This window comes from Citrobacter sp. HN-141 (assembly GCF_033341895.1).
GTDB lineage: Bacteria > Pseudomonadota > Gammaproteobacteria > Enterobacterales > Enterobacteriaceae > Citrobacter.
The window spans coordinates 115344-163058 of sequence record NZ_JAWPBF010000012.1 but is presented as its reverse complement, the minus strand read 5'-3'; the positions used below and the strand labels follow the sequence as shown (position 1 = coordinate 163058).

The window sequence follows — 47715 nt, the reverse complement described above, 5'->3', positions numbered from 1 at the left end:
TGCCGAACTCAGAAGTGAAACGCCGTAGCGCCGATGGTAGTGTGGGGTCTCCCCATGCGAGAGTAGGGAACTGCCAGACATCAAATAAAATAAAAGGCTCAGTCGAAAGACTGGGCCTTTTTGCGTTTTTTGACCCGTCCTGAATAGCGTTGACACGTTCCAGATTTAATTCCGGAGAACGTGATGATGACTGAGTTCAAACGCACCCAACGCGATTATCCTCTATCCTTTAAAATAGCCGTCGTTGAGCAGGTCGAAAAAGGCGAGATGACCTATAAACAGGCCCAGCAGCGATATGGCATTCAGGGGCGCTCCACCGTACTTGTCTGGCTGCGTAAATATGGCCGGCTTGACTGGAGTCCCGGACTTCCTGACCTGGTGAAGAGGAAACTGCCTGTGGCTCAGACGACTGTCCCGCTTACACCCGAGCAAAGAATCAGGGAACTTGAAGAACAGCTTGAGCTGGCAAACCAGAAAGCTGAGTTTTTTGAGTCCGTTATCAACGTCCTGAAAAATGATTACGGGGTGAGTGTTGTAAAAAAGCGGCCCGGCAAGTCCTCACGCAAAGTCAGGCCCCAAAAATAACAGTTACGCGTGCATGTCAATTCCTGGGGCACAGCAGACAGGCGTGGTACCAGTACAACACAAGATGTAATAAACGGCAGGAGCATCATGCTCAGGTTCTTGATTTTGTTGCACGTACCCGGTGCCGTCAGCCGCGAATAGGTACGCGTAAACTGCACTATCTGCTGAACACCCAGGCCGGTAAAACACTGGCTATAGGGCGGGACCGTTTGTTTAACCTGCTGGGTGAATACCGGCTCCTGATCCCCGTGAAACGGGCATATCACAAAACAACCAACAGCCATCATCGCTTTTACCGGCATCCTAATCTGCTGAAACCCGGCCCTGAACCGGTTACCGCCCTTGAGCCAGAGCAGGTCTGGGTCGCTGATATAACTTACCTTCCACTACGCAGCGGCACGGCTTATCTGAGTCTGGTCACCGATGCTTGCTCCAGAAAAATCGTGGGTTACCATGTCGGGGAAAACCTGCAGACAGAAAACGTGGTAAAGGCGTTCAGACAGGCTCTGAGGCGGAGAAAAACGACAGGTCTGCTGGTACATCACTCTGACAGAGGACTGCAATACTGTTCGGTACTTTATCAGTCAGTTCATGAGCGAAACGGAATAATCTGTTCAATGACCGATGGTTACGACTGCTACCAGAATGCGCTGGCTGAGAGAATAAACGGGATACTGAAAAATGAGTTTTTACTCTCCCGCCCGGTGGATCTTGCACAAGCCCGAATGATGGTAAAAGAGTCCGTGGCCATTTATAACCATGAACGGCCACATCTGGCCCTGAAATACAAAACGCCCGATGATGTTCATCAGGCGTTTTATAGACAAAAAACTGTCAACCTATATCAGGACTAGTCATTTAACGTATCAGGGAAAATAGGCCGGATATGCGCAAACGCTTTACCCGGCCCACGAGGTTGGCATTGCTGCCGGCCTGATATGTGCAGGCAATCGTGGCGTTAATGTATAACCTGTGACAAAAAGGCACGAGTTCGTTCGGATTTAGGGTGGGCAAAAAATTCATCTGGAGGCGCCTGTTCGACAATCTCACCAAGATCCATAAAGATCACCCGATCCGCTACCGTGCGGGCGAACCCCATTTCATGTGTTACACACAGCATTGTCATTCCCGATTGCGCCAGGCCAATCATCGTATCCAGCACTTCCTTTACCATTTCGGGATCTAACGCTGACGTGGGCTCGTCAAACAGCATGATTTTGGGTTTCATGCACAGCGAGCGCGCAATAGCGACACGCTGTTGCTGGCCACCGGAAATTTGCCCGGGATATTTATGTGCATGTTCAGCAATGCGGACCCGCTCAAGGTAGTGCATTGCCAGCACTTCGGCTTCTTTCTTCGGCATCTTTTGCACCCAAATAGGGGCCAGTGTGCAGTTTTGCAGAACCGTTAAATGAGGGAAGAGATTAAAGTGCTGGAAGACCATGCCAACTTCCTGTCTGACACGTTCGATATTGCGGATATCTTCGTTGAGCTCGATTCCATCCACGACAATACGCCCTTGCTGATGTTCTTCCAGATGGTTAATACAGCGGATAGTCGTCGATTTTCCGGAACCAGAAGGTCCGCACAATACGATACGCTCTCCCTGTTTTACCTGCAGGTTGATATTCTTCAGGACATGAAACTGCCCATACCATTTGTTGACGTTTTCCAGCGTAATCATCGCGTCAGTGGACGGTATTACTATTTGGCTCATAAATTCCTCAGTGCGGTGTACGCCCGGTGTTAAAACGTTTTTCCAGATGCTGGCTATAGCGCGACATGCTGAAACAGAAAACCCAGTAAATCAGTGCAGCGAAAACATATCCTTCTGTCGACATCCCCAACCAGGCCGGGTCGACAGTTGCTTGCTGGACGCTGCTAAAGAGGTCGAACAGGCCGATGATGATGACCAGGCTGGTATCCTTGAATAGCGCGATGATGGTATTGACCAAACCGGGAATGACCAGCTTCAGTGCCTGGGGAAGAATAACCAGCCCCTGCGTTTTCCAGTACCCGAGCGTCAGTGATTCAGCGGCTTCGTACTGCCCTTTTGGTAAGGCCTGTAATCCCCCGCGTACCACTTCAGCAACATAGGCTGACTGGAAAAGAATGACGCCAACCAGTGCCCGAATAAGTTTGTCGATAGTTGTACCTTCCGACATAAATAGCGGGAGCATGACTGAGGACATAAACAGGACGGTTATAAGCGGTACACCACGCCAGAACTCAATGAAAATGACCGATAAAACACGCACGATCGGCATATGAGAACGGCGGCCTAACGCCAGTAAAATTCCCCATGGAAGCGCGCCCGCGATACCCACGGAGGCGATAATCAGAGTCAGTGTTAATCCCCCCCACTGCCGGGTTTCTACTCGCTCAATCCCGAGAAAACCACCGTACATCAGCCACCAGACGGTAAGGGGATACACCACCGCCCAGATGGCGATATAGCGGCCACGATAGGGGATGGTTTTCAAGAACATCGGGATGATGGAAAGCAGACCAATAATCAGGGCCAGATTGACGCGCCAGCGTTGATCGTGTGGATACAGCCCATACATGAATTGCCCAAAGCGTTCATGGATGAACACCCAACAAGCCCCTGCTTTGGTACAGTCGGCCCGGGTAGAACCGACCCAGTTGGCCTGCAGGAATGCCCAGTTCAACAGCGGGGGAAGGAACGACCAAATAAGCCATACGCATAGCAATGTGAGTAGGCTGTTTGACCAACCAGAGAACAGGTTTTTACGTACCCAAAATAGAATGCGACTTACCGGGTTACTGCTCGGGCGCACGGGGTGAGACAGCAGTGCTTTTGTCATCATGGCTCCTTAGCGCTCAATCAGTGCGATGCGGCGGTTATAAATATTCATCAACAGAGAAATACTCAGGCTGATGATCAAGTAAACCGACATGGTGATGGCGATAGTTTCGATGGCCTGCCCTGTTTGATTGAGCACGGTTCCGGCAAACAATGACACCATATCCGGGTAGCCAATGGCGGCTGCGAGAGAGGAGTTCTTGACGATATTCAGATACTGACTCGTCAGTGGGGGAATAATGACACGCAACGCCTGTGGGATGATGACCTGCCGCAGGGTTACCCGGTTTGGTAGGCCCAGAGAACGTGCCGCTTCATGCTGCCCATAAGGGACTGCCTGTATCCCCGCCCGGATAATTTCAGCAATAAATGCAGAGGTGTATACAGAAAGCGCCAGTGTCAGGGCGGCCAATTCTGGAATAAGCACCATACCGCCACGGAAGTTAAACCCGCGCAGTTCAGGGATATCCCAGTGCAGCGCCGCACCGAAAATCCAATGTGAAATCATCGGTAGGAACACGATTAGCACCAGGGCTGTTGGCCATGTTCGGCGTAACTGGCCTGTTTTGGTCTGGTGCATTTTGTTGAAGCGAAATAATCCAATGGTGATGATGACGGCAATCACGATTGCGGCACAGAAGGTAATCAGTCCTTCTCCCATCTGTGGTGCCGGAATGTAGAGCCCACGATTGCTCAGAAAGACCAGATCCAGGGTACTAACAGCCTGCCGCGGTCCGGGCAAATTCCGTAATACGGCAAAATACCAAAAGAAGATCTGCAGCAATGGCGGGATATTGCGGAACGTTTCGATATAAATCGTAGAGAGCTTTCGCAGTAACCAGTTATCCGACAGCCGTGCCAGTCCGAGAAAAAAGCCGAGAAATGATGCGAAAACAATGCACAATGCGGAGACTAACAGTGTATTAAGCAGACCGACGATAAAGACGCGGCCATATGTATCGCCTTGCTCGTAATCAATCAGATGCTGAACGATACCAAATCCGGCACTGCGTTCGAGAAAAGAAAAGCCCGAGGTAATACCGCGACTGCTCAGGTTATTAATAGTGTTATGAATGAGATAGACCGCAATGCTAACGACTGCAATCACAGCGAGTATTTGAAATAACCAGGCGCGGACCGCAGGGTTAGAAAAGGATAACGATCCTTTTACGTTTGAGCTGCGATGGGACATAAGAAAACCTCGGTAACTATGACTCTGGGCTGAGCGCCGCAGTTGCGGCGCTCGTTGCATCACTGCGCATTAGCGCACGGGTGGTGCATACTGAATGCCACCGTTATTCCAGAGGTTGTTCTGTCCACGCTTGATCTTCAGCGGGCTTTCCGATCCAACGTTACGTTCAAAGATCTCCGAGTAGTTACCTACCTGCTTGATAATGTTGTAAGCCCATTTGTTATCAAGTTTCAGATCCTTGCCATAGTCCCCCTCTTTACCTAACAGGTGCGCCATATCCGGTGTTGCCGGATTTGCCGCTTTTTCGTCAACATTTTTCGAGTTAACACCCATCTCTTCGGCGTTCAGCATAGCGAACAACGTCCAGCGAACAATCGAGAACCACTCGTCGTCACCACGACGCACGACTGGCCCCAGTGGTTCTTTAGAAATAACTTCTGGCAGTACAATCCATTCTGCGGGGTTGCTCAGTTTGATCCGCAGGGCGTACAACTGAGACTGGTCGGAAGCAAGCGTATCGCAGCGCCCTGATTCCAGCGCTTTAGCGGACTCATCAGAACGGTCAAAGGTGACAGGGGTATACTTCATGTTGTTGGCTTTAAAGTAGTCGGCCACATTCAGTTCAGTATCTGTTCCTGCCTGAATACAAACCGTAGCGCCATCCAGTTCTTTAGCGCTCTTCAGACCCGCTTTATTATGGGTGAGAAAACCAATGCCGTCGTAATAGGTTACGCCAGTAAAAGACATGCCCATCCCCGCATCACGAGAGGAAGTCCATGTGGTATTACGGGAAAGCATATCGACCTCACCAGACTGTAACGCGGTGAAGCGCTCTTTGGCGGTGAGTGGGGTATATTTTACTTTGCTGTCATCACCAAATACGGCAGCGGCAACGCCACGACATACATCGACATCAATACCAGAGAATTTACCGCTTGCATCAGCGTAAGAAAAACCAGGCAGGCCATCACTGATACCACATTGCACAAAACCCTTTTTCTTTACGGCATCGAGAGTTGCGCCGGCATGTGCCTGATTTGCAACCGCAAGCAGCACGCCGGCCGCAGCCAGGCTGGCTATTATCATCTTTTTCATAGAGCATCCTGTGTGGAGGAATTATTGTTATGGAAACGTTCTACAAACGTCTTTTACCTGTCTGTGGCTTTGGCCATACTCTTCTAAGCAAAGGTAGTGCCAGGTTTTTGCGCACGATTATTCGGCGCAATATGCAGAGTGTAGACAGGAAAAAATAAATGCAGCGCCCCGAAGTGGTGCAAAATTGAAGCGTAAGCCACATTTCAGCGCAAAATATTTAAATTTCAGACAGGACGCAAGATAACAATTTCGGGCGTGAATATCCGTAGCGTGAGAATAATGAAAGGGATGAGCGTTATAACGAAGAATAGAGAAAATGCTAATTTGAGATCATGGATATGTGAAGCGAATCTATAATAATTTTATTTTATGAGCGATGCTATGAACCAACGTTTTGTCTTATATAAAGATTTAATCATTATGGATAAAAGCGCGGCAACGGCCGCGCTTTTATGATTATTTATTTCGTCAAGGCAACTATCCCAAGCGTCAAGCCGGCAACTGCGGCTGCACCACCGGCTATCGCGCCTGCAGTTTCCCAGTTATCCTGTGTGGTACCTTTCATACAGGTGTTGGTATGAACCAGACGCCCTTGATCGTCATAGACAGGCACGCAAGGGGAATCGTGTGCACAGCCAGCCAGTAATGCGGTAAGCAGTGCAACGGGTATTAATCTTTTCATGGTGTTACCTCAAAAATAAGCGTTTCGCTAATTGAGCAAAGACAAACGCTCAGCCATCTGCGAACTCGACCGCTATTTTACCACTGCTTAAAAAAAGACTGACATGAGGAATAATCTCAATTCATGTGGATTGTAAAAATAATGGATAAAATGGGCGCGCCTGAAAGTTTTTTCTGCAATGTTTTAGCAGAATTAAATGTCTATCTTATTAATAAATAAAGAACTCATCATCATGTAAAAAGGCGTCCATGGACGCCTTTATTTTACAAATTAATCGTGGTGCCGGCTAAAACGCCGTTTAACGACAACGAAGAAGACGGGAACGAAGAAGATCGCTAACAATGTTGCAGTGAGCATCCCTCCCATAACACCAGTACCAACAGCATTCTGCGCACCGCTACCTGCACCGTGGCTGATAACCAGAGGCATAACCCCGAGAATAAACGCCAGGGATGTCATCAGGATAGGGCGAAGACGCATGCGGGAAGCCTCGAGAGTGGCTTCGATCAACCCTTTGCCTTCTTTGTCCATCAGGTCTTTGGCAAATTCGACGATCAGGATGGCGTTTTTGGCAGAGAGTCCGATGGTCGTTAGCAGTCCCACCTGGAAGTACACGTCGTTATTCATCCCGCGAAGTGACGCTGCCAGCAATGCTCCAACAACACCGAGCGGTACAACAAGCATGACAGAGAATGGAATCGACCAGCTCTCATACAATGCCGCAAGGCAAAGGAAGACGACGATCAGCGAGATGGCATACAGCGCCGGAGCCTGGTTGCCTGACAGTCGTTCCTGATAGGACATTCCCGTCCAGTCATGACCGATACCATTTGGTAGTTTTTCCGCAAGGCTTTCCATCAAGGCCATTGCCTCACCGGTACTCCTGCCTGGCGCAGCTTCTCCCAGCAATTCCATTGATGGCATACCATTGTAACGTTCCAATCGTGGCGAGCCGTAAATCCAATGTGCTGAACTGAATGTAGAAAATGGCACCATTTCGCCATTGGCGCTGCGGACATACAGATTATTGATGTCCTCCGGCAACATACGGAATTTAGCATCTGCCTGGACGTACACTTTTTTCACGCGGCCACGGTCAATGAAGTCATTGACGTAATAGCCCCCCAAGGCGGCAGAGATGGTTTCGTTGATATCAGATAATGAAACACCCAGTGCTTGTGCTTTTTCCTGATCGACATCCAGCTTGAATTGCGCGGTATCCTCAAGACCGTTAGGGCGTACGCGCACCAGCAGGTCAGGGTGTTTTGCAACCATGCCCAGCAGCTGGTTACGTGCTTGGGTTAGTGCGGCATGTCCCAGCCCGCCCTGGTCAATCAGTTCAAAGTCAAAACCGGTTGCCGTACCCAGCTCAACAATGGCTGGCATGTTGAACGGGAACACTAAACCATCGCGAATCTGACTAAATGCCCGGGTTGCGCGGGCAATAACGGATTCAACGTTATTCTCGCTACCGCTACGTTCTTCCCAGGGTTTGAGGCTGACGAACGCCATCCCTGAGTTTTGTCCCTGACCGCTGAAGCTAAAGCCGTTAACCGTAAAGACGCTCTCGACATTCGCTTTTTCATTGTTCAGGTAGTAGTGAGTGACCTGATCCAGCACTTTCTGAGTGCGTTCTTGAGTTGCACCTGCCGGGAGCTGAATCATTGTCAGGAATACGCCCTGATCTTCCTCTGGCAAGAAAGAGGTTGGAAGCCGCATGAAGAGTACAGCCATCCCAATCACAATGACCAGATACACCACCAGGTAACGCCCCGTTTTGCGAATGATCCCACTGACGCTATTGGTGTAATGGTTGACGCTGTGGTCAAATTTGGCGTTAAACCAACCAAAGAAGCCGCTTTTTTTCTCGTGATGATCGGCAGAGACGGGCTTCAGTAATGTTGCACACAGTGCCGGCGTCAGAATCAAGGCGACCAGCACCGAAAGCGCCATTGCAGAAACAATCGTGATTGAGAACTGTCGGTAAATTGCCCCAGTGGAACCGCCAAAGAAGGCCATTGGGATAAATACCGCAGACAGCACCATGGCGATACCGACCAGGGCTCCCTGAATTTGTGACATGGATTTTTCTGTCGCCTCTTTCGGCGGGAGATTATCTTCCATCATCACACGTTCAACGTTTTCCACCACGACTATCGCGTCATCAACCAACAAGCCGATGGCGAGCACCATCCCGAACATCGTTAGGGTATTTATCGAGTAGCCAAACGCGGCAAGGACGGCAAATGTTCCCAACAATACGACGGGGACAGCGATGGTCGGAATGAGCGTTGCCCGGATGTTTTGCAGGAACAAATACATGACCAGGAAGACCAGCACGATCGCTTCAAAAAGCGTTTTTACCACTTCGTGAATAGAGATCGTAACAAACGGCGTCGTGTCGTACGGATAGACGACCTTCATTCCCTGCGGGAAGAACGGTTGCAGTTCAACCAACTTGGCTTTGATGGCGTTAGCGGTATCCAGTGCGTTTGCGCCGGTGGCCAGTTTAATACCGAGACCGGATGCTGGTTTACCGTTAATGCGAGCAACAACATTATAGTTTTCACCGCCCAGCTCAATACGTGCGACATCTTTCAGATGAACAACAGAGCCATCACTGTTCACCCGTAAGGTGACTTTGCCGAACTCTGCTGGATCTTTAAGGCGTGTTTGCGCAATGATCGAGGCATTAAGCTGCTGATTAGGCAATGCCGGCGTACCACCTAACTGACCTGCGGCTATCTGATCGTTCTGTACTTTTAACTGATTAATGACATCGACTGGTGTGAGTTTGTACTTGTTCAGCAAGTTTGCATCCAGCCAGATGCGCATGGCGTACTGAGCACCAAACAGCTGCACGTCGCCAACGCCGTTCAGACGACTGATGGTGTCTTTAACGTTAGAGGCAACGTAATCGGAGATGTCATCCTGTGTAGTTTGCGGATTGTCAGAAACAAAACCCGCAACCATCAAAAAGCTGCTACTCGATTTCTCAACACTGATACCTTGCTGCTGGACTTCCTGCGGCAGAAGCGGTGTGGCGAGCTGCAACTTATTTTGCACCTGGACCTGCGCGATATCGGGGTCGGTCCCAGACTGGAACGTCAGTGTGATGGTCACACTCCCGGCTGAATCGCTGGTGGAGGACATATACATCAGGTTATCGATACCGTTCATGTTCTGTTCGATAACCTGCGTTACTGTGTCCTGAACCGTCTGTGCATCCGCACCAGGGTAGGTTGCGGAAATCGCTACGGCAGGGGGCGCGATGGTAGGGTACTGCGCCACGGGCAGTTGCATGATCGCCAAAGCACCCGCCATCATTAGAATAATGGCCAGCACCCAGGCAAAGATAGGTCGCCTAATAAAAAAGTTTGCCATGTCCGCTTACCTTATTGCGCCGCAGCTGCTGCCGGGGCATCGGTAGTGGCTTTAACCTGCACGCCAGGGCGTGCTTTCTGTAAGCCGCTCACGATGACTTTATCGCCGGGTTTTAAACCGTCGCTAATCAGCCATTTGTCGCCAATAGCTTGCGCGGCGACAACGGCACGAGGCTCAACCAGGCTCTTGTCGTTAACGACCATCACTGTGGCATCACCACGCGGAGTACGCGTTACACCCTGTTGTGGAACGAGAATGGCATTGGGCTGTACACCTTCATCGATACGCGCGCGAACAAACATGCCTGGTAACAGGGTGTGCTGCGGGTTAGGGAACACGGCTCTGAGGGTGATGGAGCCGGTGCTTTCATCAACCGTAACGTCAGAAAATTGCAAAGAGCCTTTCAGCGGGTAGGCCTGGCCATTTTCCATCACCAGTTCAACAGCGCTGCTGGTGCTGTCTTTATGCAGGCTACCTTGTTCAATGGATTGCTTGAGGCGCATAAAGTCGTTGCTGGACTGCGTGACATCGACATAAATAGGATCAAGTTGCTGAACGGTAGCTAACTCTGTTGCCTGACCATTGGTGACCAGCGCCCCTTCAGTGACGTTGGATTTACCGATACGCCCGCTAATTGGCGATGTGACTTTGGTGTAGGCAAGATTAATGCGAGCGCTTTCAACGGCTGCTTTTGCTGCAGTAACAGAAGCATCTGCCTGACGCGCATCAGCAATGGCCTGATCGTACTCTTGTTGGCTGATGTACTTTGTGCCGACCAGCGGGATGTAGCGTTTCACGGTTAAATGCGCAATTGCAGCAGCCGCTTCACTCTTCGCCAGCTCACCTTTGGCGCTGTCATAGTCTGCCTGGTAGGTTGCGGGGTCGATCTGATAGAGCGATTGTCCTGCTTCAACATCACTCCCTTCGGTGAAATTCCGTTTAAGTACAATCCCGCTGACCTGAGGGCGGACTTCCGCAATACGGAATGAGGTCGTTCGTCCCGGCAGTTCAGTTGTTACGGCTAAAGGGGCCGACTCAACGACATGGACAGTAACCTGTGGCTCGGCAGGATGAGCTTGTGTATCCCCCTGATCGTTACAACCGGCGAGTAATGCAGCGGAGATGATGATGAATGAGGGCAGGAGTGAGAACCTGGCATTTTTCGTCATTACTATTCCTTAAAAAACCGAAAGCTCGTTATTTACCGGGTGAGGCGAGGGAGATAACGTGCACAAAAAATAATAGTTGGCTATCCTACAAATTATTAGCTTGCGATGTAAGTAATACTTATTTATGGGGGCGATGCACGGCACGTAAAAACAAAAAAGAGTAATCAGCTACTGACTTATTATGTCGTTAATCGCAATGTTATGATGCGTATAAATACATATTGAAATGATTATCTGATTGGTGAATGTGTTGGCGTTGTTTATTTGTTTTGATTATTTGTGTGTAATCAGCAAAATGAAATAGTTTAGAACTCGTTTAAACAATCGCCAGGTGATACATTTATTCCGTATAGTAAATATTAAATAAGAAAGTTAATCATTCTCTACTCTGTCTTAGGCATTCGGAACTATGGCCAGAAAAACGAAAGCTGATGCCCTCAAAACGCGCCAGCTCCTGATTGAAACAGCGATAGCGCAGTTTGCCGCGCGTGGCGTAGGCAATACAACGCTAAACGACATTGCGGACGCCGCCAACGTGACGCGGGGGGCACTTTACTGGCATTTTGAAAATAAGACCCAGCTGTTTAATGAGCTATGGTTACAACAACCTCCTCTCCGCAACCTTATTCAGGAAAAACTCATTGGTCGTTGGGGAGATAATCCTTTACAGCGGTTGCGTGAGAAATTAGTTGTCGGTTTGCAATATATTGCTGAGAATCCCCGTCAGCAGGCATTAATGCAAATTTTATATCATAAATGTGAATTTCATAACGATATGATATCAGAGCAGGCGATTCGCGATAAAATAGGACTGAGTCACCAAAGTATTCGTGAGTCTTTGCAGCAGTGTGCGGTTAACAATTTGATCGCTACCAGCCTTGATTTAGACGTTATCATCATTATTTTGCATGGCAGTTTTAGCGGAATAATAAAAAACTGGTTAATGAATCCAGCGAGTTATGATCTCTACCAACAAGCACCTGTATTAGTCGATAATGTATTAAAAATGTTAAGCCCTGATGGTTGCATGCTGCAATTGATTCAGGGTGAGGATCAGGCTGGCTAGTTTCTGCCGCCATGGACTGACGGCAGTTACAAAACGGTAAGCACCGGGCGCACTATTCGAGGTCGACGCAATTGACCAGCTTGAGGGGATTCACTGAGTTCATATTTCGGCACTTGTCGTGCTCTGTTGTCATCAACTCTATCCACTGAATGAGTAGTGCATCAAAAAGAAAAACAAAGACAGCAAAAACAACCAGCCACCAATACTTGCGAATCATTACCAAATCCTGTGTATTCATGCCCAAGCGTGCAGGGAATATACACGAAATCTAAAAGCTGAAAAGCAGACTTACAATGCTTTTACTTTGCTGAAATCCCACCGCTCTTTTCCGGTAATCGATTCTTTTTAGACAGGTTTTTCGTCTTGCGCTTTTTCACCTTTGCAAGCTCATTCTCTGAGAAATGGGAGCTAATACGCAGTCGCCGTAGTCCCATTTTTACGTATTCATTATTGATTTCAATACCAATAAACTGGCGCCCTAAATCCACTGCCGTTGCCCCGGTAGTGAAGCTACCCGCGAACGGATCTAACACCCAGTCGTTTGGGTTCGAGGAGGCCAAAATGATGCGTTCCAGCAGGGCTTTAGGTTTTTGGGTCGGGTGGTTTTCGTATTCATCCATCAGGTAGCGAACGCGTGGAAACTCCCAGACATTACCGGGTACTTTTTTCTGGTTGTAGGGCTGAGGTGGGTTCTTTCTGTAATCGATCAGCGCGCGTTTCGCCCCGGTTTTCGCTTCAACCAAAATATCATCACGGTTAAATGTATAGCTTTTGGGGTCTTTGACCATCATCAGGATCGGTTCATACATGGAGCCAAAGTACTTTTTGGCCTGTACTCCTGAGCTATCATAGGCCCACACAATACGGCTTTTGATGGTAAAAAGCTGTCGGCATTTGAGATCGATGTACGGCATGTTCTCCGTACTGTTCATGATGTACATGGTGCCTTGTGGCTTTAATATTCGATGGCATTCATCAATGCACTCGAACAGCGAGGCCAGAAAGCTCTCTTCGTCCCAGGATTCTACCAACCCGTCAAAGTCTTTCCCGATGTTATAAGGTGGGTCGGCAAAGATCAGATCGATGCTTTCAGACGGCAGTTTTTTCAGTTCAGTCAGCGCATCACCCTGGATTATCTTTTTGGATTCATCACCAAAGTAAACAGGTTCACATCTTGCTTTCATCACCAAAGCCCCCGTGTGACGCGAATAAAAAAGGCGCTTCCCCATGCCGAGTAGCGCCTTTTAAAACAAACATTTCGCTGATTAGTATCAGTTCATGCCGTATTTTTTCAGTTTTTTACGCAGCGTACCACGGTTGATGCCCATCATCAGGGCAGCACGGGTCTGGTTACCGCGGGTGTATTGCATCACCATGTCCAACAGGGGCTGTTCTACTTCAGCCAGTACCAGCTCATAGAGATCGTTAACATCCTGACCATTCAATTGAGCAAAATAGTTCTTCAGTGCCTGTTTAACCGAGTCACGCAGGGGTTTTTGAGTTACCTGATCCTGAGAGTTAACGGTAGAAACGGTCAGTACGTCAGAATTTACGCGTTGTTCGAACATAGTTCTGTCAGCTCTTTATTTCTGTTTACGCAAAATTTTCGAAGTATGCCTCCAACGCCGCCAGCTGTTCGCTGGAATCTTCAATGGCGTTGAATGTGCGCCGAAACTGGTCATCCGGAGCGTGTTCCTGGAGATACCAGGATACGTGTTTACGCGCAATTCGGTACCCTTTTGCCTGACCATAAAAGTCGTGCAATTCCCGAACATGCGCACAAAGCAAGCGCTTCACCTCTGCCAGAGGCAGCGGGGGCAGCAGCTCCCCAGTGTCCAGATAATGCTGGATTTCCCGAAAGATCCAGGGTCTTCCCTGAGCTGCACGTCCTATCATCAGGGCATCCGCCCCCGTATAGTCGAGTACAGCTCTGGCTTTATGCGGGTCAGTAATGTCGCCATTCGCGATAATCGGAATGGAAACTTTCTGCTTAACTGCCCGAATACTGTCGTACTCAGCATCTCCATTGAACAAACAGGCGCGGGTGCGTCCATGAATGGTCAGAGCCTGAATGCCACAGTCTTCAGCCAGTTGGGCAATCTCTACGCAGTTACGGTGTTCCGGAGCCCAGCCGGTGCGAATCTTGAGTGTGACAGGAACGTCCACTGCATTGACGACCTCGGTTAGTATCGATTTCACTAAATCCGGGTACTGCAAGAGGGCTGAACCTGCGAGCTTGCGATTCACTTTTTTAGCCGGACACCCCATATTGATATCAATAATCTGGGCGCCGCTTTCCACGTTAATACGTGCGGCATCAGCCATCTCAACAGGGTCGCTACCGGCGATTTGCACCGTGCGAATTCCTGGCTCATCAACGTGCACCATACGTAAACGAGATTTGTCGCTTTCCCAAACCTGCGGGTTAGAAGACATCATCTCGGATACCGTCAATCCTGCTCCCATCTCATAGCACAGCGTCCTGAATGGTCTGTCAGTGATGCCAGCCATAGGTGCTGCGATCAGGCGATTTCTGAGCTGGTATTGTCCGATGCGCATGAGTTAAGAAATGACCATACTGTGACTGCAAGGCGGCGTATATTACGCATTTTTTGCATGAGATGAAAGGCCAAACTTTGACCAATCCACTGAGGTGGATCAATGAATTGCCGTAAATCTGAGCGGGTGAAAATAATTAATCATATAAATCATTGCATTATAAAAATGTGTCGATTTTATATACGCATATAATTTTGCGTAACTTCTCATTTTTTCTTCGAGGTCAGGCGATCTGACAAGATAATCTGCTGAATTAATCAGCAGATTATTGTGACATAGTGTGACTATGCTCGCATTTCAGAACATGATCGTAGAGTTTTCTGAGGGTTGCTCGACAATGTTACGTTGATATTCTGCTCAGCTTTTTCGGGCATCACGGTCCACAGCGTATTCAATTCTGCGTTTTCAGTGCCGACATCAAACATTACCGCGAAGACAGCAACATCGCCTTTCGCATCTTTGTGTACCAGGTGTGCCATCAATGGCCACAGTATCATCGGTCGGGGCCTTTAGACCCGCCTGGATGGTAGTTAGGTGAGTTGCTCTGGCATTGCGACGGTGGTGGGGGAGGTACAAAAAAAAGGAAAACGTGGCCTACAGAGAGGCCACGAGAAAGGATTATTTTTTCTGACCGGTAATGCGGCACCACTCTTCTTTCTCGATAACCGGATCGAGCGTAAAGAGATCGGCATAGGCTTCGCAAACGCTTTCCGCCTGGCTGGCCAGAATCCCGGAAAGCCCCAGCAAACCGCCTTCAACGGGCAGGACGCTGATTAATGGCGCCAGTTCACGTAATGGGCCTGCCAGGATGTTGGCGACCACGACGTCGGCCTTCATCGCTTCTGGCTGGTCTTTCGGCAGGTACAGTTCCAGGCGGTCAGATACGCCATTACGCTGGGCGTTATCGCGGCTTGCCTGAATGGCCTGCGGATCGATATCGACACCAATCGCTTTTGCTGCGCCGAGTTTCAGCGCTGCAATTGCCAGGATGCCGGAGCCGCAGCCAAAGTCGATAACCGTTTTACCGTTAAGGTCGAGACCATCGAGCCATTGCAGGCACAGAGAGGTCGTTGGGTGAGTGCCTGTGCCAAACGCCAGACCAGGGTCCAGCATCACGTTGACGGCGTTCTCATCCGGGACATCACGCCAGCTCGGGCAAATCCACAGACGTTCACCAAAGCGCATCGGGTGGAAGTTGTCCATCCATTCGCGTTCCCAGTCTTTATCTTCAAGCTGTTCGATTTTATGCACGAAGCCTTCGCCCAGAAGCGGATGCTGTTCCAGAATCGCAACCACTTCTTTCATGTCGGTTTCGGCATCGAACAGACCAATGACATCGGTATCGCCCCACAGGCGAGTTTCGCCCGGCAGAGGCTCGAACACCGGCGTATCATGCGTATCCTGGAAAGTGATGGAAACAGCGCCTGCTTCCATCAGTGCATCGCTTAACTCTTCTGCGTTCGCACCCGTTGTGTTCAGTTTCAGTTGGATCCATGGCATGGCAAAACTCTTTATTTATCAGTAGTCAATATGGCAGCTTGCGGGACGGTAGAACCGAAACGGTTTCCGACCAGGAAAGCCAGCAAACTTATCAGCAACGAGGGCACGATTGGATGGAAGCCCAGGTACTGAACGTTAAAGGTAGCAAGTACGGCATATAACACGCCGCCGACAATCATGGCGCTCAATGCGCCTGCGGCGTTCGCCCGCTCCCAGTACAGGCCCAGCACCAGCGGCCACAGGAAGACCGCTTCCAGCCCGCCAAACGCCAGCAGGTTGAGCCAGATAATCATCTCTGGCGGTTTCCAGGCGGCCAGCAGCAGTAACGCGCCCAGCAGCAAGGTGATCACAGCGGACATGCGCTTCAGACGCGTTTCATTTTTTAGTTGTTCCGGGCGCATGTTCAGATAAAGATCTTTAATGATCGTAGCGGAACTTTGCAGCAATTGGGCATTGATCGTTGACATGATCGCGGCCATCGGCGCGGCCAGGAAGATCCCAGCGGCAAACGGCGGTAACACTTTTACCATCAGAGTCGGGATCACCAGATCCGGTACCGTCAGGTCAGGGATCACCGCACGTCCCAACGCGCCCGCCAGATGCATGCCAAACATCAGGATTGCCACCACGATAGTGCCGATGATAATCCCACGGTGTACCGCTTTACTGTCTTTATAGGAGATGCAGCGTACCGCCGTATGCGGCAGTCCAATCACGCCAAAGCACACCAGCACCCAGAACGATGTCATAAATGTGGGTGATAAAATGTCATCTGCGCCTTGTGGTGATACCAGTTTAGGATCGATGGTTTGCAGGGTTTCAACCGCATGGCTAAGGCCACCGGCAGCATGGACGACGCCTACCAGCAGGACTATCGTGCCAATCAGCATCACCATGCCCTGCATCGTGTCGTTCAGTACGCTGGCGCGGAATCCGCCAAACGCCGTGTAGAGCGCAATACTGACGCCAAAGATCAGCAGGCCAGTTTCGTAAGGAACACCCGCAGCCGTTTCCAGCAAACGTGCGCCGCCGATGAACTGTACCGTCATCGCCCCAACGAAGGCGACCAGCAGGCTAAGGCTCGCCAGCCAGACCAGTAACCGGCTTTGATAGCGGGCAAACAGCATATCGTTGAGGGTTACGGCATTATAGCGTCGCGCCAGAATAGCGAATTTCTTACCGAGAATACCCAGCGAAAGCCAGACGGCGGGTAGCTGGATCATCGCCAGCAGCACCCAGCCCAGCCCGTATTTGTATGCCGCACCGGGACCACCAATAAAGGAGCTTGCGCTAATGTAGGTTGCGGTTAGCGTCATGGCCAATACGACCCCGCCCATCGAGCGGCTGCCGAGGAAATATTCATTCAGGAAAGTGCCGGTCGTGCGCTTTCTCATGGCGTAAACCGATAGACCGAACACCACCAGAAGATAGGCAACCAGCGGCAAAATCACTTCAAGCTGCATCGTCATCCTCCAGCGGAATGTCGCGATAGATAAACTTGACCATCGCCCAGCACAGTACTATGAAAACCAGCGGCGTAAGCAGGCAGGCCATTTCGAACCAGTGCGGTAAGCCGGTAAAACCCAGCGTTGAATCTGGTAAGTAAGCGGCCACCAACCATGTGGCAAGATATAAAAGGGTCAGCCACAGCGCCCAGCGCGCCTCTTTATGGGCCTGAACAAAACGAGCGTCCATTTTTTGTCCCTTGTGGATAAAGAAAGCGGGGATTGTACCCTATGGCACGTATGGGAGGGGAGAAAAACAAAAGGCCGGAATTTCCGGCCTTTTCGGTTAACGCGTGCTTACTTTTCCTGAAGTCCGAGCTTTTTCTCCAGATAGTGGATGTTGGTTCCACCGTGCTGGAAGTGCTCGTCATTCATGATGCGGATCTGCAGATCAACGTTGGTTTTGATGCCGTCGATGATCAGTTCCTGCAATGCGTTTTTCATACGGGCGATTGCCACATCACGGTTTTCACCGTAGCAAATCAGCTTACCGATCATTGAGTCATAGTACGGAGGTACAGTGTAGCCTGCGTAAATATGAGACTCCCAACGCACACCAAAGCCACCCGGCGCGTGGAAACGCGTGATTTTGCCCGGGCTTGGCAGGAAGGTGTTCGGGTCTTCGGCGTTGATACGGCATTCTACCGCATGGCCTTTAACCACAACTTCGTCCTGCTTGATGGACAGCGGCTGTCCAGCAGCGATACGCAGCTGTTCTTTGATCAGGTCAACGCCAGTGATCATCTCAGTGACCGGGTGTTCAACCTGAATACGGGTGTTCATCTCAATGAAGTAGAACTCGCCGTTTTCGAACAGGAACTCGAAAGTACCCGCCCCGCGATAGCCGATATCAACACACGCTTTGGCGCAACGCTCGCCGATATAGCGACGTAGTTCCGGGGTGATACCCGGCGCAGGTGCTTCTTCGACGACTTTCTGGTGACGACGCTGCATGGAGCAGTCACGTTCAGCCAGATAAATCGCGTTACCCTGACCGTCTGCCAGCACCTGAATTTCGATGTGGCGTGGGTTTTCCAGGTATTTCTCCATGTAGACCATGTCGTTGCTGAAAGCGGCTTTCGCTTCCGCTTTGGTCATGGAGATGGATTGCGCCAGTTCAGCATCGCTGCGCACGACGCGCATACCGCGACCGCCGCCGCCGCCGGAGGCTTTGATGATTACCGGATAGCCGATGCGTTTGGCATGCGCGCGGTTAGCGTCCATGTCGTCGCCCAGCGGGCCGTCAGAGCCTGGAACGGTCGGTACGCCAGCTTTCTTCATCGCAGTAATCGCGGACACTTTGTCACCCATCAGACGGATAGTGTCGGCTTTCGGGCCGATGAAGATAAAACCAGAGCGTTCTACCTGTTCAGCAAAGTTGGCGTTCTCAGAGAGGAAGCCATAACCCGGGTGGATTGCCACTGCGCCGGTGATTTCAGCGGCGCTAATGATAGCCGGGATGTTCAGATAGCTTTTAACGGACGGAGCCGGGCCAATACAGACCGTCTCATCCGCCAGCAATACGTGTTTTAAATCGCGATCCGCGCTTGAGTGCACCGCGACAGTCTTGATGCCCAGTTCTTTACAGGCACGAAGAATACGCAGGGCAATCTCACCACGGTTAGCGATGACAATTTTATCCAACATGTTCGCCTCGTTATTCGATGACGACCAGCGGCTCGTCAAATTCTACTGGTTGACCGCTTTCTACCAGAATCGCTTTCACTACGCCGGATTTGTCGGCTTCGATCTGGTTCATCATTTTCATGGCTTCAACGATGCACAGGGTATCGCCCGCATTCACTTTCTGGCCGATTTCGATGAATGCTTTCGCATCCGGGCTCGGGGTGCGGTAGAACGTACCAACCATTGGGGAGCGTACGATGTGACCACTGATTTCCGCTGCTGCCGGTGCTTCCATACTTGGAGTAGCAGTCTGTGCAACAGCGTTAGACAGAGCCGGCTGCTGCATCACTGGTGCAGCATAAGCCTGTTGCATCATTGGAAAACTTGCAGTTGGCGCCGCACGGCTGATGCGTACAGACTCTTCGCCTTCAGAAATTTCCAGTTCGGAGATGCCTGATTCTTCAACCAGCTCGATCAGTTTTTTAATCTTACGAATATCCATGAGTGGGTTCCGTACTCTTTGTTTAGTGAGATTGTGACAGGCGTTTTAGCGCCGTCTGTATAGCATTTTTATAACAGTGAGTGACAAGATGCCACGCATCTCAGGCATTGCACTGGGTGCGGTTGCCTTTAAGTGAGATTGCCAGACTTGTTAGTCATTGTGCGGCTATCTTCTGCCATTTTCGGGTAAAAGACAAAATATACCTTCAATATGCGATTGTCACCCTTTCTGCGCTGTAAAAACGCTACCGGGGATAGCAAGGTCGCACATTATAACGATTTCGTAGCAATTGGCAGCTAAATACTGGTCTTATCAGGGAAGATAATCAACCGCTGGCATGTAAAGAACATGGGTTCGTCCGTGTTTTGCAACGTACTGCACATATCGTGAAACTACCGCCACCACTGGCGAAACTTCTTATAGCGGCAGGCTAACAGTAGCGCTGCAAGTGCGGCATAAATAATCGGTTGCGGGGAGATAATTTTTACCGACCACAGATAATGTATGGGTGCCAGGATCGCCACAAGATAGACGAAGTTGTGCAGATACTGCCAGTTTTTACCCAGCTTTCGCTGCGCCGACTGCGTGGATGTTAATGTGAGGGCGAATAATATGACCCAGCTGACAATGCCCAGCATCAAATAAGGTCGCGTGATTAATTCCCGTCCTAACAGCGCCAGATTATTAATACCCAACTCGAGGAGTGCATAGCTGGTTAAATGTAACGTCGCCCATGCGAAACACCATAGCCCTAACAGGCGGCGAGTGCGTATCAATAATGGCTGTTTAGCGTAGCGCGCCAACGGCGCGACCAGCAAGGTAGCCAGTAAGAATTTCAGAGCTGTCCGACCGGTAAAGTGCTGAATGTCTTTGACCGGATCGGCGCTCAGTCCCCCATGATTTACCGCCCAAAATAGCCAGAGAAACGGTAAAAGTCCGGCAAGATGCAGGCAAACTTTCAGCCAGGTAATCTGTTTTGCCGTCAGGCGCACTTAAAAATTCTCCCGCAGATCGAGACCCCGGTACAGGGAAGCAACTTCCTTTGCATAACCGTTAAACAGCAACGTGGGCTGGCGCTGTACATCCAGTATGCCGCCCGCGCCGATGAAGCGTTCAGTTGCTTGTGACCAGCGGGGATGATCGACATGAGGATTCACATTGGCATAAAAACCGTATTCATCGGGCGCAGCGATATTCCAGGTGGTTGGCGGGCGTTCACGCGTCAGTTTAATACTGACGATCGACTTAATGCCTTTAAACCCGTATTTCCATGGCACCGTTAAGCGGATAGGGGCACCATTTTGTGGCGGAAGTGCCTTGCCATACACGCCCACGGTAAGCAGCGTGAGCGGATGCATGGCCTCATCCAGACGCAGCCCTTCAACATAAGGATATTTTAACCCGCCGCCAATAAAGCGATCTTTCTGTCCCGGCATCTCTTCGGGAGCGTAGCGTGTTTCGAACGCGACATATTTTGCATTGCTGGTGGGTTCAACCAGCGCTAACAGCTTATGTAAAGGAAAACCAATCCACGGTACGACCATCGACCAGGCTTCAACACAGCGCATTCGATATATACGTTCTTCCAGTGGGAAGCGGGTGGTTAAGTCATCATGATCGAGCGTCAACGGTTTAGTGACTTCACCGCTGATTTTCAGCGTCCAGGGATCGGTTTTCAGACTGCCGGCATTGGCTGCAGGATCGGCTTTGTCGAGGCCGAACTCGTAGAAGTTGTTATAGCCAGAAACTTTATCTTCTGGTGTTAAAGGAAGCGTATTTTGCCAGGCTGCCGGCTTGGTGAAATCAAGAGGGTTACCGGCAGGCGCGGGCGGACGGTCATTGCCTTTAAACCAGCTCAGAAGATCGGCCTCGGCAGAAAAGGGCAAAGACAACACGGCAGCGCTTATCCCTAATGCTTTGAGCACCTGGCGACGCTGCATAAAAAAAGCCGACTCGTCAGTGACGTCGGCTTCTGTAAATAGACGAAATTTCTTCATAACAGACTCCCGGCTTACGCGTCATAACTGACAGGGGACGCGTAGTTAATATGGCAGGGAGTCTGGAGATATGCCGCGAAATTTCGTTAATTAAATGTAAATTTGTATCTGCGAATTGTTTTATTTCACCTTCACCAGCGTGCGGCCCTGCACCTGGTTATTGATGATGGCATCGGCGAACTTCGGTGCATCGGCAAGCGTGATTTCTGTCGCTGCCTGGGTATAGAACGACTCTGGCAGGTCGTTAACCAGACGTTGCCAGGCCTGTGCACGACGAGCCGGAGGCGTCATCACGGAATCGACGCCCTGTAAGCGCACGTTGCGTAGAATAAACGGCATTACCGTGGTGGGTAGCGCAAAACCGCCAGCCAGTCCACAGGCGGCAACACAACCGCCATAGTTCATCTGCGCCAGTACTTTTGCCAGCACTTTGTCGCCAACGGTATCAATGGCGCCTGCCCACAGTTGCTTTTCCAGCGGACGAGATTCAGCAAACTCATCACGACCCAGAATGCGGTTGGCACCCAGGCTTTTCAGGTAATCGTGGGTGCTTTCGCGGCCCGATACTGCCGCAACCTGGTAACCCAGTTTGTGCAGCAGCGCAACGGCAGTACTGCCTACGCCACCGCTGGCACCGGTGACGATGATTTCGCCGTCTTGCGGGCGGATACCGGCATCTTCAAGCGCCATGACGCACAGCATCGCGGTAAAACCGGCGGTGCCAATGACCATGGCTTTGCGACCATCCAGTCCTTTTGGCAGCGCAACCAGCCAATCGCCTTTCACACGAGCGCGTTCGGCCAGCCCACCCCAATGATTCTCACCCACGCCCCATCCAGTCAGTAAGACTTCCTGACCTGCATGAAAACGAGGATCTTCACTTGTGCGTACGGTACCGGCGAAATCGATACCAGGAATCATCGGAAAATTGCGGATAATTTTACCCTTGCCGGTGATGGCGAGGGCATCTTTATAGTTCAGGCTCGACCAGTGAATATCCACCGTCACATCGCCTTCAGGTAGCTGATTTTCGTCGAAGGGTTGAACGGATGCGAGGGTTTTTCCGTCCTGCTGTTCTAAGATCAAAGCCTGCATAACCTGTCCTCAATTCATATAGTGGATTGGAAAATTATCTGTGAAGACTATACTCGCTAATTAAAACATGATGCCGATTCTGCGCAATAAATTGCCAGATATACCTGATTTGGTAGTATGCCCACATTGTTTGTGTAAATTGACGGATTTCGCGTTCAGTTTTGCATTTTCGTGTCGCTTTTTCACTTTCACACCGGATTCATTACTGTCGGAGTTAACACAAGGATGCGATTAACGACGAAATTTTCAGCCTTTGTCACGCTGCTTACCGGGTTAACGATTTTCGTGACGCTGATAGGTTGCTCGCTGAGTTTCTATAACGCTATTCAATATAAGTTCACCACCCGAGTTCAGGCGGTGGCGACGGCGATCGATACTCATCTGGTCACCCGGGATGTTGTGTCCTTAACGCCGCAAATTGATGAATTGATGATTTCGGTTGATATCGTGCGTATCGAGCTGCTACAGGGCGAAAACGTGGTGTATGACCACTCCCGCACCAGCAGTTATCGCCCGGCGGGGACGAATAACCTTTATCGCGATCTCACCGTGCCATTGGTTAAGCATCCGGGGATGTCGCTGCGTATGGTTTATCAGGATCCGATGGGCAACTATTTCCATTCGCTGATGACTACCGCGCCACTCACGCTGGCGATAGGCTTTATTATCCTGATGCTGTTTTTGTCGGTGCGCTGGCTTCAGCGTCAACTTTCAGGTCAGGAACTGCTGGAGATTCGTTCAACGCGCATTCTGAATGGCGAACGTGGACCGAACGTGCGGGGAACGGTCTATGAGTGGCCAGCGCGTACCAGTAGTGCGCTCGACATGCTACTGACCGAAATTCAAAATGCTCGTGAGCAACGCAGCAGGCTGGATACGCTAATTCGCTCCTATGTCGCGCAGGATACAAAAACGGGGCTGAGCAACCGCTTGTTCTTTGATAACCAACTGGCGACGCTGCTGGAAGATCAGGAAAGAGTCGGCTCGCATGGTGTGGTGATGATGGTTCGTCTGCCGGACTTTACGCTGCTACGCGAGAGCTGGGGCATTACCCAGGCGGAAGAACAAATCTCAACGCTGATCAATTTGTTGTCGACTTTTATGACCCGCTATCCGGGCGCGTTGCTGGCGCGCTACCACCGTAGCGATTTTGCTATCCTACTGCCACACCGCACATTGAAAGAGGCGGAAAGCATAGCCGGGCAATTATTAAAAGCGGTAGATGCGCTTCCGGCTAATAAAATGATCGATCGTGCCGATATGGTTCATATCGGCATTTGTGTCTGTCGCAGCGGTCAATCGACTGAACAAGTTATGGATCACGCCGAAGCGGCCACCCGGAATTCAGTATTGCAGGGCGGAAACAGCTGGTCGGTGTATGACGACTCTCTGCCGGAAAAAGGTCGGGGCAATGTGCGCTGGCGAACGCTGATTGAGCAGATGCTCAGTCGGGGCGGACCGCGAATTTATCAAAAACCTGCCGTAACGCGTGAAGGGCGGGTGCACCATCGCGAGCTTATGTGCCGTATTTTCGATGGCAATGAAGAGGTCATCTCGGCGGAATATATGCCGATGGTGTTGCAGTTTGGTCTGGCGGAAGAGTATGACCGTCTGCAGTTAAGCCGTCTCATTCTGCTGTTGGGTTACTGGCCGCAGGAAAATCTGGCGATGCAGACGACGGTTGAATCGCTCATTCGCCCACGTTTTCAGCGTTGGCTGCGAGATACGCTGATGCAGTGCGAAAAATCGCTACGTAAACGCATAATTATTGAACTTGCTGAGGCAGATGTTTGTCAACACATCAGCCGATTACAACCGGTTATCCGATTGATGGATGCGCTTGGCGTACGTATCGCCGTTACGCAGGCCGGTTTAACGTTGGTGAGCACCAGCTGGATCAAAGAGCTGAATGTCGAATTGTTGAAGCTTCATCCCAGTCTGGTGAGAAACATTGATAAGCGAACGGAAAATCAGTTGCTGGTTCAGAGCCTGGTAGAGACGTGTACCGGAACGCCAACACAGGTTTATGCCACGGGCGTTCGTTCGCGCAGCGAGTGGCATACCCTGACAGAACGTGGAGTCGCGGGTGGGCAGGGTGATTTTTTTGCCGCATCACAGCCACTTGACACAAACGTGAAAAAATATTCGCAAAGATACTCGGTTTAACCTGCCGTTTAATTTGTTTTCACGTAGAATAACGCGCGCTGTGCCTTCTGGGGGTGTGCTTGTCTGCTCGCCAGGTTGTAACAGCAAACATGCAGGTGAATGACCTTTGACAGGTTGCAAACAAAAGCGAGGACTGCTGCTGAGTTTTTCAGCCCTGATGGACTCAGGCCGGTTTTGTAACAAAGGAAACGAACTGCACTAATTTTCACCGTAGCAGATGATTTTTGCGCCTTGTCGCTGCTGCGTGTGGTTGGTAAAGTAAGCGGATTTTGTTTTCCGCCCCAGCTTTCAGGATTATCCCTTAGTATGTTGAAAAAATTTCGTGGCATGTTTTCCAATGACCTGTCCATTGACCTGGGTACCGCGAATACCCTTATTTATGTAAAAGGACAAGGCATCGTATTGAATGAGCCTTCCGTTGTGGCCATTCGTCAGGATCGTGCCGGTTCGCCGAAAAGCGTGGCTGCAGTAGGTCATGATGCGAAGCAGATGCTGGGTCGTACGCCGGGCAATATCGCTGCGATTCGCCCAATGAAAGATGGCGTTATCGCTGACTTCTTCGTGACTGAAAAAATGCTCCAGCACTTTATCAAACAAGTGCACAGCAACAGCTTTATGCGCCCAAGCCCGCGTGTACTGGTGTGTGTACCGGTTGGAGCAACTCAGGTTGAACGCCGTGCCATCCGTGAATCCGCTCAGGGTGCAGGTGCACGTGAAGTGTTCCTGATCGAAGAGCCGATGGCGGCAGCGATCGGTGCGGGCCTGCCAGTTTCTGAAGCAACCGGCTCAATGGTTGTCGATATCGGTGGTGGTACCACTGAAGTCGCCGTTATCTCTCTGAACGGCGTAGTTTACTCCTCCTCTGTACGTATTGGTGGCGACCGCTTCGACGAAGCCATCATTAATTATGTTCGCCGTAACTACGGCTCTCTGATCGGTGAAGCTACCGCTGAACGTATTAAGCACGAAATCGGCTCTGCTTATCCTGGTGACGAAGTACGCGAGATCGAAGTTCGCGGTCGTAACCTGGCAGAAGGTGTTCCACGTGGCTTTACCCTGAACTCTAACGAGATCCTGGAAGCGCTGCAGGAACCCCTGACCGGTATCGTAAGCGCGGTGATGGTTGCACTGGAACAGTGCCCGCCAGAACTGGCGTCTGACATCTCAGAACGCGGTATGGTCCTGACCGGCGGCGGTGCGCTGCTGCGTAACCTTGACCGTCTGTTAATGGAAGAGACCGGTATTCCAGTTGTTGTTGCCGAAGATCCGCTGACCTGTGTGGCTCGCGGTGGCGGTAAAGCACTGGAAATGATCGATATGCACGGCGGCGACTTGTTCAGCGAAGAGTAATCGGATGCAGGAAGGGTAGCCATAGGTTGCTCTTCCGCTCTGATGCGAGAATACGCATAGACTATGAAGCCAATTTTTAGCCGTGGCCCGTCGCTACAGATTCGCCTTATTCTGGCGGTGCTGGTGGCGCTCGGCGTTATTATTGCCGACAGCCGCCTGGGTACGTTTAGTCAAATCCGAACGTACATGGATACCGCCGTCAGTCCTTTCTACTTTATCTCTAATGGTCCCCGTGAATTACTCGACGGCGTGTCGCAAACGCTGGCTTCTCGTGACCAACTCGAACTTGAAAACCGGGCGTTGCGTCAGGAACTGCTGCTGAAAAACAGTGAACTGCTGATGCTGGGGCAATATAAACAGGAGAACGCGCGTTTGCGTGAGCTGCTGGGATCGCCGCTGCGCCAGGACGAACAAAAAATGGTGACGCAGGTCATCTCAACGGTTAACGATCCTTACAGCGATCAGGTTGTGATCGACAAAGGGAGTGTTAACGGCGTTTATGAGGGGCAGCCGGTCATCAGCGACAAAGGCGTTGTGGGCCAGGTCGTTGCGGTGGCAAAACTGACCAGCCGCGTACTGCTGATTTGTGACGCGACGCATGCATTGCCAATCCAGGTATTGCGTAACGATATCCGCGTGATTGCTGCCGGTAACGGCTGCACGGACGATCTACAGCTCGAACACCTGCCGGCTAATACTGACATTCGCGTTGGCGATGTGCTGGTTACCTCCGGTCTGGGTGGGCGTTTCCCTGAAGGCTATCCAGTCGGTGTCGTTTCCTCTGTGAAGCTGGATACCCAGCGCGCATACACCGTGATTCAGGCGCGTCCGACGGCGGGTTTACAGCGTTTACGTTATCTGCTGCTGCTGTGGGGAGCCGATCGCAATGGCGCTAACCCGATGACGCCAGAAGAAGTGCACCGTGTTGCTAATGAACGTCTGATGCAAATGATGCCGCAAGTCCTGCCGGCACCGGATGCCATGGGGCCGCCTGCGCCAGTTCCTGCTCCGGCGACAGGTGTCACGCCGGTTCCTGCAACAACCACGCCGTCACAACCTGCTCCGCGTAAGCCGGGGGGGCAGTAAGTGGCAAGCATCCGTCACCAGGGACGTTGGGTCATTTGGCTCTCGTTCCTTATTGCATTTCTGCTGCAAGTCATGCCCTGGCCGGACGAGATCCTCGTTTTCCGGCCAAACTGGGTGTTGCTCATTCTGCTGTACTGGATCCTGGCGCTGCCGCATCGCGTAAATGTGGGCACAGGATTTGTCGTGGGTGCCATACTGGATCTCATTAGCGGCTCTACGCTTGGTGTACGGGCATTGTCGATGAGTATCATTGCTTATCTGGTCGCCCTGAAATTTCAGCTCTTCCGTAACCTCGCGCTCTGGCAGCAGGCGCTGGTAGTTATGTTGTTATCACTGGTCGTGGATATTATTGTTTTCTGGGCCGAGTTTTTAGTGATCAACGTCTCTTTCAGACCTGAAGTGTACTGGAGTAGTGTAGTCAATGGTGTGCTTTGGCCATGGCTATTCTTACTGATGCGTAAAGTCCGCCAGCAGTTTGCGGTGCAATAAGGTTGATATGAATACTCTGTATCTTGCTTCAGGTTCCCCACGCCGTCAGGAACTGTTGGCCCAGCTTGGCGTAACATTTGAACGACTGGTTCCTGGAATTGAGGAGCAGCGGCACCCGCAGGAAAGCGCCCAGCAGTATGTTGTTCGTCTGGCGCGTGAAAAAGCGCAAGCGGGCGTAGCACTGGCTGAGCGCGATTTACCTGTGCTGGGGGCGGATACCATTGTTATCCTTAATGGCGAAGTGCTGGAAAAGCCACATGATGCCGACCATGCAGCCGCGATGCTGCACAAACTGTCAGGCAAAACGCATCAGGTCATGACGGCTGTCGCATTAGCCGATCGCCAGCACAGCCTGGACTGTCTGGTGGTGACGGAAGTGACATTCAGAGCACTAACAGATGAGGACATCGCCGGCTATGTTGCCAGCGGTGAGCCTATGGATAAAGCAGGTGCATACGGTATTCAAGGGTTGGGTGGCTGTTTTGTCAGGAAGATCAATGGCAGCTATCACGCCGTAGTCGGCTTACCGCTGGTAGAAACGTATGAGTTGCTGAGCAATTTTAACGCACTGCGTGAGAAAAGGGATAAACATGACGGCTGAATTGTTGGTAAACGTAACGCCATCGGAAACGCGGGTGGCGTACATTGATGGCGGTATTTTGCAGGAAATTCATATTGAACGTGAGGCGCGACGCGGAATCGTAGGCAATATCTACAAAGGTCGTGTAAGTCGTGTACTTCCGGGTATGCAGGCGGCTTTTGTAGATATTGGGCTGGATAAAGCCGCATTTCTTCACGCATCAGACATCATGCCGCATACCGAATGCGTAGCGGGTGAAGAACAAAAACAGTTCACTGTGCGCGATATCTCCGAACTGGTGCGTCAGGGGCAAGACCTGATGGTACAGGTGGTGAAAGATCCTCTGGGCACGAAGGGCGCACGCCTGACGACGGATATCACGCTTCCTTCTCGTTATCTTGTCTTTATGCCTGGCGCCTCGCACGTGGGGGTTTCTCAGCGAATCGAGAGCGAAACCGAACGCGAACGCCTGAAAAAGGTGGTGGCGGATTACTGCGACGAGCAGGGCGGATTCATCATTCGCACGGCGGCTGAAGGCGTATGTGAAGAAGACCTTGCCTCTGATGCCGCTTACCTTAAGCGCGTCTGGACGAAGGTCATGGAGCGTAAGAAGCGCCCACAAACGCGCTACCAGATGTATGGTGAATTGGCGCTGGCACAGCGCGTTCTGCGTGATTTTGCCGATGCTCAGTTAGACCGAATTCGCGTCGATTCCCGTCTGACTTATGAAGCATTGTTGGAATTTACTGCGGAATATATCCCGGAGATGACCAGCAAGCTGGAACACTATAGTGGACGCCAACCGATTTTCGATCTCTTCGACGTTGAGAATGAAATCCAACGTGCGCTGGAGCGCAAGGTTGAGCTGAAATCCGGTGGTTATTTGATTATCGATCAAACTGAAGCCATGACCACCGTAGATATCAACACGGGTGCATTTGTCGGGCATCGTAATCTCGATGACACTATCTTTAATACTAATATTGAAGCAACGCAGGCCATCGCACGTCAGCTGCGTCTGCGTAATCTGGGCGGCATAATCATTATCGATTTTATCGACATGAATAATGAAGATCACCGCCGCCGGGTGCTGCACTCTCTGGAACAGGCGCTGAGTAAGGATCGCGTAAAAACCAGCATTAACGGTTTTTCACAGCTGGGCCTGGTGGAGATGACGCGTAAGCGCACGCGTGAAAGCGTGGAGCATGTGCTGTGTAACGAGTGCCCAACCTGCCACGGACGTGGCACGGTGAAAACGGTCGAAACCGTCTGCTATGAAATCATGCGTGAAATCGTCCGCGTGCACCATGCTTACGACTCCGATCGTTTCCTGGTGTACGCATCTCCGGCAGTGGCTGAAACCCTGAAAGGGGAAGAGTCGCATGCGCTGGCGGAAGTGGAAATCTTTGTCGGCAAACAGGTCAAAGTACAAGTCGAACCGCTCTATAACCAGGAGCAGTTTGACGTGGTAATGATGTAAATCGTGTAGTGGCACCCGCGCATGTAGGCCGGATAAGGCACAAGCGCCGCCATCCGGCAATATTCACTCGAGGGGTGTGAGTCACATTTTTTGGCAGACAAGGAGAGGCGCGTGAGGCGATTGCCGGGGATTTTACTGCTCACTGGAGCCGCATTCGTTGTCATCGCAGCGCTGCTGGTCAGTGGGCTGCGCCTTGCTCTACCACATCTCGATAGCTGGCGTCCGACCATTCTGGGTAAGATTGAATCTGCCACCGGTATGCCTGTTTCCGCCAGCCAGCTTTCTGCTAACTGGCAAAATTTTGGCCCTACGCTTGAAGCGCGTGATATCCATGCCCAGCTGAAAGACGGTGGCGAATTCTCGGTAAAGCGCGTCACGCTGGCGCTGGATGTCTGGCAAAGCTTGCTGCACATGCGCTGGCAGTTTCGCGATCTCACCTTCTGGCAACTGCAGCTGCGCACCAATACACCGATCCAACGCGGCGATAGCGGCGACGGAATTGAAACCAGCCATGTCAGCGATCTATTCCTGCGCCAGTTTGATCATTTTGATCTTCGCGACAGCCAGGTCAGTTTTTTGACCCTGTCAGGCCAGCGTGCAGAACTGGCGATCCCTCAGTTAACCTGGTTGAACGGTAAAAACCGGCATCGTGCTGAAGGCCAGGTCAGTCTCTCCAGCCTGACCGGCCAGCACGGTGTTATGCAGGTGCGTATGGATCTGCGTGATGATGACGGACTGCTGAATAATGGTCGAGTCTGGCTGCAGGCTGACGACATCGACGTTAAGCCGTGGTTGGGGAAATGGATGCAGGACAATGTTGCGCTGCAAACCGCGCGCTTTAGCCTGGAAGGCTGGATGACGCTCAACAAAGGCGAAGTCTCTGGCGGCGATGTCTGGTTGAAAAAGGGCGGCGCAAGCTGGAAGGGGGAGAACAACATCCACACGTTGTCCGTCGATAACCTGACTGCGCATATCAGCCGTGAGCACTCCGGTTGGTTGTTCGCTATCCCGGATACGCGCATCACGATGGATGACAAACCCTGGCCGAGCGGGGCATTAACGCTGGCCTGGTTCCCCGAGCAGGAAGCGGGGGGCGCCAATAATAAGCGCAGCGACGAATTACGTATTCGCGCCAGTAACCTGGAGTTAGCCGGGTTAGAGGGGCTACGCCCGATGGCCGCTAAGTTATCTCCGGCATTGGGAGATATCTGGCGGGCCACGCAACCGAGCGGCAAGATCAATGTGCTGGCGTTGGATATCCCGTTACAGGCGACCGAAAAAACCCGTTTCCAGTCCTCGTGGACCGATCTGGCCTGGAAACAGTGGAAGCTGCTACCGGGAGCAGAACATTTCTCCGGTACATTGTCTGGCAGCGTGGAAAATGGCGCATTAACGGCCTCCATGAAGCAGGCAAAAATGCCGTATGAAACCGTCTTTCGTGCCCCGCTGGAGATAGAAGATGGCGTGGCCACGCTCAGTTGGCTGAAGAATGAAAATGGCTTTCAGCTAGACGGACGCAATATTGACGTTAAAGCGAAAGCGGTACATGCGCGTGGCGGTTTTCGTTATCTGCAACCAGCAGATGATGAGCCGTGGCTGGGGATTCTGGCGGGGATTAGCACTCACGATGGCTCCCAGGCCTGGCGCTATTTCCCGGAAAACCTGATGGGAAAAGAGCTGGTTGATTACCTCAGTGGGGCAATTCAGGGCGGTGAGGCGGATAACGCCACGCTGGTTTATGGCGGTAACCCACATCTGTTCCCGTATTTGCATAACGAAGGTCAGTTCCAGGTGCTGGTGCCGCTGCGTAATGCAAAATTTGCCTTCCAGCCGGACTGGCCCGCGCTGACTGACCTCAATATTGAACTGAACTTCATTAACGATGGCCTGTGGATGAAGACGGATAGCGTCAATCTGGGGGGGGTAAAAGCCACTAACCTGACGGCAAATATCCCTGACTACGCAAAAGAAAAACTGCTGATTGATGCCGACATCAACGGACCGGGCAAAGCGGTTGGGCCTTATTTCGACGAAACACCGCTGAAAGAGTCGCTGGGTGCCACGCTGGAACAGCTGCAAATTGACGGCGATGTGAGTGCTCGCTTACATCTTGATATCCCGTTAGATGGTTCGCTGGTTACGGCCAAAGGCGATGTGAATCTGCGAAATAACAGTCTGTTTATCAAGCCGCTCGACAGCACGTTGAAGAATTTGAACGGTAAATTTAGCTTTATCAACGGCGATCTCAAGAGTGAGCCGATGACGGCGAACTGGTTTAATCAGCCTCTGAATGTCGACTTTTCCACTACCGAGGGTACAAAAGCTTACCAGGTTGCTGTGAATCTGAACGGCGACTGGCAGCCAACCCGCATGGGGATACTCCCAGTACAGGTGAATGATGCCCTAAGCGGCAGTATGGCGTGGAACGGTAAGGTTGGCATTGACCTGCCATATCATGCCGGAGCGACCTACAACATTGAGCTGAAAGGCGACCTGAAGAATGTAAGCAGTCACTTACCTGCTCCATTAAACAAAGTAGCCGGAGAGTCTCTGCCAGTTAATGTGAAGGCAGAGGGTAACCTGCGCAGCTTCGATCTGACCGGTAACGCCGGAAGCAAGAACCACTTTAACAGCCGCTGGTTGCTGAATCAGAAACTGACGCTTGATCGCGCTATCTGGACTTCGGAAAGCCGTACAGTGCCAGCGCTTCCTGACCAGCAGGGCATCGAACTTAATCTTCCGCCCATGGACGGTGCGCAATGGCTGGCATTGTTCCAGAAAGGCGCGGCGGATAACGTCGGAAGTAATGCGAACTTCCCGCAGCGTATTGCGGTGCGCACGCCTTCTTTATCATTGGGCGGCCAGCAGTGGAATAACCTGGGCATTGTGTCTGAACCCGGACTTAATGGTACCAGCGTACGGGCGCAGGGCCGTGAGATTAACGCCACATTGGCTATGCGCAATAATGCTCCGTGGCTTGCCAATATCAAATACCTGTATTACAACCCGAGTGCGGCAACGTCATCGCCCAATACAACGCCGGCCTCGCCGTTTTCTGCCATCAATAACGTCAGCTTCCGTGGCTGGCCGGATGCGCAGATACGCTGCGAAGAGTGCTGGATGTGGGGGCAAAAATATGGGCGCATTGATGCCGATGTCGCGATAAAAGGTGACACATTAACGTTGAGCAACGGTCTACTGGATACCGGGTTTGCCCGACTGACCGCCGATGGCGAATGGGTCAATGTGCCGGGCAAGGAGCGTACGTCACTGAAAGGAAAGCTGAATGGCAACAAGATTGATGCAGCCGCGGGTTTCTTTGGCGTATCTACCCCGATTCGTAACTCTTCCTTTAACGTCGAGTACGATCTGCACTGGCGTAATCCGCCCTGGGACCCGGATGAAGCTTCACTGAATGGCATTTTGCGCACCCGTTTAGGCAAAGGTGAATTGACTGAACTTAGCACCGGACATGCGGGACAACTGTTACGTCTGCTGAGCTTTGATGCGCTATTGCGTAAACTGCGTTTTGATTTTAGCGATACGTTCAGTGAAGGTTTTTACTTTGACTCTATCCGCAGTACGGCGTGGATCAAAGATGGTGTGATGCACACTGATGATACGCTGGTGGATGGCCTGGAAGCGGATATCGCCATGAAAGGTTCGGTGAATCTGGTGCGTCGCGAACTGGATATGGAAGCCGTCGTCGCACCAGAAATTTCTGCCACCGTCGGGGTGGCCGCGGCGTTTGCCGTCAACCCGATTGTCGGCGCGGCGGTATTTGCCGCCAGTAAAGTTCTGGGGCCGCTGTGGAGCAAAGTTTCAATTCTGCGCTATCGCATCACAGGTCCGGTCGATAAGCCACAGATTAACGAAGTTCTGCGCCAGCCGCGCAAAGAAAGCCAGCAATGATTTGACGGGGGCGAGTAATTGCCCCAATCTCAACAGAGAACTTCTACCGCAGTCCGTAGGCCGGATAAGGCGTTTACGCCGCCATCCGGGCATTGAAGCGCCTGATGGCGACGCTGGCGCGTCTTATCAGGCCTACAACAGTAACTAATGAGTAGCAAAACGATGAGTCTGAACCTGGTAAGTGAACAATTGCTAGCGGCGAATGGCCTGAAACATCAGGATCTGTTCGCCATCCTGGGCCAACTGGCCGAACGCCGTCTTGATTACGGCGATCTGTATTTTCAGTCGAGCTACCACGAATCCTGGGTTTTAGAAGACCGCATCATTAAAGATGGTTCTTACAATATTGATCAGGGCGTTGGCGTGCGTGCCATCAGCGGCGAAAAAACCGGGTTTGCCTACGCAGACCAGATAAGCCTGCTGGCGCTGGAGCAAAGCGCTCATGCCGCGCGTACTATCGTGCGTGATAGCGGTGATGGCAAAGTAAAAACGCTGGGTGCGGTAGAGCATCAGGCACTCTACACCTCGGTTGATCCATTACAGAGCATGAGCCGGGAAGAGAAACTGGATATTCTGCGTCGTGTTGACCGCGTTGCGCGTGCCGCCGACAAGCGTGTGCAGGAAGTGACGGCGAGCCTGACCGGTGTGTATGAATTGATTCTGGTTGCGGCGACAGATGGAACACTGGCGGCAGATGTTCGTCCCCTGGTACGACTGTCCGTCAGCGTGCAGGTAGAAGAAGACGGCAAACGCGAGCGTGGTGCCAGCGGTGGCGGTGGTCGCTTCGGTTATGACTACTTCCTTGGCGATCTTGATGGTGACGTTCGTGCCGACGCGTGGGCGAAAGAAGCCGTACGTATGGCGCTGGTCAATCTCTCGGCGGTAGCAGCGCCAGCGGGAACGCTGCCGGTGGTACTCGGCGCAGGCTGGCCTGGCGTTCTGCTGCATGAAGCGGTCGGTCATGGTCTGGAAGGTGACTTTAACCGCCGTGGCACCTCGGTATTCAGCGGTCACATGGGTGAGCTGGTGGCGTCAGAACTGTGCACCGTCGTTGATGATGGCACGATGGCGGATCGTCGTGGTTCGGTCGCCATTGATGACGAAGGAACGCCGGGTCAGTACAACGTGCTGATCGAAAACGGTATTCTGAAAGGCTACATGCAGGACAAACTGAATGCGCGCCTGATGGGTGTGGCGCCAACGGGTAACGGTCGCCGTGAATCTTACGCGCACCTGCCGATGCCGCGTATGACCAACACCTATATGCTGCCGGGGAAATCCACGCCGCAGGAAATCATCGAGTCTGTCGAATACGGTATTTATGCGCCTAACTTTGGCGGCGGCCAGGTGGATATCACTTCCGGAAAATTCGTGTTCTCTACCTCCGAAGCGTATCTGATTGAAAACGGTAAAGTGACCAAACCGGTGAAAGGCGCGACGCTGATTGGCTCCGGTATTGAAGCGATGCAGCAGATTTCGATGGTGGGCAACGACCTGAAACTGGATAACGGAGTGGGTGTTTGCGGTAAAGAAGGACAGAGTCTGCCAGTTGGCGTGGGCCAGCCGACGCTGAAGGTGGATAACCTGACCGTAGGTGGCACCGCGTGACATCATGATGTAAGCCCGATAAGCACCCGTGCTATCGGGCATCTTGCCGGATGTGGCGCCAACGCCTTATCCGGCCTGCACTCTTTTTACTTCTCTTTTCCCCGGCCGTACATTCCCTGAAACAGTTGTGCCACATCGACAAAATAATCGGTCAGATAGTTAATCACCACCTGCACTTTGAGCGGCAGCTTATCCTTTTCAGTATACAACGCATACACCGGACGTGGATCTGACTGGTAGCGGGGGAGCAGGATCTCCACTTCGCCGCGGTTGATCTCGTTGATCACCCACATCAGCGGTACATAGGCAATGCCCGCGCCTGCTGCCAGCCAGCGCACCAGCGTCATCGGATCGTTGGTCACAAAGCGTCCCTCTGGGATCAGACGGGTAGAAATCCCCTCCGGGGCAATTAATTCGAACTCATTATCCGGGCGAACGCTGTATTCCAACCACGAATGATTGCTGAGATCGGCGGGTTTCTCCGGGATACCAAACTGGGCGAGATAACTTTTTGCCGCGCAAACCACCATCGGCATAGCCCCCAGACGACGCGAAAAAAGGCTGGAGTCCTGCAGGGCGCCCACGCGAATAACCACGTCCAGACCGTCGGCAATCAGGTCGGGTGCCGGTATTCCCGTCACCAGATTTACAGTCAGCCCAGGATACTCTTTGAGCATTTTTGCGGTCAATCCGGCGAGGACATTTTGTGCCATGGTTGAAGAACAACCAATGCGCAGAGTGCCGATAGGCGTGTTGTTAAACGCATACAGTTGCTCGTGAACATCCTGCGCTTCGTGCAGCATGCGACGGCAACCCTGATAATAAATTTTACCCGCCTCGGTAAGCCCAATGCTGCGCGTGCTGCGGTTTAGCAGCTTAACCTGCAACTCATCTTCCAGTTTGGATACCGTCTGGCTTATCGATGAAACGCTCATTTGTAACTGTCTTGCGGCGGCGGTGAAAGAGCCCAGTTCGACAACTTTGGCGAACACCGACATTCGTTTTAATCGTTCCATTGTTCACTCTGGCTTAAAAGTGATTTAGATCACATAATATAGATAACAGCATAACAGTTACGCTAATATATTATTATTCAAATAACAGCTATGTCGCTCTCGCTTGGCTCATCCTTGCCCTTCTCTGCGGTGACATACGCTAAATAATCGATCGCCTGCACTCTCTTAAGCTACCAAGGTCAACATGAGTCTGTTTCCCGTTATCGTGGTGTTTGGTCTGTCCTTCCCACCGATTTTTTTCGAATTGCTTTTGTCACTGGCGATTTTCTGGCTGGTGCGCCGGGTGTTAGTTCCGACTGGCATCTATGATTTTGTCTGGCATCCGGCTCTGTTTAACACCGCGCTGTATTGCTGTCTGTTCTATTTAATATCGCGCCTGTTCGTTTGAGGTTGAAGTGAAAACACTAACAAAAAAACTCTCCCGTACGGCTATAACTCTCGTACTGGTCATGCTGGCCTTTATCGCTATTTTCCGCGCATGGGTCTATTACACCGAGTCACCGTGGACGCGTGATGCACGTTTTAGCGCTGATGTCGTCGCCATTGCACCGGATGTCGCGGGTCTGATCACCAATGTTAACGTCCATGATAACCAACTGGTGAAAAAGGATCAGGTCTTGTTCACTATCGATCAGCCACGCTATAAAAAAGCCCTCGAACAGGCTGAAGCGGACGTCGCTTATTATCAGGTGCTGGCACAGGAAAAACGCCAGGAAGCCGGTCGTCGTAACCGACTGGGCGTGCAGGCTATGTCTCGTGAAGAGATTGACCAATCAAACAACGTACTGCAAACCGTATTACACCAGTTGGCGAAAGCTCAGGCGACCCGCGATCTGGCAACATTAGATCTCGAACGAACCGTTATTCGCGCGCCGGCAGATGGCTGGGTGACTAACCTGAACGTCTATACCGGTGAATTTATTACCCGCGGATCGACAGCGGTAGCTCTGGTAAAACAGCACTCATTCTATGTACTGGCCTATATGGAAGAGACCAAGCTGGAAGGCGTACGCCCTGGGTATCGCGCTGAGATTACCCCGCTTGGCAGTAATAATGTGTTGAAAGGCACCGTCGATAGCGTGGCGGCAGGCGTGACAAATGCCAGCAGCACGCGGGATGCAAAAGGTATGGCAACCATTGATTCCAATCTTGAATGGGTTCGTCTGGCGCAGCGTGTGCCGGTGCGTATTCGTCTTGACGATCAACAGGGAATGATGTGGCCGGCCGGTACTACGGCTACCGTCGTGATTACCGGTAAGCAGGATCGCGATGCCAGCCAGGAGTCGTTCTTCCGTAAAATGGCGCACCGCCTGCGCGAGTTTGGTTAATTGTGATGGGCATTTTCTCCATTGCCAATCAGCATATCCGCTTTGCGGTAAAGCTGGCATGCGCCATTGTACTGGCGTTATTTGTTGGCTTTCATTTCCAGCTTGAGACCCCTCGCTGGGCGGTCCTGACCGCTGCAATTGTGGCGGCAGGTCCAGCCTTTGCCGCCGGTGGAGAACCTTATTCTGGCGCTATCCGCTACCGCGGTATGCTGCGTATTGTCGGGACATTTATTGGTTGTATTGCCGCGCTGATTATTATTATCAGTATGATCCGTGCGCCGCTATTGATGATCCTGGTGTGCTGTATCTGGGCCGGTTTTTGTACCTGGATCTCTTCACTGGTAAAGATCGAAAACTCCTATGCCTGGGGGCTTTCGGGTTACACGGCGCTGATTATCGTCATTACCATTCAGGCGGAGCCTCTGCTGACGCCACAATTTGCGCTCGAACGCTGCAGCGAGATTGTGATGGGGATTGTCTGCGCTATCATCGCCGATCTGCTCTTTTCGCCCCGCTCAGTGAAACAGGAGATAGATGTCGAGTTAGACAGTCTTCTGGTAGCGCAATATCAGCTTATGCAATTGTGTATAAAGCATGGTGATAGCGAAGAGGTGGACAAGGCCTGGGGCGCTTTAGTTCGTCGTACGGCAGCGCTGGAAGGTATGCGCAGCAACCTGAACATGGAATCCTCACGTTGGGTACGCGCCAATCGTAGACTCAAAGCGTTGAACACGCTGTCACTGACGCTGATTACTCAGTCCTGTGAAACCTATCTTATCCAGAATACGCGACCAGAACTGATTACCGATACCTTCCGCGAGTTGTTTGATACGCCGGTCGAAACGGTGCAGGATGTCCATAAACAACTGAAGCGGATGCGCCGTGTGATTGTCTGGACCGGTGAGCGTGATACGCCAGTGACGATCTATAGCTGGGCCGGCGCGGCGACGCGCTACCTGCTGCTGAAACGCGGCGTGGTCAGCAATACCAAAATCAGTGCAATAGAAGAAGAGATCCTGCAGGGCGAGCCGGTGGTGAAGGTGGAATCCGCTGAACGTCACCATGCGATGGTCAACTTCTGGCGTACTACGCTGTCCTGTGTGCTGGGAACCTTATTCTGGCTGTGGACCGGCTGGACCTCCGGCAGCGGCGCGATGGTGATGATAGCGGTCGTCACCTCGCTGGCTATGCGTTTGCCTAACCCCCGCATGGTGGCCATCGACTTTATCTATGGCACGCTGGCAGCATTACCGTTGGGGGCGCTCTATTTTCTGGTGATTATCCCCAATACCCAGCAAAGCATGTTGTTGCTGTGTCTGAGTCTGGCAGTGCTGGGATTCTTTCTGGGGATCGAGGTGCAGAAGCGGCGTCTGGGCTCAATGGGGGCGCTGGCGAGCACTATTAACATCATCGTGCTTGATAACCCGATGACGTTCCACTTTAGTCAGTTCCTCGACAGTGCACTGGGGCAGATTGTCGGCTGTGTATTGGCGTTTATCGTGATTCTGCTGGTGCGGGATAACTCGCGTGACAGAACAGGTCGTGTGTTGCTTAACCAGTTTGTGTCGGCAGCGGTCTCTGCAATGACCACCAATGTTGTGCGCCGTAAAGAAAACCACCTTCCGGCGCTGTATCAGCAGCTGTTTTTACTGATGAACAAATTCCCCGGCGATCTGGCAAAGTTCCGCCTGGCACTGACGATGATTATTGCTCACCAGCGTTTACGTGATGCGCCTGTACCGGTAAACGACGATTTATCGGCGTTTCATCGCCAGCTTCGCCGTACCGCCGATCATGTTATTTCTGCAGTCAATGATGACAAACGCCGACGCTACTTTAGTCAGTTGCTGGAGGAGCTTGATATCTACCAGGAAAAATTAACGCTCTGGGAAGCCCCGCCTCAGGTAACGGAACCAGTGAAACGACTCACGGGAATGTTGCACAAATACCAGCATGCGCTGACCAGCAATTCATAAATCATCTAACCGGAAGAGGATATCTCTTCCGGTTTCAGTTTTACCGCCCCTGTAATGTCATGATAAACGCGTTCATTAATGTGGAAAGCGGTTCGTCGTACCAGTAGGCATAAAGATCGGCTGGAATAGGGTCATTCAACGGTAAGAAACGAACGCCTGGCCAGTGGATCAATCCGCAGGTTTCTGGCAGCAAAGAGAGACCTATTCCTGCACTAACCAGCGCCAGTGCGGTTTGCGGTTCGTTAACCTGATGGGTAATCAGAGGATAAAATCCTACCTCAACACAGCGGTCATGTACCTGACGGGCGAAAGTGCTTTGATTAAATGAAAGCGAAATGATGGGGCGTTCAGCGAGCATCGCCAGTGAGACGCTTTGGTGTTGGCAGAGAGGATCGTGTTCAGGTACGGCGAGAGCAACCGCTTCGCGGGAAATCAACTGGCTACGGGTATTCGTCTCGGATTGGGGCAGTACGTTCCGGCTAATCGCAATATCAATTGTCCGGGCATGCAAGGCTTCAATTTGCTGATGTTGGGAAAGCTCCTGCAAGCTCCAGTTTACGTACGGCTGTTGCTTCTTAAAGTCCTTTAGACGCGTAAGCAGCGTCCCCCACAGTGCGCTACCGACTATCCCAATGTTGAAATGTTGATGTTCGCTACGGCCAATCTGTCGCACATAATTGAGGGATTGATCGGTGGTACTCAGGATACGATCGACTTCCGTTTTCAATACCTGCCCGGCTCGCGTGAGAACCACTTTACGGCTGGTACGTTCAAATAGCGTCGTTTCAAGGATCTCTTCCAGTTCTTTAATCTGCATACTCAACGGTGGTTGAGAGATGTTTAACCGGGCCGCGGCCCGGCCAAAGTGCAGCTCGTCAGCGAGAACCTGAAAATAACGCAATGTTCGAAGACGAATTCGGCTATTAGCCTGGAGATCAATCATGCTGGCTACGCGTAAAAGAGGGAGAGAAACGGCATCATGCCGTCCTCCCCAAAGCTTGTCAAACCGCAGTGGATGCCGAGCGGGCGAGACGCTCGGCCTGGCTGCAGGCGACAGCGGCAACCAGCGTCAGCAGTAACACACAATAGGCGACAGTAGACGTATTCACCGCCCCCTGCAGACCAAAGTGGCTGTTTACCATGGAGGATACGCTGGCAAACAGTAGTGTGCCCACAGTGCCGCACGTCAACAAGGCGGAGATCAAGGTTGGTGAACTGCGACTCACCTGCAGTGAACCATAGCTCATCAGACCGGAGAATAAACCGGAGTTAAAGAAACCAAACACGCCGCACGCTACCAGAATCAGCGTGGTACTGTTGCTGTTGGCAATCAGCGCAATGGAGACCAGACCAATGCTGGCGCAGATCAGCAGGAAAGTGCGCAGTTTCATCCATTTCACGGTGAACTGATTCAGGAACAGGCCAATGGCTTTCGTCACCCAATACACCGTAGTGAACAGCGCGGCATCCTGCGCCTGAAGTGTAAAACGCGATTGCAAGTAGCCCGGTGTCCACATGGTAAAAATGGGTTCAGCCAGCAGGAAAGCAAAGAGAGTAAAACAGATTAAATAGACGGAGATCCCCCAGGGTTCTGACTCTTCCGTTTTCTCGTGTTGCTGCGGCTGCGCAGCCTCTGTCGATGGGAAGCGACAACGCAGGGTAAGTGCTAACATCAGCGCGCCCAGACCGCCCATAATCCCATACATCGCAATCCAACTGGCACCCAGTTTAAACATCCAGGCTAACAGTAAAGACAGGGTTGCTCCGGCAAAGCTGAAAAAGAAATCGGTAAAAATCAGGCTGGAAGAGCGGCTCTTTTCATCGGGATTAATACGAACCACCAGATAACTGCCGATGGTCATAAACACGCCACCGCAGGCACCAATTCCGGCCACTGCAACGCTAAACAGCGTTAAGGTTGGTTGGATAAAAAGTACGGCGCTGATAATCACGGTGAGCGTTGCAGCAATAACTAATGGTTTTTTCAGCCCCCATTTTTTCATCAGAATGCCGCCAAGCATAATAGGCACAAACATGCCGATGTTCATCAGGGTAAAGACCTGCCCGATAAAGCTGGGGTCTTTATGAAAAGCGGCACAAAGTGGCCCGAGCACAATCCCCAGCGTCGACACCAGTGCGCCAACGAAGTAATAGCTCAGGTACGAAACGGCATTGAGATTTGCGCGAGAAAACTGATTGTCTGGCATAACTTTTCTCCAGACGGAGCAGAGCGACCTGTCCGTCTACGGAACCACGATCAAGCATACTGTTTGAGGAACTGGCTGATCAAACGAATAAAATCTTCGGTCACCATGACAGCGCATTTCAGCGTTTGTTCATGGGAAAGCTCGACATCACTGAGGCCTTCAGCCATATTCGTGATGGCTGAAACGGCCAGTACTTTCAGGCCACAGTGGCGTGCGGCTATCACTTCCGGTACCACCGACATACCGACGACATCGCCGCCCATACGCTGCATCATGCGAATCTCCGCAGCCGTCTCAAAATTAGGGCCAGGATAAGAGACAAAAACCCCTTCATGAAGCGTGATACCCAACTGCTCTGCGGCACCGTGAAGCTGCTGGCGTAGTTCGCGATCGTATGCGTTAGCGAGGCTAAAGAAGCGAGGACCAAAGCGTTCATCGTTCGGCCCGACAAGGGGGGTAGATGGCATGGTGTTGATGTGATCGTTGAGGGCGACCAGACTCCCTGCCGGAATATCTACGTTCAGCGAACCCGCGGCGTTGGTACAGAATAAAAATTCGCAGCCCAACAGTTTAAAGGTACGCACGGCATGGGTCATGATGCCCATTCCCAGCCCTTCATAAAAATGCCCACGTCCCTTCATGCAGATGAGGTCGATACCATAAAGCGTCCCCATCACCACTTCCCCGGCATGGCCGATTACGGTGCTGACCGGGAACCCGGGTAATTGTTGATATGAAAGCGTGGTTTTATTTTCCATGCGATCGGCAAGTGCCCCCAGACCTGACCCAAGTATCAGAGCGATACGTGGATGAAAATTGGGTTTTGCTGCACGCAGAATTTCAGCCGCTTCATACGGGGTATCGTTGACAACAGACATGGACATATCGACTCCAGAGACTATTCAGTTGCAGGCATTTTGTGGAGGCTTCAATTACAAATCCAATATGATAAATGCGGTTATTGATATGGTTTTCATATTGAAAAGATCAGATAAATATCGGATCTATTATTTTTCAGAAAGTTATGGTCAACGTGTTTCATACTGTTTCTGAAACGTAGTCATAATCTTGCATAAAAATGTGATGAATCTCTCTTTGTCTAAATGATGAACAGTTCATTCCTGACACATTACGCATACCGAGGCAGGGCTATACTTAAGACGAGCATTTAGCTGGGGTGATAAACGATGCCTGGACCGCAGGAACATAAAATTTTGCTGGCGGGATACAGGGGAAACAGGTTGAGGAAGACCCTGCATATCGGTGGTCTGTAGAGTAACTGGCGTCGGGGTGGTGGCTATAGATGAATATCTATACGTTTGATTTTGACAAGATTGAAAATCAGAGTGATTTCTACCGTGAGTTTGCGCGTACATTCGGTCTGGCCCGGGAAAAGGTGGTTGATTTAGATTCTTTGTGGGAGGTTGTGGTTGGGGAAATCTTGCCGTTACCTCTGGAAATCGAATTTGTCCATTTACCGGATAAGTTACGCAGGCGATATGGCGCGCTGATTTTACTGTTCGATGAAGCAGAAGAAGAGCTCGAAGGACAGTTACGCTTTAACGTTCGCCACTCAAAACAGGCATAAAAAAGCCCCCGGCAGACGGGGGCAAGTCGTCGGACTAGACGACGAGGGTTTATTTGTACAATTCTGCGGTTGCATGCCAGTGAGCACCTTCACGGAGTTCAGTGACACGATAGCTACTGGCGCCCGCTTTTTCTGCTTTATCGGCGATTGCCTGACGCATATCCATTGGCGAGCTACCGATCTGAGATACAGAGATAGTACCCATGGATTGCAGATTCTGTGCTTCTTGCGAGTTCACCTGATTAACAGCGGCGCTTGCACCGAAAGAGAGAACGGAGAGAAGGCTTAACGTTGCAACAGTGGTTTTGATTTTCATGATATTTACCTCGTCGAATTCTTTTATTAGGGGTCTTCGTTTCGTGACCCTCATCACAAAATCAAGTATACACTAATCACGCGATAAATTAATACCACGCTAATTGTTTCGTTGGCAATCAGGTGTTAAAAAAAGTATTTTTTATAACCATATAGAATTAAAAATACAGGTTAGAGCTTATTCTCGAAAATAAAATCAATAAATTCATGTGGATACACAATTTTGCAAATTGTGCGTTTTTGATGAGTATCATTCACTATGTGAATGTATTTTGGCGGTGAAACGCACTATTTGTGAAATGCTCGGCAGTAGAAAGCTGAGGAGGGGAGCAGAAAAGAGAGATTTTTTCCCCCGCCACAGGGCGTGACGGGGAAGGGAATTACAGTTCTTGTTCAAACAGTTCCAGAATGGCTTCGTACAGGTCTTTTACCGTAAAACCTTTGGCCGGTGTGGTGAAGATGGTATCGTCACCCGCAATCGTACCGAGAATACCTTCTGCTTTACCCAGTGAATCCAGCAGGCGGGCAATCAACTGCGCAGCGCCTGGGCTGGTATGAATAACGACAACGGCATCGTTGTAGTCGATATCCAGCACCAGATTTTTCAACGGGCTTGATGTTGTCGGGACTCCCAGCTCTGCAGGCAGACAGTACACCATTTCCATTTTCGCATTGCGGGTACGCACGGCACCAAACTTGGTCAGCATGCGTGAAACCTTGGACTGGTTGATATTATCAAAGCCCTGATCCTGCAACGCGAGGACGATTTCGCCCTGAGAGCTGAATTTTTCTTCTTTAAGTAGCGCTTTAAACGCCTTAACTAATTCTTCTTGTTTAGCCGAGCTTCGCATAAGTCACCCGTAATATGGCGGTAGAAACAACATTATTGTGCATACAGATGAATTTTTATGCAAACGGTCTGCCTCGTTCAAGGCTGAAATAATGTTATGAAAGAGCGGGATTTTATCAAATTTCGTTATCAAGAAACATGCCTGTGTCACGGCTCGCAAATAAGATTAAAAGTAAATTAAATGTTATCAAATTGATGTTGTTTTGAGGGAGCTGTAGGGTATATTGTCAGCACCTGTTGGAAAGTTGCTCTACTGTGCGAGTGGTTTTGAATTACGTAACTTAGGTTTTATTTTACGTAAGTTAAATGCATAAAAGCCAAATTTGCGTGACTACGCATTCTTGAAGCGTGGTTATTGAATTCGTTGGATTTGTGAATTAAGGTCGCCGCCGCGGAGCAATAGACATTTTGCTTATCAATATAATAAGGAGTTTAGGATGAAAGTTGCAGTCCTCGGCGCTGCTGGTGGTATCGGTCAGGCGCTAGCATTACTGTTAAAAACCCAACTGCCTTCAGGTTCAGAACTCTCCCTGTACGACATCGCTCCAGTAACCCCTGGTGTGGCCGTTGATTTGAGCCATATCCCTACTGCTGTGAAAATCAAAGGCTTCAGCGGTGAAGATGCGACCCCTGCACTGGAAGGTGCTGACGTGGTGCTGATTTCTGCGGGTGTTGCACGTAAACCAGGTATGGACCGTTCTGACCTGTTTAACGTGAACGCTGGCATCGTGAAGAATCTGGTGCAGCAGGTTGCGACAACCTGTCCGAAAGCGTGTATCGGTATCATCACTAACCCAGTGAACACGACCGTTGCTATCGCTGCTGAAGTGCTGAAAAAAGCAGGCGTATACGATAAGAACAAACTGTTTGGCGTGACTACGCTGGACATCATCCGCTCCAACACCTTTGTGGCGGAACTGAAAGGCAAACAGCCTGGCGACGTTGAAGTCCCGGTTATTGGCGGCCACTCTGGCGTGACCATTCTGCCGCTGCTGTCACAAATTCCTGGCGTAAGCTTCACTGAACAAGAAGCGGCTGATCTGACCAAACGTATCCAGAACGCGGGTACTGAAGTTGTGGAAGCAAAAGCTGGTGGCGGGTCTGCAACCCTGTCTATGGGTCAGGCTGCAGCACGTTTCGGTCTGTCACTGGTTCGTGCGCTGAGCGGCGAAAAAGGTGTGGTGGAATGTGCTTACGTTGAAGGCGACGGCCAATATGCTCGCTTCTTCTCTCAGCCGCTGCTGCTGGGCAAAAATGGCGTAGAAGAACGTCAGTCCATCGGTAAACTGAGCGCGTTCGAACAAAGCTCGCTGGAAGGCATGCTGGATACGCTGAAGAAAGATATCACGCTGGGCGAAGAGTTCGTTAAGTAACGCGAAGAGAGGCCTGCGTGTATTTGTAGGCCTGATAAGCGTAGTACCATCAGGTATTACGAGTTAACGCCCTACGATATGCCTAATAAAAACCGGAGCTAATTGTGCTCCGGTTTTTTTATGGTAAGTGGTCTGCCAGACGTGACGTTAGTTGGTGGCTGGGTATTCCTGGATCGTTACCTGCAGCGTCAACTGTTTGTCATCACGCATCACGACAACGGAGATAACTGAACCGGGGCGAATCTCAGCGACCTGATCCATGGTCTCCAGTGCTGATACTGCCGGTTTATTATTTACCGAAATGATGAGGTCGTTGACCTGAATTCCGGCCTGGGCCGCCGGACCATCCGGGGCCACTTCGTTCACGACAATCCCCTGAATTTGATCCATGCCGCTACCTTGTGCGTGCAGCGGTGCAATTTCACGCCCGCTGATGCCGATGTAGCCACGAATAACGCGCCCGTCGCGAATCAGCTTATCCATGATTTTCGTCGCCAGTTGAAACGGAATGGCAAAACCAATCCCTTCCGGCGTTTCACCATCATTGCTCTTATCAAACGACAGTGTGTTAATCCCCATCAACTCACCCAGCGAGTTAACCAGCGCACCGCCGGAGTTACCGTGGTTAATGGAGGCATCCGTCTGCAGGAAGTTTTGCCGGCCCGTTGGGTTCAGGCCAATACGCCCCGTGGCGCTGATGATCCCCTGAGTAATGGTTTGCCCAAGGTTGTACGGGTTGCCGATGGCAAGCACGACATCGCCAATATGCGGTACACGTTTGTTATTAATCGGGATCGTCGGCAGCCCGCCTGCTGCGTTGATTTTCAGCACGGCAAGGTCGGTTAAGGTATCGGAGCCAACAAGCAGCGCTTCAAAGACACGTCCATCCTGCAACGCGACGATGATTTGGTCGGCGTCATTAATGACATGCTTGTTAGTGATGATATAGCCGCGTTGATCCATGATAACGCCTGAACCGAGCGTGCGGATCTCAAGCTGGTTATGCGTCGTGCTGTTCATACTGCGGTTGTACACGTTGACCACGGCAGGCGCAGCACGGCGAACTGCCGGGTTATAGCTGGCAGGGGTTTCATCTGTGCTGTCGAACTGTGGTGCGGTAAGCGTATTAATTTTTCGCAGAGAGGGCATCGCGGCCAGCAGAATGGCGCCGACGATTAAACCAATCGCGACCGAACGTAAAAGCTTCACAAACATGATGGCGGCGTCATTAAAAAAGGGAACGGCAGCAGCATATCACGAGTTTACCGGACATCACACGGGGGGCTGATGTCCGGTTGTCCTGGTTAACGCAAAAGCAGGTAAATACTCTCGTTTCCACGAACGACCTGCAGAGCAATGATTGACGGTTTTGTTTCCAGCACTTTGCGCATTTCGGCAATCGAGTTCACCCGATCGCGGTTAACGGCGATGATGACGTCATCTTTATGCAGGCCGGCCTGTGCGGCTGGGCTACTTTTCTCAACGTTATCAATTCGAATACCTTTGGCACCGTCTTTTAGCTGCCCGTCGCTGAGCGTGGCCCCTTGTAATGCCGGTGCAATCATTTCCGCACTGGCGGAAGATGATGTACTGGTATCCAGCGTCAC

General features: G+C 51.3%; 42 protein-coding genes (1 of these 42 cut by a window edge). 15 read left to right on the top strand and 27 right to left on the bottom strand.

Annotation, left to right across the window (positions count from 1 at the left end; all coding sequences use genetic code 11):
* Positions 1-183: 183 nt before the first annotated feature.
* A protein-coding gene (locus RYZ59_RS16110; RefSeq protein ID WP_318049204.1) for an IS3 family transposase occupies positions 184-1439 on the top strand; the annotation gives its coding sequence in 2 pieces (ribosomal slippage) (positions 184-535 and positions 535-1439; 1257 coding nt in all).
* A gap of 104 nt (positions 1440-1543) precedes the next feature.
* Here RYZ59_RS16110 and RYZ59_RS16105 read toward each other — a convergent pair.
* The 7 genes from RYZ59_RS16105 to RYZ59_RS16075 form a co-directional block, all read right to left on the bottom strand.
* Positions 1544-2302: an amino acid ABC transporter ATP-binding protein gene (locus RYZ59_RS16105; protein WP_137382473.1), complete on the bottom strand. Its 759-nt coding sequence runs from the start codon at positions 2300-2302 to the stop codon at positions 1544-1546.
* Between the two features lie 7 nt (positions 2303-2309).
* On the bottom strand, positions 2310-3413 hold the full coding sequence (locus RYZ59_RS16100) for an amino acid ABC transporter permease (protein WP_318049368.1): 1104 nt from the start codon (positions 3411-3413) through the stop codon (positions 2310-2312).
* Positions 3414-3422: 9 nt separating this feature from the next.
* Entirely contained in the window at positions 3423-4604 is a 1182-nt protein-coding gene (locus RYZ59_RS16095; protein WP_318049206.1) for an amino acid ABC transporter permease, read from the bottom strand.
* Positions 4605-4673: 69 nt separating this feature from the next.
* On the bottom strand, positions 4674-5699 hold the full coding sequence (locus RYZ59_RS16090; protein ID WP_202037597.1) for an amino acid ABC transporter substrate-binding protein: 1026 nt from the start codon (positions 5697-5699) through the stop codon (positions 4674-4676).
* Positions 5700-6159: 460 nt separating this feature from the next.
* Positions 6160-6381 (bottom strand): membrane protein, encoded by a 222-nt coding sequence (locus tag RYZ59_RS16085; protein WP_048213468.1) that lies wholly within the window; start codon positions 6379-6381, stop codon positions 6160-6162.
* A 270-nt stretch (positions 6382-6651) separates the two neighbouring features.
* On the bottom strand, positions 6652-9765 hold the full coding sequence (locus tag RYZ59_RS16080; protein WP_318049208.1) for an efflux RND transporter permease subunit: 3114 nt from the start codon (positions 9763-9765) through the stop codon (positions 6652-6654).
* An 11-nt stretch (positions 9766-9776) separates the two neighbouring features.
* Positions 9777-10934 (bottom strand): efflux RND transporter periplasmic adaptor subunit, encoded by a 1158-nt coding sequence (locus RYZ59_RS16075; protein ID WP_318049209.1) that lies wholly within the window; start codon positions 10932-10934, stop codon positions 9777-9779.
* Between the two features lie 409 nt (positions 10935-11343).
* On the opposite strand from RYZ59_RS16075, the gene envR reads away from it, so the two are divergent.
* A complete protein-coding gene (gene envR / locus RYZ59_RS16070; protein ID WP_318049210.1) occupies positions 11344-12000 on the top strand; it encodes an acrEF/envCD operon transcriptional regulator in 657 nt (218 codons plus the stop codon).
* Positions 12001-12052: 52 nt separating this feature from the next.
* On the opposite strand, the gene RYZ59_RS16065 is transcribed toward envR, so the two are convergent.
* The 12 genes from RYZ59_RS16065 to RYZ59_RS16010 form a co-directional block, all read right to left on the bottom strand.
* Complete coding sequence (locus tag RYZ59_RS16065; protein ID WP_003025279.1) at positions 12053-12217, bottom strand: DUF2556 family protein; 165 nt, start codon at positions 12215-12217, stop codon at positions 12053-12055.
* Positions 12218-12299: 82 nt separating this feature from the next.
* Positions 12300-13184 carry an adenine-specific DNA-methyltransferase gene (gene yhdJ, locus RYZ59_RS16060; RefSeq protein WP_318049370.1) on the bottom strand — a complete coding sequence of 295 codons (885 nt, stop codon included), beginning with the start codon at positions 13182-13184 and terminating at the stop codon, positions 12300-12302.
* A gap of 87 nt (positions 13185-13271) precedes the next feature.
* Positions 13272-13568 carry a DNA-binding transcriptional regulator Fis gene (gene fis, locus RYZ59_RS16055; protein WP_000462905.1) on the bottom strand — a complete coding sequence of 99 codons (297 nt, stop codon included), beginning with the start codon at positions 13566-13568 and terminating at the stop codon, positions 13272-13274.
* 25 nt (positions 13569-13593) lie between these two features.
* Positions 13594-14559, bottom strand: a complete 966-nt coding sequence (dusB, locus tag RYZ59_RS16050; protein ID WP_003025224.1) for a tRNA dihydrouridine synthase DusB — start codon at positions 14557-14559, stop codon at positions 13594-13596.
* Between the two features lie 618 nt (positions 14560-15177).
* A complete protein-coding gene (prmA, locus tag RYZ59_RS16045) occupies positions 15178-16059 on the bottom strand; it encodes a 50S ribosomal protein L11 methyltransferase (protein ID WP_318049211.1) in 882 nt (293 codons plus the stop codon).
* Between the two features lie 11 nt (positions 16060-16070).
* Positions 16071-17522: a sodium/pantothenate symporter gene (panF, locus tag RYZ59_RS16040; protein WP_318049212.1), complete on the bottom strand. Its 1452-nt coding sequence runs from the start codon at positions 17520-17522 to the stop codon at positions 16071-16073.
* Entirely contained in the window at positions 17512-17754 is a 243-nt protein-coding gene (locus tag RYZ59_RS16035) for a YhdT family protein (protein WP_016154721.1), read from the bottom strand. Before RYZ59_RS16035 ends, panF begins: the two co-directional genes overlap by 11 nt.
* 107 nt (positions 17755-17861) lie before the next feature.
* Complete coding sequence (gene accC / locus RYZ59_RS16030) at positions 17862-19211, bottom strand: acetyl-CoA carboxylase biotin carboxylase subunit (protein ID WP_137382465.1); 1350 nt, start codon at positions 19209-19211, stop codon at positions 17862-17864.
* A 10-nt stretch (positions 19212-19221) separates the two neighbouring features.
* Positions 19222-19692, bottom strand: coding sequence for an acetyl-CoA carboxylase biotin carboxyl carrier protein (accB, locus tag RYZ59_RS16025; RefSeq protein ID WP_318049214.1), 471 nt, complete (start codon positions 19690-19692; stop codon positions 19222-19224).
* 392 nt (positions 19693-20084) lie between these two features.
* A complete protein-coding gene (msrQ, locus tag RYZ59_RS16020; RefSeq protein ID WP_137382464.1) occupies positions 20085-20684 on the bottom strand; it encodes a protein-methionine-sulfoxide reductase heme-binding subunit MsrQ in 600 nt (199 codons plus the stop codon).
* On the bottom strand, positions 20685-21689 hold the full coding sequence (gene msrP, locus RYZ59_RS16015; protein ID WP_318049216.1) for a protein-methionine-sulfoxide reductase catalytic subunit MsrP: 1005 nt from the start codon (positions 21687-21689) through the stop codon (positions 20685-20687). It abuts the gene before it with no gap.
* 120 nt (positions 21690-21809) lie between these two features.
* Complete coding sequence (locus tag RYZ59_RS16010; protein ID WP_318049217.1) at positions 21810-22784, bottom strand: MDR family oxidoreductase; 975 nt, start codon at positions 22782-22784, stop codon at positions 21810-21812.
* A 225-nt stretch (positions 22785-23009) separates the two neighbouring features.
* On the opposite strand from RYZ59_RS16010, the gene csrD reads away from it, so the two are divergent.
* From csrD to tldD, 8 genes are all read left to right on the top strand, one after another.
* Positions 23010-24950 carry an RNase E specificity factor CsrD gene (gene csrD / locus RYZ59_RS16005; protein ID WP_318049218.1) on the top strand — a complete coding sequence of 647 codons (1941 nt, stop codon included), beginning with the start codon at positions 23010-23012 and terminating at the stop codon, positions 24948-24950.
* A 306-nt stretch (positions 24951-25256) separates the two neighbouring features.
* Positions 25257-26300: a rod shape-determining protein MreB gene (mreB, locus tag RYZ59_RS16000; RefSeq protein WP_000913396.1), complete on the top strand. Its 1044-nt coding sequence runs from the start codon at positions 25257-25259 to the stop codon at positions 26298-26300.
* 63 nt (positions 26301-26363) lie between these two features.
* The gene (gene mreC, locus RYZ59_RS15995; protein ID WP_040234170.1) at positions 26364-27386 is read left to right on the top strand and encodes a rod shape-determining protein MreC; all 1023 of its coding nucleotides are present in this window, start codon (positions 26364-26366) and stop codon (positions 27384-27386) included.
* Positions 27387-27875, top strand: coding sequence for a rod shape-determining protein MreD (gene mreD / locus RYZ59_RS15990; RefSeq protein WP_318049220.1), 489 nt, complete (start codon positions 27387-27389; stop codon positions 27873-27875).
* Positions 27876-27882: 7 nt separating this feature from the next.
* Positions 27883-28476, top strand: a complete 594-nt coding sequence (locus RYZ59_RS15985) for a Maf family protein (RefSeq protein ID WP_137382459.1) — start codon at positions 27883-27885, stop codon at positions 28474-28476.
* The gene (gene rng, locus RYZ59_RS15980) at positions 28466-29935 is read left to right on the top strand and encodes a ribonuclease G (protein WP_003828822.1); all 1470 of its coding nucleotides are present in this window, start codon (positions 28466-28468) and stop codon (positions 29933-29935) included. The genes RYZ59_RS15985 and rng overlap by 11 nt, the downstream gene beginning before the upstream one ends.
* Positions 29936-30046: 111 nt before the next feature.
* Complete coding sequence (gene yhdP, locus RYZ59_RS15975; protein ID WP_318049221.1) at positions 30047-33847, top strand: AsmA2 domain-containing protein YhdP; 3801 nt, start codon at positions 30047-30049, stop codon at positions 33845-33847.
* A gap of 162 nt (positions 33848-34009) precedes the next feature.
* Positions 34010-35455 carry a metalloprotease TldD gene (gene tldD / locus RYZ59_RS15970; RefSeq protein ID WP_038642897.1) on the top strand — a complete coding sequence of 482 codons (1446 nt, stop codon included), beginning with the start codon at positions 34010-34012 and terminating at the stop codon, positions 35453-35455.
* An 86-nt stretch (positions 35456-35541) separates the two neighbouring features.
* Here the strand turns inward: tldD and aaeR are convergent, their stop codons facing one another.
* Positions 35542-36471, bottom strand: a complete 930-nt coding sequence (gene aaeR / locus RYZ59_RS15965; RefSeq protein WP_271449010.1) for an HTH-type transcriptional activator AaeR — start codon at positions 36469-36471, stop codon at positions 35542-35544.
* A gap of 184 nt (positions 36472-36655) precedes the next feature.
* Here aaeR and aaeX point away from each other — a divergent pair, with 184 nt between their 5' ends.
* The 3 genes from aaeX to aaeB are packed head-to-tail and all read left to right on the top strand — an operon-like array spanning position 36656 to position 39775.
* Positions 36656-36859, top strand: a complete 204-nt coding sequence (aaeX, locus tag RYZ59_RS15960; protein ID WP_000051841.1) for a p-hydroxybenzoic acid efflux pump operon protein AaeX — start codon at positions 36656-36658, stop codon at positions 36857-36859.
* A gap of 7 nt (positions 36860-36866) precedes the next feature.
* Positions 36867-37799: a p-hydroxybenzoic acid efflux pump subunit AaeA gene (aaeA, locus tag RYZ59_RS15955; RefSeq protein WP_202037615.1), complete on the top strand. Its 933-nt coding sequence runs from the start codon at positions 36867-36869 to the stop codon at positions 37797-37799.
* A 5-nt stretch (positions 37800-37804) separates the two neighbouring features.
* Positions 37805-39775 carry a p-hydroxybenzoic acid efflux pump subunit AaeB gene (gene aaeB / locus RYZ59_RS15950; protein ID WP_318049258.1) on the top strand — a complete coding sequence of 657 codons (1971 nt, stop codon included), beginning with the start codon at positions 37805-37807 and terminating at the stop codon, positions 39773-39775.
* A gap of 40 nt (positions 39776-39815) precedes the next feature.
* Here the strand turns inward: aaeB and RYZ59_RS15945 are convergent, their stop codons facing one another.
* From RYZ59_RS15945 to xapA, 3 genes are read right to left on the bottom strand one after another with little or no spacing between them, the layout of a single operon-like run.
* Positions 39816-40718 carry a LysR family transcriptional regulator gene (locus tag RYZ59_RS15945; protein ID WP_318049260.1) on the bottom strand — a complete coding sequence of 301 codons (903 nt, stop codon included), beginning with the start codon at positions 40716-40718 and terminating at the stop codon, positions 39816-39818.
* A 58-nt stretch (positions 40719-40776) separates the two neighbouring features.
* Entirely contained in the window at positions 40777-41982 is a 1206-nt protein-coding gene (gene tsgA / locus RYZ59_RS15940; protein WP_318049261.1) for an MFS transporter TsgA, read from the bottom strand.
* Between the two features lie 50 nt (positions 41983-42032).
* Complete coding sequence (gene xapA / locus RYZ59_RS15935; RefSeq protein WP_318049262.1) at positions 42033-42866, bottom strand: xanthosine phosphorylase; 834 nt, start codon at positions 42864-42866, stop codon at positions 42033-42035.
* Positions 42867-43285: 419 nt separating this feature from the next.
* Here xapA and RYZ59_RS15930 point away from each other — a divergent pair, with 419 nt between their 5' ends.
* Entirely contained in the window at positions 43286-43570 is a 285-nt protein-coding gene (locus RYZ59_RS15930; protein ID WP_318049263.1) for a hypothetical protein, read from the top strand.
* A gap of 49 nt (positions 43571-43619) precedes the next feature.
* On the opposite strand, the gene yhcN is transcribed toward RYZ59_RS15930, so the two are convergent.
* Entirely contained in the window at positions 43620-43886 is a 267-nt protein-coding gene (gene yhcN, locus RYZ59_RS15925; protein ID WP_137382451.1) for a peroxide/acid stress response protein YhcN, read from the bottom strand.
* A gap of 379 nt (positions 43887-44265) precedes the next feature.
* Positions 44266-44736: a transcriptional regulator ArgR gene (gene argR, locus RYZ59_RS15920; RefSeq protein WP_003025162.1), complete on the bottom strand. Its 471-nt coding sequence runs from the start codon at positions 44734-44736 to the stop codon at positions 44266-44268.
* 436 nt (positions 44737-45172) lie between these two features.
* Between argR and mdh the strand changes: the two genes are divergently transcribed.
* Positions 45173-46108 (top strand): malate dehydrogenase, encoded by a 936-nt coding sequence (gene mdh / locus RYZ59_RS15915; RefSeq protein ID WP_040234161.1) that lies wholly within the window; start codon positions 45173-45175, stop codon positions 46106-46108.
* A gap of 147 nt (positions 46109-46255) precedes the next feature.
* Here mdh and degS read toward each other — a convergent pair whose 3' ends face one another.
* Both degS and degQ read right to left on the bottom strand, forming a co-directional pair.
* Positions 46256-47323, bottom strand: coding sequence for an outer membrane-stress sensor serine endopeptidase DegS (gene degS / locus RYZ59_RS15910; protein ID WP_005121354.1), 1068 nt, complete (start codon positions 47321-47323; stop codon positions 46256-46258).
* Between the two features lie 89 nt (positions 47324-47412).
* Positions 47413-47715, bottom strand: the 3' end of a protein-coding gene (degQ, locus tag RYZ59_RS15905) for a serine endoprotease DegQ (protein ID WP_137382450.1). 1065 nt of this gene lie beyond the right edge of the window; 303 of the gene's 1368 nt are visible here — the last part of the coding sequence; its start codon lies off the right edge, out of view — the gene reads right to left on this strand; the stop codon is at positions 47413-47415.

Coding starts and splice junctions, on each gene's coding strand:
- RYZ59_RS16105 (WP_137382473.1), bottom strand. CDS start 2,302: ATGAGCCAAATAGTAATACCGTCCACTGACGCGATGATTACGCTGGAA.
- RYZ59_RS16100 (WP_318049368.1), bottom strand. CDS start 3,413: ATGACAAAAGCACTGCTGTCTCACCCCGTGCGCCCGAGCAGTAACCCG.
- RYZ59_RS16095 (WP_318049206.1), bottom strand. CDS start 4,604: ATGTCCCATCGCAGCTCAAACGTAAAAGGATCGTTATCCTTTTCTAAC.
- RYZ59_RS16090 (WP_202037597.1), bottom strand. CDS start 5,699: ATGAAAAAGATGATAATAGCCAGCCTGGCTGCGGCCGGCGTGCTGCTT.
- RYZ59_RS16085 (WP_048213468.1), bottom strand. CDS start 6,381: ATGAAAAGATTAATACCCGTTGCACTGCTTACCGCATTACTGGCTGGC.
- RYZ59_RS16080 (WP_318049208.1), bottom strand. CDS start 9,765: ATGGCAAACTTTTTTATTAGGCGACCTATCTTTGCCTGGGTGCTGGCC.
- RYZ59_RS16075 (WP_318049209.1), bottom strand. CDS start 10,934: ATGACGAAAAATGCCAGGTTCTCACTCCTGCCCTCATTCATCATCATC.
- envR (WP_318049210.1), top strand. CDS start 11,344: ATGGCCAGAAAAACGAAAGCTGATGCCCTCAAAACGCGCCAGCTCCTG.
- RYZ59_RS16065 (WP_003025279.1), bottom strand. CDS start 12,217: ATGATTCGCAAGTATTGGTGGCTGGTTGTTTTTGCTGTCTTTGTTTTT.
- yhdJ (WP_318049370.1), bottom strand. CDS start 13,184: ATGAAAGCAAGATGTGAACCTGTTTACTTTGGTGATGAATCCAAAAAG.
- fis (WP_000462905.1), bottom strand. CDS start 13,568: ATGTTCGAACAACGCGTAAATTCTGACGTACTGACCGTTTCTACCGTT.
- dusB (WP_003025224.1), bottom strand. CDS start 14,559: ATGCGCATCGGACAATACCAGCTCAGAAATCGCCTGATCGCAGCACCT.
- prmA (WP_318049211.1), bottom strand. CDS start 16,059: ATGCCATGGATCCAACTGAAACTGAACACAACGGGTGCGAACGCAGAA.
- panF (WP_318049212.1), bottom strand. CDS start 17,522: ATGCAGCTTGAAGTGATTTTGCCGCTGGTTGCCTATCTTCTGGTGGTG.
- RYZ59_RS16035 (WP_016154721.1), bottom strand. CDS start 17,754: ATGGACGCTCGTTTTGTTCAGGCCCATAAAGAGGCGCGCTGGGCGCTG.
- accC (WP_137382465.1), bottom strand. CDS start 19,211: ATGTTGGATAAAATTGTCATCGCTAACCGTGGTGAGATTGCCCTGCGT.
- accB (WP_318049214.1), bottom strand. CDS start 19,692: ATGGATATTCGTAAGATTAAAAAACTGATCGAGCTGGTTGAAGAATCA.
- msrP (WP_318049216.1), bottom strand. CDS start 21,689: ATGAAGAAATTTCGTCTATTTACAGAAGCCGACGTCACTGACGAGTCG.
- RYZ59_RS16010 (WP_318049217.1), bottom strand. CDS start 22,784: ATGCAGGCTTTGATCTTAGAACAGCAGGACGGAAAAACCCTCGCATCC.
- csrD (WP_318049218.1), top strand. CDS start 23,010: ATGCGATTAACGACGAAATTTTCAGCCTTTGTCACGCTGCTTACCGGG.
- mreB (WP_000913396.1), top strand. CDS start 25,257: ATGTTGAAAAAATTTCGTGGCATGTTTTCCAATGACCTGTCCATTGAC.
- mreC (WP_040234170.1), top strand. CDS start 26,364: ATGAAGCCAATTTTTAGCCGTGGCCCGTCGCTACAGATTCGCCTTATT.
- RYZ59_RS15985 (WP_137382459.1), top strand. CDS start 27,883: ATGAATACTCTGTATCTTGCTTCAGGTTCCCCACGCCGTCAGGAACTG.
- rng (WP_003828822.1), top strand. CDS start 28,466: ATGACGGCTGAATTGTTGGTAAACGTAACGCCATCGGAAACGCGGGTG.
- tldD (WP_038642897.1), top strand. CDS start 34,010: ATGAGTCTGAACCTGGTAAGTGAACAATTGCTAGCGGCGAATGGCCTG.
- aaeR (WP_271449010.1), bottom strand. CDS start 36,471: ATGGAACGATTAAAACGAATGTCGGTGTTCGCCAAAGTTGTCGAACTG.
- aaeX (WP_000051841.1), top strand. CDS start 36,656: ATGAGTCTGTTTCCCGTTATCGTGGTGTTTGGTCTGTCCTTCCCACCG.
- aaeB (WP_318049258.1), top strand. CDS start 37,805: ATGGGCATTTTCTCCATTGCCAATCAGCATATCCGCTTTGCGGTAAAG.
- RYZ59_RS15945 (WP_318049260.1), bottom strand. CDS start 40,718: ATGATTGATCTCCAGGCTAATAGCCGAATTCGTCTTCGAACATTGCGT.
- tsgA (WP_318049261.1), bottom strand. CDS start 41,982: ATGCCAGACAATCAGTTTTCTCGCGCAAATCTCAATGCCGTTTCGTAC.
- xapA (WP_318049262.1), bottom strand. CDS start 42,866: ATGTCCATGTCTGTTGTCAACGATACCCCGTATGAAGCGGCTGAAATT.
- RYZ59_RS15930 (WP_318049263.1), top strand. CDS start 43,286: ATGAATATCTATACGTTTGATTTTGACAAGATTGAAAATCAGAGTGAT.
- yhcN (WP_137382451.1), bottom strand. CDS start 43,886: ATGAAAATCAAAACCACTGTTGCAACGTTAAGCCTTCTCTCCGTTCTC.
- argR (WP_003025162.1), bottom strand. CDS start 44,736: ATGCGAAGCTCGGCTAAACAAGAAGAATTAGTTAAGGCGTTTAAAGCG.
- mdh (WP_040234161.1), top strand. CDS start 45,173: ATGAAAGTTGCAGTCCTCGGCGCTGCTGGTGGTATCGGTCAGGCGCTA.
- degS (WP_005121354.1), bottom strand. CDS start 47,323: ATGTTTGTGAAGCTTTTACGTTCGGTCGCGATTGGTTTAATCGTCGGC.